Source organism: Streptomyces sp. NBC_01092, from assembly GCF_045039535.1.
Taxonomy (GTDB): domain Bacteria; phylum Actinomycetota; class Actinomycetes; order Streptomycetales; family Streptomycetaceae; genus Streptomyces.
Window position 1 is genome coordinate 8,829,816 of the sequence record NZ_CP108659.1, and the last position, 57,161, is coordinate 8,886,976.

Below are 57,161 nucleotides of genomic sequence, written 5' to 3' on the forward strand. Positions count from 1 at the left end.
GTGTGGATGTCGAGAGCATCGACATCAAGAAGTGCAACAACCCGACGTTCTCGTCGGACGGCACGAACACGCTGGTCAAGACCGCGCCTTATCCGCCCGCCTGTGACAAGAAGGGGGCGACCCAGTGCTCCACCGGTACGGGTGGGGCGAAGACGCCGACCCAGGTGGGTGGGGGTTCGGGGGGCGGCTCCGGTGGGGGTGCGTCCGGCGGTTCGGGGTCCGGTTCGGGTTCCGGCGGGGGGACGGGCGGGGCTGCGGCTTCGGGTGGCGGGACCGCGGGTGCCGGGACCGGTGGCGCCGGGGCGACCGGGGGGTCGTCCGGTGGTGGTGCCGGGACGGGGGGCGCCTCCGGGACGCCTGCCGCGAGTGGGGGTGCGTCGGTCGACCCCGACACGGGGCAGGTCATCGGGGCGGGGGGCCCTGCGGGCGGCGGGACCGGGGTGGATGCGTTCGCTCAGCCCGTCAGTACGTCGCGGGGGATCAGTGGGGGTACGCGTACGGCGTTGATGGCCTTGGCCGGGGTGCTGCTGCTTGCGATCACCGTGGGGCCTCCGCTGATCAGTCGGCGACTTAAGCGGGGCGCTTCGCTGTGATGGGTCGTCGTTCGTCTGCCGCCCGGTGGGGGCTGGTCGCGCAGTTCCCCGCGCCCCTTAAGGGCGTTGTGCGGAGGTTCCTTGCCACCTCCCTGTCGGTTGCTCTCGCCCTGCTCTCCGTCATCGGCGTTGGAGTGCTCGTCCAGAGCGCCTCGGCCGCCGACTCGTCGTCCGATGTCACCGTCTCCGGCGATGGGCCTTACTCCGACCTCAAGGTGACGGTCAGTCAGACCCGGAACCTCGTCAATCAGGTCGTCAAGGTCTCCTGGAAGGGCGGTGCCCCTACCGTCTCCGACACCACCTACGCCGCCAACTACCTGCAGATCATGCAGTGTTGGGGCGACGAGCGCGGTGGGCCCGATCCTGAGCAGTGCCAGTTCGGAGGGTCCTCCGCGCTTGGCGCCGGCGCCGGTAGCCAGGCTGCGGGGGCCTACACCAACACCCGGCAGCTGAGCTACGGCGGGCTGAAGGACCCGGCGCAGGAGTTGCCGCCGGCGTCCGGGACCGGGATCTCCTATGTGCCGTTCCGGTCCGTGACCGGGGATGTGATCCCGAAGGGGAACTGGAACGAGTTCTACGACGTGAACACCTCCAACGAGGTGCCCTACGCCCGGACCGGGCCCGACGGCACCGGTGAGGTGTACTTCGAGGCGCAGACCGGTCTTGAGGCGCCCGGCCTCGGCTGTGGCGAGGTGCCCGCCGGGGCCTCCGGGGCCACGGCCGGGCGCAAGTGCTGGCTGGTCGTCGTGCCGCGCGGGGAGAGCGAGGTCGACGGAACCCCGTACACCGCCCGCTCCAGTGGGCTGTTGGAGTCCTCGCCGCTGAGCGCGAGCAACTGGAAGCACCGGCTGGTCGTGCCGCTCGGCTTCGAGCCGATGGGGCGGTTCTGTCCGATCGGTGCCGACGAGCGGGGCACGCTCGGGAACGAGATCGTCGCCGAGGTCGTCACGCGGTGGCAGCCGGCCCTGTGTCAGTCCGCGAGCAAGACCATTTACGGGTATGCCCAGGTCACCGATGACACCGCCCGCGCCAAGCTGGTCTCCGGCGCGCCGGGGCTCGTCTTCCTCGGGCGTCCGGCCACCGGCGACCAGGTCCCGGCCGGACAGCGGCCCGTCTACGCGCCGGTCGCCCTCTCGGGTCTGACGCTCGGGTTCTTCATCGAGAGCCAGGCCGGGTTCAACGCGCCCGCTGCCGTCAAGGCGCGTGACGGAGCACGTCTCACCTCGCTCGACCTGACCCCGCGTCTCGTCGCCAAGCTGCTCACCGAGTCGTACCAGGACGGCAATTCACGTCTCGCGCCGAGCACCGAGGCCAACCCGTTCAACCTGGGCACCGACCCCGAGTTCCTCAAGTACAACCCCGGCTACAAGGACCTCAGCTTCGGCGGCAGCCTCGGTGACGCGCTCGTGCCGGAGGCGCTGGCCGACGCCACGTGGGAGCTGTGGAACTGGGTGCGCCAGGACCCGGCCGCCCGTGAGTTCCTGAGCGGTACCGCCGACAACGCGGGGCGGTACGGGGACGCCGCCTTCTCCGGGATGAAGGTCAACCCGCACTACAAGGACATGGAGCTGCCGCGGGAGGAGTTCCCGAAGAGCGACCCGTTCTGCCAGCAGTTCCAGGACCATCCCGACCACCCGCTGTGCATTCAGGACAAGCACCCGTTCGCCACCGACCTGCATGCCGCCGCCCGTGCCGCCGCGCGCGGCGACACCCTGGCCCGCACCAACTGGGACAACACCGCGACTCCGCCGGGCTACAAGAAGAACCCGCCGCAGCCGGCCGGCAAGCGGGCCGTCCTCGCGCTCACCGACACGGCCACCGCAGCGCGGTACGGGCTCGTGACGGCCAGGCTCCAGAACGCCGCCGGCCGCTTCGTCGCCCCCGACACCCGGGGACTGCTCGCCGGGCAGGCGGCCATGAAGGCGAGCGGTGTCAGTGGGGTGGAGGTCGCCGACCCGGCCACCAGGAGCCGGGACGCCTATCCGCTGACCCTGATGACCTATGCCGCCACCGTGCCGGAGAAGCTCACCGCGCAGGAGGGCCGGGACTACGCGGCCCTGCTGAAGTACGCGGCGGGCGACGGGCAGCGGCCCGGTGTGGCGGCCGGCACGCTGCCCGAGGGCTACGCCGCGCTGCCGGCCGATGTGCGGGGCCGTACCCGGGCAGCCGCCGAGGCCATCGCCTCCCGCGCCGGTGCTCCGGCACCGGGTACGACGACCGGGGGCTCGGCCGCCGGCGGGGGATCGGTGGGCGGTTCGGGCACGGGCGCCGGGGGCTCCGGTGACGGGGGTGGCCTCCTGGCCGGGGGCTCGGACGGTACCGCCCTGAGCGGCGGTGCCGGGGCGTCCGCAGGACAGGCCGGTGCGGGTGATGCCGGGGGCACCGGGGCTTCCCCGTCGGCCGCCGCGAGTGGCGCCGCCCCCTCGGGCTCCCCGTCCACCGCACCGGCCGCCGCCTCCGCCTCCGACAGTCCGCTGCTGCGTACCCCGGAGTGGGCGCTCGGCGCCGTGCGCTACGCCCTGCTGATCGCCCTGGTCACCGGTCTCGCCGCCGCCGTCTGCGGCCCCCTCCTGCCGAGGGCCGTGCCGCGACTGGCCGCCGCCGTCGCCGACCGGCGGACCAGGGGCAAGTCGGCCGCAGGCGAAGGGAGGTGATGCCCGCACCCGACACACCGACAGGTCCGCGCCAACGAACTGTCCGAATCACCGCGCCGGGCACCACCGCCCGGGCGTCAGCCTAATCGAGAGGTACAGCACGTGAACAAGAGAATGGCCGCCGTCGCCGCCGTGGGTCTCGCCGGCCTCGTCACCGGCACCCTCAGCGCCACCCAGGCCGCCGCCGACCCGTCCGGCCCGCCCACCTTCCGTCCGCTCTCCGGCGTGGGTTCCGACACCACGCAGGACGTGATGAACGGCCTCGCGCAGGCCGTCACCATCAACGGTCAGAAGGTCATCGGCTCCTACGACGCCACCGGCTCGGCGCAGATCACCACCAAGGACCCGGCGACCACCCCCGGTTGCACCATCGCCCGCCCCAACGGCTCCGGCGCCGGCCGCACCGCCCTGACGAACTCGCTGCAGGCGGGCAACGGCTGCCTGGACTTCTCCCGGTCCTCCAGCCTCAACCTGGCGGCCGCGAACCCCGGTCTGACCTACGTCCCGTTCGCCGTGGACGCCGTCAGCTACTCGATCACGCCCACCAGCACGGTGCCGCGCAAGCTCACGCTGGCCGACCTGAAGGCCATCTACCACTGTGACCCGGGCTACGTGGGCGCCGGCCCCAACTACAGCCTGACGGTGTACCTGCCGCAGGCCGGCTCGGGCACCCGCAGCTTCTGGGAGTCCCAGATGGGCATCACCGACGCCGACGTGGTCGCCGGTGTCTACCCGTGCATCAAGGACACCAAGAACGGCAGCCCGGTCCAGGAGCACGACGGCCGCGTCCTCGACGACAAGTCGATCGTCCCGTTCTCCATCGCGCAGTACAACTCGCAGGCCTCGCAGACCATCGCCGACCTCCGCGGCCGCGCGATCCTCGGCACCGTCGACGGACTCGCGCCGACGGTCCTGAACAGCAACTTCGGTGTGAAGCGCGACGTTTACAACGTCATCCCGACCAGCAAGGTCGCCACCGCGCCCTGGAGCACCGTCTTCGTCGGCGGCAACTCCCTGATCTGCCAGCAGTCCCCGGTGATCAACACCTACGGGTTCGCCACCAACCCGAACTGCGGCGACACCAGCAAGCAGACCCCCTGACGCCCTTCCCGGATCTTCGGAAAAACTTCCTCCAGAAGGAGAGCACGACAGTGCTGAAGAAGACTCATCTGCGGGCCCTGGCCGGCTCGGTCGCGGGCCTGGTCGCCATCCTGGCCGGCGGCATAGCCGTGGCTCCGGCCGCGCAGGCCGCCGAGATCGGCACGGCCGAGGTCACCCCGGCGACGGGCGCCGACACCTCCCCGATGTCGCTGACCACTTCGGGTGCCTGCCCGGCGAACGCCACCAACATCATCGCCTCGGTGACCGGCTCCGGCTTCCCGGCCGGCGGCCAGATCGTGGTCGGCAACTCGGCGATCGGCGTCTACAACACGACGGCGAACGGCGGGCTGATCATCCCGCTGACCGACACCATGCGCAGCTACGCCCAGACGGCCGGCTTCACCACTCTGACCGGCAAGTACACCTTCACCATCACCTGCCGGACCGCGTTCAACGGCACCAGCCTCGGTGACTTCCCGGCCTCGGTCTGGTTCACGTCCAACACGGCGTACCAGAACACCGACCCGGCCGTGAAGACCGACACCACCACGTCCCTCGCGGTGTCCCCGGCCTCCCCGGTCACCGCGGGCAGCCCGGTGACGCTGACCGCGACCGTCGCCCCCGCGGGCGCGGCCGGTGAGGTCCAGTTCCGCGACAACGGCGCTCCGCTCGGCGCCCCGGTGGCCGTCACCGGCGGCCAGGCGCAGCTCAGCACCAGCAGCCTCGGCGCCGGCAACCACTCGCTGACCGCGGTGTTCACCCCGTCGAGCGCCGCCTACAACGGCTCCACGTCCAGCGCGGTCGCGGTGACCGTCCAGGCCGCCCCGGCGACCCCGACCACCACCGCGCTGGCCGTCTCCCCGGCCGGTACGGCGGACAAGTTCAGCCCGGTCTCCATGACCGCGTCGGTGTCGCCCGCCTCGGCGGCCGGTTCCGTGAAGTTCCAGGACACCGTGGGCGGCACCACGACCACGCTGGGCACGGTGCAGGTCGCGGGCGGTCAGGCGGCCTTCAGCACCAGCAGCCTGGCCGAGGGCGACCACTCCTTCACGGCCGTGTTCGTCCCGGCGGACTCCGGTGCGTACACCGGCTCGTCCTCCGGCAACGTCCCGTACGTCATCGGCGCCTTCGAGGGCGTGACGGCCTCGCAGGACATCACCACCACCGTCGAGTCCGGCGCCCTGGTCATCAGCGTCGACAACCCGCACGTCACGCTGCCCTCCCCGCAGCTCAACGCCAACGGTGACCTGCTCACCACCGCGGGCGCGATCAACCCGGTCACGCTGACCGACACCCGTGCCGGCAACCCCGGCTGGACCGTCAGCGGCCAGGTGACGGACTTCGCCGACGGCGGCTCGCACCGGATCAACGGCCAGAACCTGGGCTGGAACCCGAAGGTGATCGACAAGGGCGCGTCCCAGACGGTCACCGCGGGTGCGGCGGTCGCCGCGGCCTCCGGTGTCGCACCCGGCGACGCGGGCTCGGCCGGCCTGAGGTCCTCCCGCTCGCTCGCGGGCGGCACCGGTCTGGGCACCGCCCACCTCGGCGCCGACCTGGCCCTGAACGTGCCGACCTCGACCGTGGCCGGCACCTACACCGCCACTCTCACCCTGACGGCCATCTGACCCGGGCGGATGGCTGACGGGGCGGACCTCCACATCCCCCTCGGATCCGCCCCGGGCCGGGACGGGCAGCCCTCCTGCCCGTCCCGGCCAACCCCCGATCGACCCGTGCCCCGGTACCGCGCCCGAACGGACGACCCCGACATGATCACGACATCGGCCCGCCGCATCGCCGCCGTCCTGGCCGCCTGCCTCCTCGCCGTCCTCCCGGCCACCCACGCGTCGGCCGACGGGGGACAGGGGAGCTCCGGGCGCACGACGTTCGGTGCCCAGCCCTCGACCGCGAAGAAGCCCGACACCCGGCCGAACTTCTCCTACGGCGCCACCCCGGGCGCCGTCGTCAAGGACCACATCGCCGTCTTCAACTACGGCACGAAACCACTGACGTTGAGGGTGTACGCACAGGACGCCCTCACCACCGCCGACGGCGGCTTCGACCTCTTCGCGGCCAAGCACAGGCCGACCGACGTCGGCTCCTGGATCAAGCTCCGCAAGAACGAGGTCAAGGTCCCCGCCCGCTCCCGCGCCATCGTCCCCTTCACCCTGACCGTCCCGGCGAAGGCGACCCCGGGCGACCACACCGGCGGCATCGTCGCCTCGCTCTCGGCCGCCGGCGCCGACAAGAAGGGCAACAAGGTCGCCCTCGACCAGCGGGTCGGCGCACGCGTCTACCTCCGGGTGGCCGGCGCCCTCACGCCTCGCCTCGCCGTCGAGGATCTGCGCACCGTCTACGACGGCACCGCCAACCCCTTCGGCACCGGCACCGCGACGGTGACGTACACCGTCCGCAACACAGGCAACGTCCGGCTGGCGGCCCATCAGACGGTCGGCGTCCGCGACGGGTTGGGCGCCGCCGCCGAGGTGGCCAAGCTCCGCGACCTCCCCGAACTGCTGCCGGGCGACTCCGTGGCCGTCACGGCGAAGGCCACCGGCGTTCTGCCCGCCTTCCGGGGCACGACGTCCGTCACCATCGACCCCGAGCCGGTCCGCGGCGACGTCCAGCACCGCCTCCTGCCCCGCGTCACCCGCACCGAGGCCTTCACCGCCGTGCCCTGGGCGTTCCTGACCCTGCTGCTCGTGCTCGCCGCGGCGGCCGTCACCTTCGTTCTGATACGTCGTCGTAGGCGCCGTAGGACCGACAGCGTGCCCGTGCGTTCCGCGTCCCGCCCGAAGCAGGCCGTCGGCCTGGCGGCGGCGACGCTGCTCGCCGCCGGAGCCGTCGTCGGGGGCACGCCGGTGGACGCGCGGGCGGCGGACGCGGGGAAGCTCGCGGTCACCCCGGCGAAGGGCAGCGACACCCAGCCCATCACCCTCACCGCCGAAGCGCCCTGCCCCGCGAAGACCACCAATGTCATCGCCCGGGTCACCGGGGCGGGCTTCCCGCGCGGGGGCCAGATCGTCGTCGGCAACGCGCCGCTCACCACGTACGGGAAGGTGCCGGGAGCCGGGCCGAGCATCCCGCTGACGTACACCATGCGGGACTACGCCAGCACCGCCGGGTTCACCACCCTGAGCGGCACCTACACCTTCACCGTCAGTTGCCTCAAGGGGCCCTTCGAGACGACCGGTCTGCGGGACTTCAGGGGATCGCTGCGGTTCGCGCAGAAGAGCGCCTACCGGGACGGGACCGAGGTCGCGCTGCCCAAGGCGGCCGCATCGAGCCCGGTGACCGCGGGCGGGACCGCACCGACGGCACCGGGACAGTCCGGGCAGTCCTCGCAGGGACTTCCCGTACCGGCGCCGACCGAGCAGGGCGGCACCGGCGCGCCCGGCGCCGTACCCGTACCGGCGAACGGAGCTCAGGCAGCCGTCGCCCAGGAGACCGACTCCGCGCTCACCGCCTGGTCCGTGACCGGATTCGGCGTCTGCCTGCTGGCCCTCGCGACGGGCGTCGCCCTCTGGGTGCGCGGCCGCCGGGCCCGGAGCGAGTGACCGCGCTCCACACCACGTACCGACCGAATCAACTGCCCAGGGAGAGAAACCCCGTGTCCCACACACCCCGCACACTCCGGATGTCCAGGACGGCCGCGGTCCGCGTCGGTTCGGTCGTCGCCGCCTGCGGCACGGCCGGGCTGCTCGTCACCGCCGCCACCGTCGTGCAGGCGTCGGCCGCCGAGGCCCCCGCCGCCATGTCCGTGACCCCCGCGACCGGCACGGACACCGAAGGCATGAGCCTGACCACCTCGGCGGCCTGCCCGGCCGAGGCGACGAACGTGATCATGGACGTGAAGGGCGCGGGATTCCCGGCCGACGGCCAGAACGTCGTCGGCAACTCCCCGATCGCGACCTACGGCACCACGCCGGAGGGCGGCGTCGTCGTGCCGCTGTCCGACACGATGCGCAACTACGCGAGCACCGCCGGGTTCACCACCCTCCAGGGCCGCTACGAATTCACCCTCACCTGCCGCACCGCCTTCAACGGCACGAGCCTGCGCGACTTCACCGCGCCGATCTGGTTCACCTCCAACACCGCCTACCAGAACACCGACCCGGCCGGACCGGGCAACACCCCGACGCCGACGGACACCACCACCGCGACCCCGACCGACACGGGCACCCCGACGGACACGGCCACGCCGACCGACACGCCCACGGACACCGAGTCGCCGACCGACACGGCCCTTCCCACCGACACCGCGCTGCCCACGGACACCGCCGCCCCGACGGACACCGCGGCAGCCGACGGCGGCACCACCGACGGCGGCACCACGGGCGGTGGCTCGCAGGACATCGCCACCGAGGTCAACGGCGGTGCGTCCGGCGGCGGTTCGGGCGGTGGCGGCGGCTCCATGGCGGCCACCGGCGTCAACGCGGGCGTGCTCGGCGCCCTGTCCGCCGCGCTGGTGCTCGCGGGCATCGTCGTCGTCCGCCGGGCCCGCCCGCGCGAGGACTTCCCCACCCTCGACACCCCGAACGCCTGATCCGTGCCCGGACCCCACAGGAAGAGACGACACACCATGCAGGTCAAGGCCGTACGCCGCCCCCTGGCGGCCACCCTCGTCACCGCGCTGGCCGCCGGGGCACTCGTCCTCGCCGGCACCGGCGCCGAGGCCGACGTCCTCGGTTCGATGGAGGTGTCCCCGGCCACCGGCACGGACACCAGCGGCATCACCCTGACCACGGCCGCGCCGTGCCCGGAGCCCGCGACCAACCTCATCGTCGGCGTGCAGGGCGCGGGCTTCCCGGCCGACGGCCAGATCGTCGTGGGTAACTCGCCGACCAGCACCTACGCGACCGCCCCGAACGGCGGCATCGTCGTGCCGCTGTCCGACACGATGCGCAACTACGCGAGCACCGCCGGGTTCACCACCCTCCAGGGCCGCTACGACTTCACGCTCACCTGCCGCGGCGCGTTCGGCTCGGCCGTCTACGGCGACTTCACCGCGCCGATCTGGTTCACCTCCAACACCGCCTACCAGAACACCGCGCCCGTCACCGCCACGACCACGAAGCTGGCGGCGAGCCCGGTAAGCCCCGTCGTCCAGGGCACGTCCGTGAAGCTGACGGCGACCGTCTCCCCGGCCGCCGCGACCGGCACGGTCCGCTTCCTCGACGGCACGACCCAGATCGGCAGCACGGTCACCGTCTCCGGCGGCGTGGCCACCAAGACCACCAGCTCCCTGACCGTCGGCACCCACGCGCTCAAGGCCCAGTTCACGCCGGCCGACCCGGCGGTGTACGGCGGCTCGACCTCCGCGTCGCTCTCCTACACGGTCAAGATCAAGCCCCCGGCGATCGTCTCGGCGGCGAAGGTGACCGGCACCGTCCGGGTCGGCTCCACGGTGACCTGCTCGGTGTCGTTCAGCGGCGCGAGCTCCGTGGCGTACTCCTGGCTGCGGGACGGCGCGGTGCTCAGCGGCGCGACCGGGCGCACCCGCGCGCTCGGCGCCGCCGACCACGCCCACAAGATCGCCTGCCGGGCGAAGGCCACCAACAGCACCGGCAGCACGACCTCGACCAGCCCGTCCGTGACCGTGGCGCTCGGCCCCGCCCTGAAGAACGGCACCAAGCCGTCGTTCACCGGCACCCGCAAGGTCGGCTACAAGCAGACCGCCAAGCCCGGCACCTGGACCCCCGCCGCCCAGTCGTACAGCTACGTCTGGAAGCGCGACGGCCGGGCGATCACCGGCGCCACCCGCTCGACGTACACCCCCACCAGCGCGGACCGCGGCCACCTGCTCTCGCTGACCGTGACGGCCAAGCGCGCCGGGTTCGCGGGCGGCACCGCCACCTCCGCCGCGGTGAGGATCGGATGACGGCACCCGTCATCGCCCCTGCCGGGCCCGTGGCAGCCGACCCCGCGTCGGCTCCCGGGCCCGGCCGGGCGCGGCCCGCACGCCCGACCGCCGGTCCCGGACTGCGCATCACCAGCGCCGCGTTGAGCATCCTGGCCGCGCTGCTCCTCGGCTTCGTCGCCGACGCGGGACTGGTCGGCGACCTGCGCCAATCCCGGGACCGGCAGGTCGACTACGCCGCCTTCCGTGCCGCCCTCGCCAACGGGACCGCCCCGGTCGGGCAGTCCGTGGGCGGCGGCCGGGCGGCCGAGGCCGGTGAGCCCGTGGCGATCCTGGCGATCCCCGAGATCGGGGTGCGCGAGGTGGTCCGCGAGGGCACCACCGCCGCCGACCTGTCCCACGGACCCGGCCACCGGCGGGACACGCCCCTGCCCGGCCAGTCCGGAGTCAGCGTCGTCATGGGCCGCCAGGCGACCTACGGCGGCCCCTTCCGGCGCCTCGGCGAGCTCAGCACGGGCGACACCTTCACCGTGACCACCGGGCAGGGCAAGCACACCTACCGGGTCATCGGACCGCGCCGGGCGGGCGACCCCCAGCCGGCGGTGCCCGCGCAGGGCAAGGGGCGGCTGACGCTGATCACCGCCGACGGCACGCCCTTCATGCCCCGGGGCATCCTGCGCGTGGACGCCGACCTGGTATCGGCCGCCCAGCCCACGCCCGCCTCCTCCGTCGCGCCCGGCGCGCTGCCGGAGGAGGAGAAGCCGATGGCCACCCAGCAGTCGGCCTGGCTGCCGCTGGTGCTGTGGGGACAGGGACTCACCCTGGCCGCCGCGGCCCTCGCCTGGGCGCGCGCCCGCTGGGGCAGACGGCACACCTGGGTCGTCGGCGTCCCGCTGCTCGGCGCGCTCGGCCTCGCGGTCGCCGACCAGACGCTGCTGCTCCTGCCGAACCTGCTGTGACCACCCGTTGCCGAAGCCGATCGACGTCGATGAAGGACAAGCCGTGAGCGACCAGAGCACCCAGACCGACACCACGCTGACCCTCCCGCCGGTCCCGGCGACCGGCGCGAGTGGCGCGACGCTTCAGGCCCGCCGGATCTCGGCCTGGTTCGGCGACCACAAGGTCCTCGACCGGGTGTCCCTGACCATGCCGGCCGGCCAGGTCTCCGCCCTCATCGGCCCGTCCGGCTGCGGCAAGTCGACGTTCCTGCGCATCCTCAACCGCATGCACGAACTCGTCCCGACCGCCTCACTGGCCGGTGAGGTCCTCGTCGACGGCCAGGACGTCTACGCCGCCGGGCAGCGGCTGACGGATGCGCGACGGACGATCGGCATGGTGTTCCAGAAGCCGAACCCCTTCCCGGCGATGTCGATCTACGACAACGTCACGTCCGGTCTGAAGCTCACCGGCACCCGCATGAACGGCGACGCGAGGGACGACCTGGTGGAGGAGTGCCTGACCAAGGCGGGCCTGTGGAAGGAGGTCCGCGACCGGCTGCGCCAGCCCGGCGGCGCGCTCTCCGGCGGCCAGCAGCAGCGCCTGTGCATCGCCCGTTCGCTCGCGGTGCGCCCCAAGGTCCTGCTCATGGACGAGCCCTGCTCGGCGCTCGACCCGACCTCGACCCGCCGGATCGAGGAGACGATCCGCGAGCTGGCGCACGAGGTCACCATCGTGATCGTCACCCACAACATGCAGCAGGCCGCCCGGGTCTCCGACCAGTGCGCCTTCTTCCTGGCCGAGCAGAACACGCCCGGCGCCATCGTCGAGTACGGCCCCACTCCGGCGATGTTCTCGGCCCCGTCGGACCCCCGCACCGCGGACTACGTGGAGGGCCGCTTCGGCTAGACCGGCTGAGCCGGGCTCCGGGTGAGGAACTCGACGAGCGCCGCGTTCACCTCGGCGGGCCGTTCCTGCTGGGTCCAGTGTCCGCAGCCCGCCAACTTGACGGGCTCGCGCCACAGGTTGGGCATCAGGGCGGGGAGCCGCTCGATGAACTCGGGCGTGCCGGGGAACGCCGGGACCAGGTCGCGGTCGCCGTAGATGTACAGGGCGGGCGGGGTGACGAAGGCGCCGTGCCAGGGCGCGGTCAGCTCCCAGTTGCGGTCGAGGTTGCGGTACCAGTTGAGGGCCCCGGTGAAGCCCTGGGAGAAGCTCTCGGTGAGCGCGTCGAGGTCGGCCTCGGTGAACCAGTCCGGCAGCACCTCGGGGTCCGGCATGTCCGCGAGCCAGCCGCGCTCGGGGTCGACCAGAGGCTGCCTGAGCTCGCCCGCGTGGGGAGCGTCGCCGGAGGCCGAGTAGAAGAACTTCCGCAGGGTGGTGCGCGTGTCCTTCGCGAACTCGGCGTCCGCGACACCCGGTCGGGCGAAGTAGTTCCAGTAGAACCGGCCGCCGAACCGCTCCTCCATGGAGGCCAGCGGCGGATGGATCCCCCGGAACGGCGGCGGCACGCTCAGCCCGGCCACACCGCGCACCACGTCCGGCCGCAGCAGGGCCGTGTGCCAGGCGACCGGCGCGCCCCAGTCGTGGCCGACGACGTACGCCTTCTTCTCGCACAGGGCCTGGATGAGGCCGACGACGTCACCCACCAGATGCAGGATCGTGTACGCGTCGACGGCGTCGGGGCGGTCGCTGCGTCCGTATCCGCGCTGGTCGGGGGCGACCACCCGGAATCCCGCGTCGGCCAGCGGGCCGAACTGGTGGTGCCAGGAGTGCCATGACTCGGGGAAGCCGTGCAGGAGCACCACCAGAGGTCCGTCTCCCTGCTCGGCGATGTGCAGCCGAACGCCGTTCACGTCAACCATCCGATGCTCAACCATGGGGACGAGCGTACGTGCCGTGATGTCCGGGCAACCAGGCAGGTTCACGGTGGCGGAAGGCGTGACAACTGGCCGACTATCGACGCGAGTTGGGCTGATTCCTGGGAAAACTCCCGAGACACGATCAGGTGCCCGGCGGCAGTGAGGCGCTGTCACGCGCCTCGGCCGAGCGGGGCCGGCGACACGGGGGAGGAGAGCGGCGTGAGCGGTGCGGGGGACGGGACGCGGTCGAGACGGCGGTTGAGTGCGGGGGAGATCGCAGCGTTGGTGTCGGCGGCCACTGCGGTCGTCGGCCTCCTGCTGGCGTTGTTCGGGGTGCCGCTCATCGGGGGATCGTCGCCGGGCCGGCCCGTGGTCGACGGCGCGGCGGCACCGGCCAGGTCGGCCACACCTGACGCGTCGGCCACACCGGAGGCGTTCCCGTCCATCGCGGTCCCGAGCGGCTGGCGTCGCGTCGGTGCACCGGATCTCAGGGCCACCTTCGCCCTCCCCGACGACTGGACCAAGGACTTCGGCAGCGGCACCCAGAGCAACTGGAGCTCCCCGGACGAGGAGCACGCCATGAGCCTCAAGCGGGACTCCTCGTACGGGCCGACGCCGAAGGCCGCCGTCGCCGGACAGCTTCAGTGGTACCGCGACCCGCAGAAGTCCTCGATGGCGGACCTGAAAGTCGCCACCCACCCCACCCGGCAGAACGGCAAGGAAGCCCTCCTTCTGGAGATCGACTACCACTACACCGACCAGTCCGCACCCCGCAAACGCGTCGAGGTGTTCGTCGCGGGCAAGGCCGGCCAGGTCTACCAGCTGCTCTTCGACACCGTCGCCACCCGCGAGAGGCCGGCGGCCCAGAAGCACCTGTTCGCCACCGCCCGGGCCCATCTGCTGATCGACACGAGCGTGCGGTGACAGGAGGAGGGCAGCCGGGTGGGGCTGTCTACCGTTGACCCATGACGCCACCGCTGGACGTGCTGGTCGTGGGCGCCGGGCCCACCGGGCTCGCGCTCGCCGCTCAACTGCGTACCTACGGAACGCGGTTCCGTATCGTCGACCGCTCCCTGGACCGCGTACGCGAGTCCCGGGCGCTCGGCATCCAGCCCCGCACCCTGGAGGCGCTCGCGGGGTTCGGGGTGACCGAGGAGCTCGTGGACCGGGGCAACACCGCGATGCGGCTGCGGCTGCACCTGACCCGGCGCGCGGTGTCGGTGCCGCTCTTCGACATCGGGGCGACCGACACGCCGTACCCCTTCCTGCTGTTCCTCGCCCAGGCCGAGACGGAGCGCGTGCTCGGTGAGCACCTGGCCGCGCGGGACGTGGCGATCGAGCGCGGCACCGAGGTCGTCGGGCTGGAGCGGCAGGGTCCGCTCGTCGCCTGCCGGCTGCGCGGCCGGGACGGCGCCGAGGAGACCGTGACGGCACGCTACGTCGTGGGCTGCGACGGCGCCCACAGCACGGTGCGCGCCCGCGCGGGCATCGGCTTCGAGGGGTACGCCTATCCGCAGACGTATCTGCTCGCCGACCTGGAGGTGGACGGGCTGGAGCCGGGCGCCGTGCACTCGTACATGACCGGGGGCGGGATGCTGTTCTTCTTCCCGCTCGGGTCGCCCGCCCCTTGGCGCATGCTCGCGATGCGGCCGTCCGACGTCCCCGACAGCAAGGTGACCCTGCCGCTGCTGCAGGGGATCGCCGAACGGTACGGCGCGCGAGGGCTGGTCCTGCGGGACCCCGTCTGGATGACGGACTTCCGCCTCCACAACCGCGGCGCCGCCCACTACCGCTCCGGCCCCTTCTTCCTGGCCGGCGACGCCGCCCACATCCACAGCCCGGCCGGAGCCCAGGGCATGAACACCGGCATCCAGGACGCCCTCAACCTGGGCTGGAAGCTGGCCCTGGTGTGCCGGGGCGCCGCGCCCGAGGAGCTGCTGGAGACGTACGGAGCCGAGCGGGCGCCGGTCGGTCGTGACGTACGGCGCTTCACCGACCGCGCCCTCGTCATCGCCACCAGCCCGAACCCCGTCCTGCGCTTCGCCCGCGCCCGGCTGGTGCCCCGCCTCGCCCCGCTGGTCAGGCATGCGACGGCGCCCCGGCGATGGGTCTTCCGTACCGTCTCCGAGCTGGGCATCCACTACCGCCGCAGTCCCGCCTCGACCACGGGCACACGATCGCCCCGCCGCGGTCCCCGTGCCGGGGACCGGCTGCCCGACCTGCCCCGCGGGCTCCAGGCCCGGGTCGCCGCCCCCGGCTGGCATCTGCTCCTGACGGGCCCGGCGCACCTGTGGCCGGACGAGCGACTCGCCCCGGTGCTGGCGGGCCGGGCCGACCTGATCACCGTGCACCGCCTGGGCGACCGGAGCCCCTGGCCGGACGTCGCCCAGGGGCTCGTGCGACCCGACGGCCACGTCGGCTACGTCACGCGCGGCGCCGAACTGGGCGGGCTGCGCGCTTACGTCGAGCGCTGGCTGCCGGCCGGGCCCACGTGACCCGCGCGGTGAACGGCCGCGGGCGTTGTTCCGTACCACTCCTCGTGCAGTTTCAGCGAGGAAACAGAGGAAACAGAGGCGGCGGGGGCACCGGCCGCGCCGCGGTGGCCGGTGTCCTGATTCTCCTGCTCACCGCCACCGTCACCGCGTGTGGCGCCGGCGGTCAGGAGAAGACCTCCGCGCAGAGCAGCCCGTCGAACGTCGCCGCCACCGTGGCCGGGGTCGTGGCACCTGCGAAGGTCGAGGTGATCGCCGACCTGACCGGGTGCAAGGTCAAGATCCGGACCGAGGCGGACGAGCTTCGCGAGGGGGTCTGCCACACGAAGAAGGGCGACTACCTCATCACGACGTTCCCTGCGGAGAAGTACAAGCTGACCTGGCTGGACGCGGCGGCCGTCTACGGCGGCAAATACCTCGTCGGCACCCGCTGGGTGGTCAGCGCCAAACCGGCGCTGCTGGAGCAGCTCCGTCCCCAACTGGGCGGAAACATCCAGCAGTTGCAGGGCGTGGGTCCGACTCCGGGCCCGAGCGTGTCGTGACGCGGGCTCACTCGGCCGTGTCGCTGATGCCCAGCCGCAGATGCTCCACGTGGTACACGGCCTGATCGAGCAGCTCGGCGACATGGTGGTCGTGCAGGGCGTACACCACCGACCGGCCGCGCCGCTCGCCGACCACCAGGCCCAGATTGCGCAGCAGCCGCAGCTGGTGCGAGCAGGCGGACTGCTCCATGCCCACCTCGGCCGCCAACTCCGTGGCCGGCAGCGGCCCCTCGCGCAGCCGCGCCAGGATCAGCAGGCGGGAGGGGGTGGACAGGGCCTGGAGGGTGGTGGCCACCTTGGCCGCGTTGGCCGCGTCCAGGCGTACGCGCTCGGGGGCGTCCTGCGCGGCGGTGACGGCTCCATGACCCATGAGGGGTATCTTACCCACCGCACAGGAATGTATGAACGATTCTTCATGTATCCTGCTGCGCTTCCCTGATGTGCTCCCCTGATGTGATCCGGCACCTCCCAGGACAGGCGAGGTCGATGTCGGATTCTCGCCAGCCCTCGCCGCCCCGGTGGCCGATGCTGGACGTATGCAGAAGGGGATGCACATCGACACGGAGCGCTGCGTGCGCGCCGTTCAGTCCAAGGACGCCCGCTTCGACGGATGGTTCTTCACGGCGGTCGTCACGACCGGGATCTACTGCCGGCCCAGCTGCCCGGTGGTCCCGCCCAAGCCGGAGAACATGCGGTTCTTCCCGAGCGCCGCCGCCTGCCAGCAGGCCGGGTTCCGGGCCTGCAAGCGCTGCCGCCCGGACACCAGCCCCGGCTCCCCGGAGTGGAACCAGCGTGCCGACCTCGTGGCCCGCGCGATGCGGCTGATCGCCGACGGCGTCGTGGACCGCGAGGGTGTGCCCGGCCTCGCCGCCCGGCTCGGCTACAGCACCCGGCAGATCGAACGCCAGCTCCTCGCCGAACTGGGCGCGGGACCGCTCGCCCTGGCCCGCGCCCAGCGCGCCCAGGCGGCCCGCCTCCTCATCGAGACGACGCCGCTGCCCATGGCGGACGTCGCCTTCGCGGCCGGGTTCGCCTCCATCCGCACGTTCAACGACACCGTCCGCGAGGTCTTCGCCCTCTCACCGAGCGACCTGCGCACCCGCGCACCCCGCGCCACCCCGGGGACCACCACCGGCGCCCTCACCCTGCGCCTGCCGTTCCGCGCCCCCCTCAACCCCGACAACCTCTTCGGGCACCTCGCGGCGACCGCCGTACCCGGCGTCGAGGAGTGGCGGGACGGCTCCTACCGGCGCACGCTCAGGCTGCCGTACGGCCACGGCATCGTGACGCTGACCCCGCGGCCCGACCACATCGCCTGCCGCCTCACCCTCGGCGACCTGCGCGATCTGACCGTCGCGATCAGCCGGTGCCGCCGGATGCTCGACCTGGACGCCGATCCGGTCGCGATCGACGACCAGTTGCGCACGGACCCGCTGCTCGCGCCCCTGGTCGACAAGGCTCCCGGCCGCCGGGTGCCGCGCACGGTCGACGAGGCCGAGTTCGCCGTCCGGGCCGTACTCGGCCAGCAGGTCTCCACAGCGGCCGCCCGCACCCACGCGGCCCGCCTGGTCACCGCCCACGGCGAGCGGGTCGACGACCCCGAGGGCGCTCTCACCCACCTCTTCCCGGCCCCCGAGGCACTCGCCGCGGTGGACCCGGAGTCCCTGGCGATGCCCCGTACCCGCCGGACCACCTTCACCACCCTGGTCCGCCAACTCGCCGACGGCGACGTGCGCCTCGGACCCGACAGCGACTGGCCGCAGACCCGGGCCCGCCTTCTGGCCCTGCCCGGCTTCGGACCCTGGACGGTCGACGTCATCGCGATGCGCGCCCTCGGCGACCCCGACGCCTTCCTCCCCACCGACCTCGGTATCCGCCGCGCCGCACAGGAGCTGGGCCTGCCGTCCACTCCCGCGGCCCTCACGGCCCGGGCGGCGGCCTGGCGCCCCTGGCGGGCGTACGCCGTCCAGTACCTGTGGGCGACGGACAGCCACCCGATCAACTTCCTCCCCGTGTAAGGAAAACCAGTGAAACAGCACACCGTGATCGACAGCCCGTACGGCCCGCTCACCCTGGTCGCCGAGGACGGCGTCCTGTGCGGCCTCTACATGACCGGCCAACGCCACCGCCCACCCGAGGAGACCTTCGGCGAGCGGGACGAGACGCCGTTCGGCGCGGCGATCGACCAGCTGGAGGCGTACTTCGCGGGCGAGTTGAAGGAGTTCACCCTCGAACTGCGGCTGAACGGCAGCGAGTTCCAGCGCCGGGTCTGGGACCAGCTGCGCCGGATCCCGTACGGCGAGACCCGCTCCTACGGCCAACTCGCCGACGCCCTCGGCAACTCCGGCGCCTCGCGCGCGGTCGGCCTCGCCAACGGCAAGAACCCGGTCGGCATCATCGTCCCCTGCCACCGCGTCGTCGGCGCGAACGGCGGCCTCACGGGCTACGGCGGCGGCCTGGACCGCAAGCAGCGGCTGCTGGACTTCGAGGGCGGGACCGCCCTGTTCTAGGCCCCCGGCCCGCCGGCCCGCTCCGCCGCACTGCGCTCCACACAGAACTCGTTGCCCTCCGGGTCGGCGAGCACCGCCCAGCCCGTGCCGTCCGGGTTGCGGCGGTCGTCGACCAGGGCGGCGCCGAGGGCGAGGACCCGCTCGACCTCCTCGTCACGGGTGCGGTCCTGCGGCTGAAGGTCCAGGTGCACGCGGTTCTTGACGGTCTTGGGCTCGGGGACGGTGACGAACAACAGCCCCGCCCCCTCGATCAGCACATCCTCGTCCCCCGGCTCGTCGTCCTCGTGCACGGGCAGACCGAGCACCTGGGACCAGAAGCCGGCCAGTCGGTAGGCGTCGGCGGAGTCGATCGTCATATGGCGTATCGCAGAGGTCATGATCACATTCTGTGCCACGCGCCGCGCCCGCGCAGCAGCTTGCGCACCAACGCGGTACGAAGGAGGACCAGGCAGAGAGCGGGAGACCATGGAGCGAAAGCACAAGGGCCTGTCGACACCCCGGGCCGCCGGGGTGGCCGGGGTGGTGTTCGCGATCCTGATGGCCGCGGCGATCGTCCTGGTGCGTCTCGCTCTGCCCAGCGGCGCCGACAACGACGTCACACTCGACTCCGGACAGCGCAGCGCCGTGCGGGCGGCGCTGGAGCTCCTCCCGTTCGCCGGGATCGCGTTCCTGTGGTTCATGGGCGCCCTGCGCGAGCAGGCCGGCGAGGGCGAGGACCGGTTCGTCGCCACCGTGTTCCTGGGCAGCGGCCTGGTCTTCGTGGCCACCCTGTTCGGCGCTGGCGCGGCGGCCGGGACCGTGCTCGGCGAGAGCCCGCAGAGCTCCGAATTCGGCCGCGACTTCACCTACGCCCTGCTGACCACGTACGCCATGCGGATGGCGGCGGTGTTCATCATCACGACCTCCACGATCGGCCGCCGGCTCGGCGCCTTCCCGCGCCCGCTCGTCGTCCTCGGCTATCTGGCGGGCCTGACGCTGCTCGTGATCGGATCGGACGTTCCTTGGTCCGAACTGGTCTTCCCGGCCTGGGCGCTGATCCTCAGCCTGGACATCCTTCGGGGTCGGCGGCCCGCCGCTTCGACCTGATACGGCCGCACCGCTCACTCGAACGGTCTCCCCCTCGTCGCCCCGACCCCTCCGGCCGCCGAGAGTGGTCGCAGAAGGCTCACCGGGCCGTCGGAGAGGACCGATCCCGTGGTAAGGATTGCCGTCGATCTGAACCGATGTCAGGGGTATGCGCAGTGCGCGTTCCTCGCCCCCGAGGTCTTCGCCATGCACGGCGAGGAGGCCCTGCTGTACGACCCCGAGGTCGACGAGACACAGCGCGAGCAGCTGGCCCGGGCCGCCGCGGCCTGCCCCGTCCAGGCCATCCTCGTCGATGCCGTGGACGTACCGGCCGAGGCGGTGTCCGGTGCCCCCTGACGGATCCCTGGAACGGCTCCGGCGCGAGGGCCGCATCGTCGTCGTCGGCGCCTCGCTGGCCGGACTGCGGGCCGCCGAGACCCTGCGGGCCGAGGGCTTCGCCGGGTCACTGACCATGATCGGCGACGAGCCCCACGAACCGTACGACCGACCCCCGCTGTCCAAGCAGGTGCTGCTCGGCAGGGCGAGCGCCGAGCGCACCGCACTGCCCAGGCTCCGGTCCGTCGACGCGACCTGGCGGCTCGGCGTCGCGGCCACCGGCCTCGACATGGCCGCCCGGCGGGTACGGCTGGCCGACGGCGACGAGGTGCCGTACGACCGGCTGCTGATCGCCACCGGGGTCAGCGCGCGACCGTGGCCGCACGAGGCCGAGGCCGGACTCGACGGCGTCTTCGGCTTGCGGACCCGCGACGACAGTGCCGCGCTCGCCCGGCGGCTCGACGCACGGCCCAAGAGGGTCCTCGTCATCGGGGCCGGGTTCACCGGCTCCGAGATCGCCTCCGCCTGCCGCGAACGCGGCCTGCGCGTCACCGTCGCCGAGCGCGCCGCCTCGCCCCTGGCCGGCGCCCTCGGCGGCGTCGTCGGAGCGGTCGCGGCCGAGATGCAGCGCGAGCACGGGGTGGACCTGCGGTGCGGGGTCATGGTGACCGCTCTGGAGGGCGACGCCTCGGGACGGGTGCGCGCCGCGCAGCTGTCCGACGGCTCCACCGTGGAGACCGACGTGGTGATCGTCTCGCTCGGCTCCACCCGCAACACCGGATGGCTCGCCGGGTCCGGACTCGGGGACGGCCCCCGCGGCATCGCCTGCGACGCCGGCTGCCGCGCCTTCGACATCCGCGGCATCGTCACCGACGACATCTACGCGGCGGGCGACGTCGCCCGCTGCCCGCACCCCCTGTTCGGCTACCAGTTCCTGGCCCTGGAGCACTGGGGCAACGCCGTCGCCCAGGCCGGGATCGCCGCGCACAACATGCTCAGCGAGAGCATCGACCGCGTACCTCACATGGAGGTGCCGGCCTTCTGGTCCGCGCAGTTCGGAGTCAACATCAAGTCGGTGGGAGTGCCGTCGATGGGGACCGAGATCCTCATCTCCCAGGGCTCACTCGCCAGTCGCCGGTTCATCGGCGTCTACGGGTACCAGGGACGCGTCATCGGCGCCGTCGCCTTCGACCACGCCCGGTGGCTGCCGTTCTACCAGGAGCTGATCGAGACCGGCGCGCCGTTCCCGCCGCCGTTCGCCACGGTCGACCGGCACCGGGACGGACAGCGGCCGGTCGACGCGGACTTCCCCGACCCCTCGGTCCCCACCCACGGGCCCACCGTGACCCTCAGCGGATACTCGCCGGCCGACCGCCGGACGACGTTCATCCCCGCGCACTGACCCGCACGGCCACGAGGACCTGCCATGACGCAATCCCTGCTGCACCGCATCCTGGACCCCGCCAACCGGGCCGATCCGTACCCGATCTACGAGGAGCTGCGCAGGACGCCGGTCCACCACGAGGCCGACGGCCCGTACGTGGTCAGCACCTACTACGAGATCCGCAGCCTGCTGCACGATCCCCGGATCAGCTCCGACGCCCGCAACCTCGCCTCGAACACCGCCGACCCGCTGGCCGAGGCGCCCCATGAGGAGGGCGCCCTGCCGCCGGGCTTCCTGAAGCTCGACCCGCCGGAACACGACCGGCTGCGCCGCATGACGAACCGGCCCTTCGGCCCGCCGCACTCCCCCCACCGCGTCGACGGGATGCGCCCGGAACTCCACGACATCGTCGCCGGCCTCATCGACGGCATCGGCGACCCGGCCCGGATCGACCTGGTGGACCAGTTCTCGTACCCGTTCCCGGTGACGGTGATCTGCCGGCTGCTCGGCGTGCCGCGCGAGGACGAGGCGCGCTTCCACACCTGGGCGGACACCCTCGCCGCGAGCCTGGATCCCAACCCGGACGCGGATTCCGCCGCGCGCAGCAAGGGCGCCCATGACGCCCGTATGCAGCTCGGCATGTACCTGGCCGGCCTGATCGAGGAGCGCCGCAAGAACCCCGGCGACGACATGCTCTCCCAGCTGGCGACGGCCAAGGGCGAGGACGGCCCGATGTCGACGATGGAACTGCTGAGCACCGCGGCACTGCTGCTGATCGCGGGTCACGAGACCACGGTCAACCTCATCACCAACGGAATGCTGGCCCTGCTGCGCAATCCCGACGTCCTGCAGCGGCTGCGCGGCGATCCACGGCTGGCCGTGCCCATCGTCGAGGAACTGCTGCGCTTCGAGCCCCCGGTGCAACTGCTGCCGCAGCGCACCACCCTCGCCGACATCGAGGTCCGCGGCGTCACCATCCCCAAGGGCGCCCCCATCTGGCTGGTCCTCGCCTCAGGCAACCGCGACCCCCAACGCTTCGCGGACCCGGACCGCTTCGACCCGGACCGCCCCGACATCCAGCACCTCGGCCTCGGCAGCGGCATCCACAGCTGCTTCGGCGCACCGCTCGCCCGGCTGGAGGCTCAGTTCGCCCTGGCGGAGCTGGCCCGCAGGCTGGAGAACCCACGTCTGCTCCAGGACCCGCCGCCGTACCGGCAGAACGCCGTGCTGCGCGGGCCCCGGCATCTGCACATCGGCTGCGACGGGATCCGCCCCTAACCGCGCTCCACTTGGCCGCTCCTCGTGCCGAGCTCGCTCAACAGCTTCGGCAGCGCCGAACCGATGGGCTCGCGCACCACCTCGTCGGCGAGTTCGTCGTACGGTGTCGGCTCGGCGTTGACGATGACGAGCCGGGCGCCGTGGTCGGCGGCGATGCCCGCGAGGCCGGCGGCGGGCTGCACCTGGAGGCTGGTGCCGACGGCGATGAACACCTGGCAGGCCTTGGTGATGGCGACCGCCTCGCCGAGGACCACCGGGTCGAGCCGCTCGCCGAACATGACCGTCGCCGACTTCAGGATCCCGCCGCACTCCAGGCACGGCGGATCCGGCTCACCGGCCTCGACCCGGGCCAGGGCGTCCTCCATCGGGCCGCGCGCATGGCACTTCGTGCACACCACACTGCGGGCGCTGCCGTGCAGTTCGAGCACCTTGCGGGCGGGCAACCCGGCGAGCTGGTGCAGCCCGTCCACGTTCTGTGTGATCACCCGCACCGGCACCCCGGACCGCTCCAGCTCGGCCACCGCCCGGTGCGCGGCGTTCGGCTCGGCCCTGAGCGCGCGGTTCCCCCGCCGCATCTGCCACGAGCGGCGGCGGATCTCCGGATCGCCCATGTAGTACTCGTACGTCACGAGCTTCTCGGCCTCCGGGTCCCGGCGCCACAGCCCGTTCGGCCCGCGGTAGTCGGGGATCCCGGAGTCCGTGCTGATACCGGCGCCGCTGAGGAGGGCGACGAGGGGCGGCTTGGTCATGGCACCGAGCGTAGGACGGGCGCGGTGGCGGCGGCGAACGGATATCCGAGAGCGGCCTCCGCCGCCACGGCACCCTCATCGGCCCTGGTCAGCCTTCGTCGTCGTCCGGCTGTGGCGGGCCGAAGGTCTCGATACGGGGATTGGCGTACGGTCCGCCGCCCCCGGGAGTCCCCCTGATCCGTTCCCCGGCGCTCTCCGTGACCAGCAGGGCGTACACCTGGCGGGCCGGATCCACGCAGACCAGTCCGTACGCCGCGTCCACCTCGTCGTCCGCCAGCCGCAGCCGACGCACGGCGTCCCGCAGCGTGGCGCCCGGCCAGAGCGTCACGCCGACAAGGACAGTGGGGCTCTCGGCAGCCATGGGTCTCCTAGGGCCTGTCCGGCGGATCATGCCGGCGTCGCGGGGCCTGGCACGCCCATCTGCGGCGTTGTCGTCGGTTGCCGACGCTCCGCGTCGACGCCCTCCTCCGCCTTGCAGCTGGACGCACCAGGCCCCGCTCACCTGCGTTGATGAGATGCCGTTCCTTGCAGCCGGCCTGATCCGCCGGACAGGCCCTAGCCGCGGGCGCCGTTCTTGGCGCGTCGGCGCAGTGCGTCCACGATCGACGTGGTGCTGATGATGCCGTACCCGTGGTCGTGGTCGAACCCGGCCACTCCCGCGTCATTGGCCGTACGCCGCAGCAGGGTGCGCATCCCGGCGGGGGAGAGCTGCCGGGGCGTGAGCCGGGTGCGCACCGCCGCGACGACGCCCGCCGCGACCGGGCAGGCGGCCGACGTCCCCGAGTCGGGGCTGCCCGCGCCGAACGCCTCCGAGCCGGAGAAGTGGGTGCAGGCGGCCAGGTCGGGCTTGCGCGAGGTGAGCCGGCCCGGGCCTTGGGAGGAGTAGCCGACCCGCTTCCCGTGCACGTCGACGCCGGCCACCGAGAGCACCCGGGGATGCGAGTTGGCCCCGGTGATGGGCCGGTTCGGGAAGGCGCACCGGCCGTCGGGACAGTCCCGTCCGCAGTTCCCCGCGGCGAACAGGATGTCGGCGCCGGCCTCCTCCAGCGCGGACACGGCCAGGTTGAAGGGGTGGGCGCGGTTGTCGGAGTAGTTGCCTGGATGCCCGGGCGGGAAGTCCCAGGCCGGACTGAACGAACCCCAGCTGTTGCTGACGACGAGCGCCGCGCGCTGCGCACGCGGAACGGCCTCCAGCAGGGACCGCAGATGCGCGAAGGCGGCGACCGCGTCGGACAGCAGGCCCTCCAGAGCCGTCGCGCCCGGCCGCCGGGACAGCAGCACGGGCAGGTCCAGCAGGTCCGCCCGCTCGGCGACGATCAGCGCGTCGAAGACGCACATCGTGCCGTGATCCACCGGGAACCGCCCGAAGTCACCGTCGACGCCGGCGGGTTTCCAGCTGAGCTCCTCCTCGACCGAGACGTCCGCGCCGCCCAGCGCGTGGCTGACGTGCGCTGCGTTGATGCCGGTGTCGACGACGGCGAGCGCGACGCCCCGCCCGTCGAGCCCTTCTTGGGTGAGCGGGTCGGTGACGGCGCGACGGACGTCGTCGGCGTCGCCCACGGGGGGAGTGCCGCCGCAGACCGGGTTCGTCGCGATCACCGGATCGGAGGAGATACCGACGATGTCGGGCCGCGCGGCGGCGAGCAGGGCCAGCCGGCCGGCCAGGTCACGGTCCTGGATCTCGCCGCGGACCAGCACACTCGCGTCCTCGGGGGCCAGGGAGAACACGAGGGGCTGGTCCAGCGACAGCGGATCGCCGCCGGGCTCCGCGGGCCGCGGCAGGGGCACCGGAACCGGTACGAACGCCGGATCCAGCACCAGCCCGGGAACCTCGCCGGCCACCTCGGCGGCCTGCGGGGTGGGGGTCCCGGGATCGACGACGGCCGCGACGACATCGCGCTCGGGCCGCAACTGAACCATTACGCGCATGATTCCCCCTGCATGTGAACCGGCCGGACAAAGGCGTCCACCCGTGAGGCGAGTTTCGCGGTGATGTCGTCACGCAGCGGTGCGTACACCTGCTCATTGAGATGCAGTATCTGGGTGCCGCGTTGGACCGTGCTACGGGCCGAGAACTTCGCTTTCCTCAAGCCCGGGACATCGCGGTCGGAGCGGAAACGAAATCGTCCGAGGCGTACGACGACATCGCCGGCCGTCTCGTCCACGACGAGGACCTGGAAATTCCCGACGGTACGCGCCTTTCCGTTCTCCTCGAATATCACGGCCGCCCGATCGTCGTCCGGCAGGGCCGCCAGGGATTTCCACACCGCGGCGACCAGTTCCCTGCTTTTCTCGTCGGACACCGGTTCGAGCGTGTCCAGCACCACCGTCTCCACCGGACACGGAATCCGGCGCGGCCGGTGGACACCGAACCCGGAATGCTGCTTCACGACCCAGCCGATTCTTTCCAGAGTGTCCCCGTACACCGGATACCAGGCCTCGGCATCCTTGTGACGGTCGTGTTTGCGGTCGGCCACCAACTGCGCCAGAAGAGCCGAGTGAACGACGTCCGTGCGATGTTCCTCGGACACGGCAGCGGTGAGGACGACGAGGCTTCCGGCGTCGACGGCTCCGCCGTCACCGCGCGGGACGGGCGGCGTCGGCGCACCGCCCGGCTCGGGCCCCAGGTCCCACGCCGCCAGGTTCACCCGGCCGGGGCGCTCGGATTCGTTCATCTCGGCCCTCCCGGCGCGGCCGGCGCTAGATCTCCAGCTCGTCGATGGACTTGTTCGCGGCGTCGCCGAGCTTGCGGATGACGGCCTCGCGGACCTGCTCGTAGACGTCCTCGTTGAGCGTCAGCGTCTGACGGGCCTGCTGCATCTGCGTACTCGACCGCGGGAAGCTGAAGAACAGCACACGGGTCACGCGCTCCGTGGTCCTGAAGTGGAAGGCGCCGATCTTCATCACCACGGTGTCGCCCTGCGAGACGCCGCAGGCCGAGATCTGGAAGTTGCCGAAGGTGTCGCTGTGCGCGTTGCTCTCGAACAGCACGACACGGCGGTCGCGTTCCGGCAGCTTGCGCAGCGCCTCGATGGCGGCCTTGGCCACGCCGATCTCGCCGGGGGTGGCGATGACCTGGAGCAGGGCGATCACCGCACGGTCCACGGTGAACCGGGAGCCGGCCACCGACAACCGGGCGAACGAGAAGGAGGGCACGACCCAGCCGACCTGTTCGAGCACCGAGCGGTAGAACTTGTACCAGTTGATCGGGTCCTCGTCGCGGTCGAACTTCTTGTTCGCCGCTAGCTGCGCCAGCAGCGTGGAGTTGAGGACGTCGGACTTCTGCCGCCCGTTCAGCCCGTCGGTGAAGGCCACCACGCTGCCGGCCACCACGGCCGCCGACTCCTCTTCCTGGAGAGCCATTCCCGGCGGCACGTAGCGCAGTTCGGGAACGGTGATTTCCAGATTGTCGATGAATGAAAGGGAGTCCGCGATCCGCTGCTTTTCCTGGACTTCCATGTCCGATGACGTCACAACGCCTCCCAGGGCGTGTGTCAAAATGCTCCGACCGGAGCCGAGATACGAGTGAGGCACGGCGGGGACCGGTACACGCATTTCGCAGTGATCCGTCCGCCGCCTCCGTGCGTTCCCAGAAAAGAGAACGCCTCTTCGTAAGCCAGTGACGGCCATATTAAACCCCGCCACGCGGGCGTCAAGGGAAAAGATTCACGATTGGTCCACGGGCGGTCGAGGCCGCCATTCCTCGGCTTCTTTCGGCCACTCCCGCCCGTAGCGGAAACACCACTGCGCCCGGGAAATCCCGGCACGCCCCTGTGGACTCACACGGCGCAGGAGTTCACCCGGTGCCCGTTCTCCAGCTCCACCGTCCCGCCGCCGTCCGCGAGGACGTCCAGCGCGGCCAGGACACGCCGGCCCAGGGCGTCCGGCAGATGCGCGACGATCTCCTCGCGCGCGACCAGCCGCCAGGACAGCAGCTCCTCCTCCTGCAACCGGATCGCCTTGAAGTCGTCCTCGCCGAGGACCCCGCCGTCGTACAGATACGCCACCAGCGGCGGCCGCCCCGGCCCGTGCACCCAGTCCACCGCGAGCAGCGCGCCCAGCTCCCGGTCCAGGCCGATCTCCTCGAGAGTCTCCCGGCGCGCGCCCTGGCGGGGCGTCTCGCCGTCGTCGGACTCGATCGTGCCGCCCGGAAGCGCCCAGCCCTCCCGGTAGTTGGGCTCCACGAGCAGCACCCGGCCCTCGGCGTCCCGGAACAGCGCGGCGGCACCGGCGAGTACGCGGGGGAGACCCGCGATGTACGTGGCGAAGTCTTGCGTGGTGGTCATTGGGGAAGCGTAACCAGCCCACGCAACCACGCCCTCTGCCCAGAGCTCGGCCACCGCGAGCGCGCCCCCTAGTCCTCCGCCTGCGCCTGCGCGAGCCGTACGGTCCGCTCCGCCAGGTCGCTGATCCGCGCCCCGTCGAACCCGAACACCGCACTGCGGACCGTGTCCTCCAGCGGCACGGTCCACTGCTCCGGAATCGCCTCGGCCCCGGTCAGCACACCGGCCACCGAACCGGCCGTCGCCCCGTTGGAGTCGGTGTCCAGGCCGCCGCGCACGGTGAGGGTGATGCTGCGGGTGAAGTCGCCGTCGCCATACAGCAGCCCGGCGGTGAGCACGGCCGCGTTCGGGATGGTGTGGATCCAGCCGAGCCCGGCGGTCTCCTCGGCGACCGTGGTGAGCGTGTCCTCCCAGGTCATCCGGGTGTCGTGGAGCGAGACGACACGGCGTACGGTGCGCGCGAGGCGACTGCTCGCCGGGATCACCGCCAGCGCCTGGTCGATCGCCCCGCGGATCGTGGACGCCGTGAACGCCGCCGCGACCAGCGCCGCCGCCCACATCGCGCCGTACACCCCGTTGCCGCTGTGCGACAGCACGGCGTCCCGGCGGGCGAGGGCGGCGGCGCGGCGCGGGTCGCCGGGGCTGGTCCAGCCGTAGATGTCGGCGCGGATGAGCGCGCCGATCCACTCCTGGTAGGGGTTGTCGTACGTCGCGGTGAGCGGCGGTTTCAGACCGTTCGCGAGGTTGCGGTACGCGGCCCGCTCCGCCGTGAAGGTCTGCAGATACGGCAGCCGCAGCAGCCACAGGTCACCGACCTGCTCCGTGCTGAACCCGAAGCCGTGGGTCTCCAGCAGGTCGAGTCCGAGGATCGCGTAGTCGACGTCGTCGTCCCGGCAGCTGCCGTGGATCCGGCCGCGCACGCACTGGCGCCACTCGGGACGCAGCTCGAAGCCGTCCTCCTCGCCGGCCGGCTCGGGGAGATAGTCGGTGAGGGGCAGGGCGGCGGCCTGCCGCAGATAGCGGTCGATACGGTCCCGCGTCCACAGGTCGCCCTGCTCGACCGGCTTGCCGAGCATGTTGCCCGCGATCCGGCCGAGCCAGCCCCCGAGAACGCGGTCGGCGAGCTCTGGCTCAGTGCCCACAGGGGTCATAGGACCGGTTTACCCGATTCCGGGCGCCCGTACAGGGAGGGCGTAGCAGGTTCTCAACGTCCGGTCGGTGCATGACGCCGCAGGCCTCCTCCGGTTAAGGTCGCAGCGGCGCGACTGGCCTTGACATGCGCGAGGCCCGGAAGAGCAAGGGGAAAACTGGTGACACAGCGCGTGCTCATCGCCGCGGACAAGTTCAAGGGGTCGCTGACGGCCGTGCAGGTCGCCGAGCGTGTGACGGCCGGTCTGCGCCGGGTCGTCCCGGGCGTCGAGGTGGAGGCCATGCCCGTGGCCGACGGCGGCGACGGGACCGTGGACGCGGCGGTCGCGGCCGGCTTCGAGCGGCGGGAGGTACGGGTCGCCGGGCCCCTCGGGCACGAGGTGAGCGCGGCGTTCGCGCTGCGCGGCGACACGGCGGTCGTGGAGATGGCCGAGGCGAGCGGACTCCAGAGGCTGCCCGCGGGTGTCTTCGCGTCGCTCACGGCGTCCACGTACGGCTCGGGCGAGCTGCTGCGGGCCGCGCTGGACGCGGGCGCCCGCACCATCGTGTTCGGCGTCGGCGGCAGCGCCACCACGGACGGCGGCGCCGGAATGCTGACCGCGCTGGGCGCGCGTTTCCTCGACGCGGACGGCGAGCCGGTGGCGCCGGGCGGCGGCGGCCTGGGTGACCTGGCCACGGCCGACCTGTCGGGCCTGGACCCGAGACTGACCTCCGTGGACCTGGTGCTCGCCAGCGACGTCGACAACCCGCTGACCGGCCCGAAGGGCGCGCCGGCGGTGTACGGCCCGCAGAAGGGGGCCTCCCCGGACGACGTGCGGACGCTGGACGGCGCGCTCGCGCACTTCGCGAAGGTGCTGGAGGAGTCGGTCGGCTCCAAGGCCGCCGAGCATGCCGCCGCACCCGGCGCCGGCGCCGCGGGTGGCATCGGCTACGGCGCCCTCCTCCTCGGTGCCCGCTTCCGCCCCGGCATCGAGGTCATGCTCGACGTCCTCGGCTTCGCGCCCGCGCTGGAGCGGGCGGACCTCGTCATCACCGGCGAGGGCTCCCTCGACGAGCAGACCCTGCACGGCAAGGCCCCGGCCGGCGTCGCCGCGGCTGCCCGCGCGGCGCGCAAGGAGGTCGTCGCGGTGTGCGGCCGCCTCGCGCTGGCACCGGAGGCGCTGGGCCGGGCCGGCATCCGGCGCGCGTACCCCCTGACGGACGCCGAGCCGGACGTGGCGAAGTGCATCGCGGAAGCGGGACCGATCCTGGAGCGGGTGGCGGAGCGGATCGCCCAGGACTTCCTGGTCTGAGCCCGGGCATTTCCCGCCCGCCTCAAAACGCCGGAAGGGCTGATCTCAGCCCGTCCGGCGTTTGAGGACGAGGCCCCTTCAGGGCTGAAGCGGGGGTTCGGGGGCGGCAGCCCCCGGGGACGGGACGGGTAGGGGCGGCGGGGGCGACAAAGCGAAGGGCCCCGAACCAACCCGGTCCGGGGCCCACTCACCTGAGCGTTACGGCAGCTGCGCAGCCCGTGCCTCACGTCGGTTGTCGCGGAAGTTGTTCACCCGGCGAGCCGTGGCGAACAGCGGGATCACCGCGCCCATCACCAGCTGGAGCGCGCAGCCCGTCTGGAGGAGGAGCTGGCCGCTCGGGGCGTCGAAGGCCCAGGCGGCGAGCAGTCCCATGCTGACCACGATCCAGGCGAGCATCGCCACCGCGAGGCGCCCCCGCGGCTTCGGGTACTCGACCCGGCTGACCATGAGCCACGCCGTACCGAGGATCGCCAGCAGCGTCGCCACGAAGGGCAGCTCCAGCAGGACGATCGAGACCACGGTCAGCGCGCCGAATGGGGAGGGCATGCCCTGGAACATGCCGTTCGGCGGCGTCACGCACGAGAAGCGCGCGAGTCTCAGCACCACCGCCAGCAGCACCACGATCGCGCCGACCGCAGCCACCCGCTGGTGGGCGTCGTCGGCGACCATGCCGTAGACGAGGACGAAGTACGCCGGCGCCAGACCGAAGCTGATCAGGTCGGACAGGTTGTCCAGCTCCGCGCCCATCGGGGAGGAACGCAGCTTGCGCGCGACGAGGCCGTCGAACAGGTCGAAGACCGCCGCGCACAGCATCAGGATGACCGCCGTGGCCGCGCTGTGGCGGGCCATGCCGGTCTCCTGGTCACCGGTGAGGTGCGGGATGAGGATCCCGGTGGTGGTGAAGTACACCGCCATGAACCCGCACGTGGCGTTACCGAGAGTGAGGGTGTCCGCTATCGACAGGCGGAGAGAAAGAGGCATCTCCTCCTCTTCGTCCACCTCGTCCGCCTCGGGCACCCAGCCCGGCTGAGTCTCAGGATCAATCACGGTCAATGCGAGTCACCCCAGCCACGGTCTTCTGCCCGACCTCGACCGCGACCTCCACGCCCTCGGGCAGGTAGATGTCGACACGCGAGCCGAAGCGGATCAGACCGATACGGTCGCCCTGCTCGACCTTCGTGCCCTGCGGAATGTAGGGGACGATACGGCGGGCCACCGCGCCGGCGATCTGGATCATCTCGATGTCACCGAGTTCGGTGTCGAAATGCCAGACTACGCGCTCGTTGTTCTCGCTCTCCTTGTTGAACGCCGGAACGAACCCGCCCGGGATGTGCTCCACGGAGGTGACCGTGCCGGAGAGCGGCGCACGGTTGACGTGGACGTTCAGCGGGCTCATGAAGATCGCGACGCGGGTGCGGCCGTCCTTCCACGGCATGATGCTCTGCACCACACCGTCGGCGGGCGAAATGACCCGGCCCTGGGCGATCTCGCGCTCGGGGTCGCGGAAGAACCACAGCATGCCCGCCGCGAGAGCGGTGGCGGGCACGGCGACGGCCTTGGCGACGCCGGAGCGGCGTGCGCGCAGCAGGCTGACGGCTGCGGTGGCGACGGTCGGGAGAAGCCACGGCGATGCTCCGCGCGCGAGGCGTACGCCGCCGACCTGGCTGTCGCGTGGTGCAGAGGTTTGGCTGTGGGGCATGGATGACCTTCGTAGCGGATGATGCCGCGCGGTATCAGGGGACGGCGGCTTTCCCGGGATCGTACCGGTCGGTGGCCACAACTGGGCAAGCCAGGAAGCCGAGTCGGCGGCCGAAGAGTGATGACGGGGTGTGATCTTCTTCTCCAAGAAAACACCCCGTATCCGGACAATCAGCCCTGGAAGCGATACTCCTCGAGCAGCCTGCGACCGATGATCATTTTTTGGATCTCGGCAGTACCTTCACCGATCAGCAGCATCGGAGCCTCGCGGTAGAGGCGCTCGATCTCGTACTCCTTGGAGAAGCCGTAGCCGCCGTGGATCCGGAATGCATCCTCCACGACCTCCTTGCAGTACTCGGAGGCGAGGTACTTCGCCATCCCAGCCTCAAGGTCGTTTCGTTCCCCGGAGTCCTTTTTGCGTGCCGCGTTCACCATCATGGCATGCGCGGCCTCGACCTTGGTAGCCATCTCGGCCAGCTTGAACTGGATGGCCTGGTGCTGGGCGATCGGCTTGCCGAAGGTGTGTCGCTGCTGGGCGTACCGGACACCGAGCTCGAACGCACGCTGAGCGACGCCACAGCCACGCGCCGCCACATTGACGCGGCCGACCTCGACGCCGTCCATCATCTGGTAGAAGCCGCGCCCGGTGACGCCGCCGAGCACCCGATTGGCCGGAATCCGCAGGCCGTCCATGATGAGCTCGGTCGTGTCGACGCCCTTGTAACCCATCTTGTCGATCTTGCCCGGGATGGTGAGGCCGGGGCGGACCTCTCCGAAGCCGGGCTCCTTCTCGACGAGGAAGGTCGTCATCGACTTGTGGGGCGCGGTGCCCTCGGGGTGTCCTTCGTCACTTCGGACGAGCACGGCGACCAGGTTTGACGTTCCGCCGTTCGTCAGCCACATCTTCTGGCCGTTCAGGACGTACTCCTCGCCGTCCTTCACCGCCTTCGACGTGATGGCCGACACATCGGAACCCAGGCCCGGCTCCGACATCGAGAAGGCGCCGCGGATGTCGCCGGCCGCCATGCGCGGCAGGAAGTGGTCCTTCTGCTCCTGCGTGCCGTGCTGCTTGAGCATGTACGCCACGATGAAGTGGGTGTTGATGATGCCGGACACCGACATCCAGCCGCGCGCGATCTCCTCGACGCACAGGGCGTACGTCAGGAGGGACTCGCCCAGGCCGCCGTACTCCTCGGGGATCATCAGGCCGAACAGGCCCAGTTCCTTGAGGCCGTCGACGATCTGCTGCGGGTACTCGTCGCGGTGTTCCAGCTCGGTCGCGACCGGGATGATCTCCTTGTCCACGAAGTCGCGGACGGTGGAGAGGATCTCCTGCTGGATGTCGGTCAGACCGGCGGTCTGGGCGAGTCGCGCCATGGCTACTTCTCCTGCTCCTTGAGCTCGGGGCGGCCCGGCTGCTCGCCGCCGCGCTCCTTGATGTACGTCTCGGTCGGCACCATCACCTTGCGGCGGAACACGCAGACCAGCGTGCCGTCCTGCTTGTAGCCCTTGGTCTCGACGTAGACGATCCCGCGGTCGTTCTTCGACTTCGACGGCCACTTGTCCAGCACGGTCGTCTGGCCGTAGATCGTGTCGCCGTGGAACGTTGGTGCCACGTGCTTGAGCGACTCGATCTCCAGGTTGGCGATCGCCTTGCCGGAGATGTCCGGCACGCTCATGCCGAGCAGCAGCGAGTAGATGTAGTTCCCGACCACGACGTTCTTGCCGAAGTCCGTCGTCTTCTCCGCATAGTTCGTGTCCATGTGGAGCGGGTGGTGGTTCATGGTGAGGAGACAGAACAGGTGGTCGTCGTACTCCGTGACCGTCTTGCCCGGCCAGTGCTTGTACGTCGCCCCGACCTCGAACTCCTCGTAGGTGCGTCCGAACTGCATCGCGCTCAGGCCTCCGGGATCTCGAACTTCGACGTGCGCTGCATACCGGCGGCGCGTCCCTTGCCGGAGATGACCAGGGCCATCTTGCGGCTGGCCTCGTCGATCATCTCGTCGCCGATCATCGCGGAGCCCTTCATGCCGCCCGCCTCGGACGTGTAGTAGTCGTATGCGTCCAGGATCAGCTCGGCGTGGTCGTAGTCCTCCTGCGAGGGCGAGAAGATCTCGTTGGACGCCTCGACCTGGCCCGGGTGCAGCACCCACTTGCCGTCGAAGCCGAGCGCGGCGGCGCGCTGGGCGACCTCGCGGTAGCCGTCGACGTTGCGGATCTGGAGGTAGGGGCCGTCGATCGCCTGGAGGTTGTTGGCGCGGGCGGCCATCAGGATCTTCATCAGGATGTAGTGGTAGGCGTCCGCCGGGTAGCCGGGCGGCTGCTCTCCCACGACCAGCGACTTCATGTTGATCGACGCCATGAAGTCGGCCGGGCCGAAGATGATCGTCTCGACGCGCTGGGACGCCGTCGCGATCTCGTTGACGTTGTTCAGGCCCTGGGCGTTCTCGATCTGCGCCTCGATGCCGATCTTGCCGACCTCGAAGCCCATCGTCTTCTCGATCTGGGTGAGGAGGAGGTCCAGGGCCACGACCTGCTGGGCCGTCTGCACCTTCGGCAGCATGATGCAGTCGAGGTTCTGGCCGGCGCCCTCGACGACCGTGACGACGTCGCGGTACGTCCACTCGGTCGTCCAGTCGTTGACGCGCACGACCCTCGTCTTGCCCGTCCAGTCGCCCTCGTTGAGGAACTTGACGATGGTGTGCCGCGCCTCGGGCTTGGCGAGCGGGGCGCACGCGTCCTCAAGGTCGAGGAAGACCTGGTCAGCCGGGAGACCCTGCGCCTTTTCGAGGAAGCGCGGGTTCGAGCCCGGTACAGCCAGGCAGGAGCGCCGCGGGCGAAGGCGGTTGACGGTCGTCATGCGGGGACCTCCAGGGGGTCGAGCTTGTTCGCTTTCCGGATCTCGTCGACGATGCGGCCGATGATTCCGGTGATGTCGAAGTCCTTCGGGGTGAAGACGGCGGCGACACCGGCGGCCCTGAGCTGCTCGGCGTCACCATTGGGGATGATGCCACCGGCGATCACGGGTATATCTGTGGCACCGGCCACACGGAGCCGCTCCAGCACGTCCGGCACCAGCTGGGCGTGCGAACCGGACAGGATCGACAGGCCGACCGCGTGCACGTCCTCGGCGAGGGACGCGTCCACGATCTGTTCCGGCGTCAGCCGGATGCCCTGGTAGACCACCTCGAAGCCGGCGTCACGCGCCCGCACGGCGATCTGCTCGGCGCCGTTGGAGTGCCCGTCCAGGCCCGGCTTGCCCACCAGGAAGCGCAGCTTGCCGACGCCGAGGTCCTTCGCGGTGAGGTCGACCTTGCGGCGGACGTCGGCCATCGCCGAGCCCTCCTCCGCCGGCACCGCCACCGGCGCCGACGAGACACCCGTCGGCGCCCGGAACTCGCCGAACACCTCGCGCAGCGCCCCGGACCACTCGCCGGTCGTGACTCCGGCGCGGGCGCACTCCAAGGTGGCCTCCATGAGGTTGCCGGTGCCCTTCGCGGCCTCCTTCAGCCGCTCCAGCGCCTTGCACGGGCGCGGGTGGTTGAAGGGCGGCTGGTAGCGGGTGTCCCGCCAGTTCTGGAGCGAGGCGATGACACGGGCCTCGACGGCCGGGTCGACCGTCTGGATCGCCGTGTCGAGGTCGGCGGTCAGCGGGTTCGGCTCGGTCGTCTCGAAGATGTTGACGCCGATGATCTTCTCTTGACCGGACTCGATACGACCGCGGCGCTCCGCGTGCGAGGAGACGAGCTGCGACTTGAGGTAGCCCGACTCGACGGCGGCCATCGCACCGCCCATCTCCTGGATCCGGTCGATCTCGGCGAGCGACTCCTCGACGAGCTTCGCGACCTTCGTCTCGATGACGTGCGAGCCCTCGAAGATGTCCTCGTACTCCAGCAGATCGCTCTCATGGGCGAGCACCTGCTGGATGCGCAGCGACCACTGCTGGTCCCACGGCCGGGGCAGGCCCAGGGCCTCGTTCCAGGCGGGCAGCTGCACGGCACGCGCGCGTGCGTCCTTCGACAGCGTCACGGCCAGCATCTCAAGGACGATCCGCTGGACGTTGTTCTCCGGCTGCGCCTCGGTCAGACCGAGGGAGTTGACCTGGACGCCGTACCGGAAGCGGCGCTGCTTGGGGTTCTCGATGCCGTACCGCTCGCGCGTGACCTTGTCCCAGATCCGCCCGAACGCCCGCATCTTGCACATCTCCTCGATGAAGCGGACGCCCGCGTTCACGAAGAAGGAGATACGGGCCACGACGTCCCCGAACTTCTCGGCGGGGACCTGCCCGGAGTCGCGTACGGCATCGAGAACCGCGATCGCGGTGGACATCGCGTACGCGATCTCCTGGACCGGCGTGGCGCCCGCCTCCTGCAGGTGGTAGCTGCAGATGTTGATCGGGTTCCACTTCGGGATGTGGGAGACCGTGTACGCGATCATGTCCGTCGTCAGCCGGAGTGAGGGCCCCGGCGGGAAGACATGGGTCCCCCGCGACAGGTACTCCTTGACGATGTCGTTCTGGGTCGTGCCCTGGAGCTTGGTGATGTCCGCGCCCTGCTCCTCGGCGACGACCTGATAGAGCGCCAGCAGCCACATGGCGGTGGCGTTGATCGTCATCGAGGTGTTCATCTGCTCCAGGGGGATGTCCTGGAACAGCCGGCGCATGTCACCGAGATGCGCGATCGGCACGCCGACCCGGCCGACCTCGCCGCGGGCGAGGATGTGGTCGGAGTCGTAGCCGGTCTGCGTCGGCAGGTCGAACGCGACCGACAGGCCGGTCTGGCCCTTGGCGAGGTTGCGCCGGTACAGCTCGTTGGACGCCTCGGCCGTGGAGTGACCGGCATACGTGCGCATGAGCCACGGCCGGTCCTTCTCCCTTGCCCCGTCGGCGTTCTGACGCTCAGTCATCTATGACCTCGGGTGTCTCAGATGTTGCGGAAGCGGTTGATGGCGTCGATGTGCTTGGCGCGCATCTCCTCGTCGCGCACGCCGAGACCTTCCTCGGGGGCGAGGCACAGGACGCCGACCTTGCCCTGGTGGAGGTTGCGGTGCACGTCGAACGCGGCCTGGCCGGTCTCCTCCAGGGAGTAGACCCTCGACAGGGTGGGGTGGATCTTGCCCTTCGCGATGAGCCGGTTGGCCTCCCAGGCCTCGCGGTAGTTGGCGAAGTGCGAACCGATGATCCGCTTCAGCGACATCCACAGGTAGCGGTTGTCGTACTCGTGGTTGTAGCCCGAGGTGGAGGCACAGGTGACGATCGTGCCGCCCTTGCGCGTGACGTAGACGGAGGCGCCGAAGGTCTCGCGGCCGGGGTGCTCGAAGACGATGTCGACGTCCTCGCCGCCGGTGAGCTCGCGGATGCGCTTGCCGAAGCGCTTCCACTCCTTGGGGTCCTGGTTGTGCTCGTCCTTCCAGAACTGGTAGCCCTCGGCGTTGCGGTCGATGATCGCCTCGGCGCCCATCGCCCGGCAGATGTCCGCCTTCTGAGGACTGGACACGACACAGATCGGGTTGGCGCCACCGGCCAGCGCGAACTGCGTGGCGTACGACCCGAGTCCACCGCTCGCGCCCCAGATCAGGACGTTGTCGCCCTGCTTCATGCCGGCGCCGTTGCGGGACACCAGCTGGCGGTAGGCGGTGGAGTTGACCAGACCCGGAGCGGCGGCCTCCTCCCAGCTCAGGTGGCCGGGCTTCGGCATCAGCTGGTTGGACTTGACCAGGGCGATCTCGGCGAGGCCGCCGAAGTTGGTCTCGAAGCCCCAGATGCGCTGCTCGGGGTCGAGCATCGTGTCGTTGTGGCCGTCGGAGGACTCCAGCTCGACGGACAGGCAGTGCGCGACGACCTCGTCACCGGGCTTCCAGGAGTTGACGCCCGGGCCGGTGCGCAGGACGACGCCCGCGAGGTCGGAGCCGATGATGTGGTACGGCAGGTCGTGGCGCTTGGTGAGCTCGCTGAGCCGGCCGTAGCGCTCCAGGAAGCCGAACGTCGACAGCGGCTCGAAGATCGAGGTCCACACGGAGTTGTAGTTGACCGAGGAGGCCATGACGGCCACCAGGGCCTCGCCCGGGCCGAGCTCGGGCAGCGCCACGTCGTCGAGGTGGATCGACTTGCGCGGGTCCTTGTCGCGCGTCTCCAGACCCGCGAACATCTCCGTCTCGTCCTTGTGCACGGTGATCGCGCGGTACGACTCGGGGAGCGGCAGAGCGGCGAAGTCGGCGGACGTGGAGTCCGGCGACTGGATCGCGTCCAGAATGTCCTTGACGGTCACGGTGTTGCCTCCGGCGATGCGCACCCTGAGGGAGGGGTGCTGAGGGTTACGTCGGTGCTGCTGAGGGTTTTTTGGTGATTGCCGTCGGTTCGGCGGTTGTGCTGTTCGGCAGCGCTTTGTGGCGCGGGAGGTTGCCTGTGACGCAGGCGCCGGGCGCGCAGGCCCCGGGAGGGACTTGCGGGGACAGCCGGCGTACGAATGGTCTCTGCACGCCGGCCGCCCGGACTCCTTCAACGTATGGCACCGCGTGTCATCCGGCAAGGCACTGGGTGCCAGAACTTGCTCTCAGATGAAATCTTTACGTAACAAATGAGCGATGATCGATCAAAGCTACCCGTGAGTAGGTGCTAATCGGGCGCTATCGGTCACCGATCGGTCGCCTACAGGGCATCGGCCAGACACGCCAGGTACATGGCCATCGCGGTACGGGGCTCGCGCACCCCGCGCCCGCTCAGCTCCTCGATCTTCGTCAGCCGGTAGAGCAGCGTGTTCCGGTGCACGGCGAGCCGCTCCGCCGTCCGCACGAGCTGGAAGCCGCCCTCCGCCCAGGCGATCAGCGTCTCCCGCAGCACGGGCCAGTCCTCCCGTTCCCGCAGTCCCGCGAGGACCGCGGCCGCGTACCGGGCCCGTTCCTGCCGGACGACCGAGGCCACGAGCTGCGGCACGCGCAGGTCGGCCACGGCGAAGACACGGCCGTCCGGCTCCAGCCGGGGACCGGCACGCAGTGCCAGCGCCGCGTCCCGGTACGAGTCGTGCATCCCGGCGACGCCTCGGCCCGGCTCGCCGATCCCGGCCCGCGCCTCGGCGGCGTGCCGCTCACCGAGACGCTCGACGAGCGCCGCGCACCGCTCGGTGAGTCCCTCGGCGCCGGCCCGCAGCACCGCGTATCGCCCGGCGGCCAGTTCGCCCGCCACGTCCTGGCCGCCGCCGAAGACCTCCCGCACGGTCCGCAGCAGCGACAGCCGTGACACCCCGGCCGCCCGGACGTCCAGCACCACCGCCGTGCGCGGGATCCGCGGATCGGCCCCCAGCTCGGCCATCCGCGCCTCCACCGTCTCGGCGTCGACGACCTCCGGGTCGTACAGCGCGACGTCCCGTACGCAGTCGTCGACCGCCCGCTCGTGCAGCAGCCGGGAGCGCAGCAGCGCCGCTTCCTCCAGCAGGATCTCGGTCTGCCGCCGGACGACGAGCCCGAAGCGGCGCACCTCGTCCGGGTCGCCGGTCAGGCAGACGGTGCCCACCGCCTCGGCGCCGACGGTGATCGGCAGGCTCATGCCCGACAGCACCCCGCGCATCCGTCGGGCCTGCTCCGTGGTGTGCGTGGCGGCCCGCCGGGTGCGCAGCACCTCGTACGACGCCTCGTGGACCGTGCCCAGACGGCCGGTGTCGCCGCAGCCGATGACGACCGCCTCGCGATCGGTGATCAGCACGTTGAAGCCGGTGATCCGCCCGATGTCGCAGGCGATCTCCTGGGCCAGTTCGGGCGTGAGGACGTCACCGGCTGCCATGTACGGAAGGTACAGGCGCCGACCGTGAACTCGGGAGGGTCCTCGTGCACTTCGTACGATGACGCCTGACGCCGGGGTCCTTACCTTCTTCGGGCATGTCCCCATCACTGGAGAAGTCCCGGCCCACCAGAACACATTGGCTCATCACCCTGTACGCGGGTGGCGGCGAGTTCTGCGACGGCTACATCCTCAGCATCATCGGCGTCGCCCTCCCGCTCATCACCAGCGACTTCGACCTCGGCTCCACCATGTCCGGCCTCGTCGGCTCGGCCACGCTGATCGGCATGTTCGTCGGCGGGCTCGTCTTCGGGTACGTCACCGACCGCGTCGGCCGGCAGAAGGTCTACCTCTTCGACATCGCCGCCTTCATCGCGCTATCGGTCGCGCAGTACTTCTCGCCGGACGCCTGGACGCTGACCCTGCTGCGGTTCGCGATGGGCATCGCCATCGGGGCCGACTTCGCGATCGCCGGCACCATCGCCTCCGAGTTCGCGCCCCGCAAGTCGCGCGGTCCGCTGCTGGTCGTCATGGTCACCATGTGGTCGGTGGGCGCGGCGACGGCGTACGTGGTCGGCTGGCTGATGCTGCGCTCCGGCCTCGACGACTGGCGCTGGATGCTGGCGAGCAGCGCGATCCCGGCCGCGCTGATCCTGCTGCTCAGGTTCGGCACGCCCGAGTCGCCACGCTGGCTGATGAGCCAGGGCCGGGCCGAGGAGGCCCGCCAGGTCGTACGCCAAATGCTCGGTCCCGACGCCGACTTGGGCGATCTGGAGGCCGAGACCACGACCCGCACCCGCTACGCCGACATCTTCCAGGGCGTCTATCTGCGCCGCACGATCTTCGTCGGCACCTTCTGGGCCTGCCAGTTGCTGCCGATCTACGCCATCACGACGTACGAGCCGACGATCCTGACCTCGCTGGGACTCGAACACGGCGACAGCGCCTACCTCGGCTCGGTGGCGCTGCAGATCTTCTACATCCTGGGCTCCCTCTCCGGGATCCTCTTCATCAACAAGGGCCGCAGACCACTGCTGTTGTGGAGCTTCGCCCTGTCCGCCGTGCCGCTGCTGGTGCTGTCGGTGCTCGCCGATCCGGGGCCGGCGGCCGTCATCACGCTGTTCGCGGTGTTCGGCCTCGCGTCCTTCTCCAGCCAGTGCCTCCAGGCGATCTACCCGTCCGAGCTGTTCCCGACGGGCGTACGCGCCACCGCCAACGGCTTCGCCACCGGCGCCAGCCGCATCGGCGCCGCCATCGGCACCTGGGGCGCCCCGGTCGTCCTCGGCCACAGCACCCGCCTCGCCATGTTCCTCGGAGCGCTGATCTGCGGGCTCGGCTGGCTGGTGTCGTACCGGCTCGCCCCGGAGACCAGCGGGAAGAGCCTCGCCGAGGCGAGTGGTGACGGGAAGGTGCCGCCGGCCGATCTGCCCACTGTGAAGGAGCTTTCGTGAGTTCGTCGCCCTCCTCGGTTCTCGTCGTCGGCGGTGGTGTCGTGGGCCTGGCCTGCGCGCACTACCTCGGCCGGGCGGGCCTCACGGTCACCGTCCTGGAACGGGACCGGCTCGGCAGCGGGGCGTCGCGCGGCAACGCGGGCGAGATCTGCCCCGACCTCGTCGAACCGCTCGGCGCACCGGGCGTGGCGGCCAAGGCGCTGACCGGCGTGTTCCGCCCCGACAGCCCACTGTGGATCAACCCGGTGCCGAGCCTGCCGCTGCTGCGCTTCCTCACCGGTCTCGGGCTGCGCAGCACGGCACGCCATCACGGCGCCGGGGCCGCCGCCCTCGCCGCCCTGGCCGACGACACCTTCGGGATGTTCGAGGAGCTGGAGGCGCTCGGCGTGGACGGCGGGGCCGGGAAGGACGGCTTCCTGTTCGCGTACCCCTCGTACGAGGACGCGGCGCACGGGCTGGAGGGCTTCCGCCGGCTCGGCGCGCCGCTCGCGCCCGAGGGGGTGCTGCGGGGCGCGGCGCTGGCGGAGGCGGAACCCGCGCTCGGGCCCGCCGCACGGGCCGGGTTCCTGGTGGAGCGTCAATGGGCCGTGGATCCCGGGCAGTTCGTGGACACGCTGGCCGAGCGGCTGCGGCGCGACGGGGCCGAGCTGGTGGAGGGCGCCCGGGTGACGGCGGTGCGGGAGGGCGCCGATCGAGTCGAGGTCCGTACGACCGCGGGGACCTACCAGGCGGACGCCGTCGTGGTCGCCGCGGGCGTCTGGTCCCGGGAGGTGTGCGCCTCGCTCGGCGTACGCGTCGAGGTGGCCGCCGGGAAGGGCTACAGCTTCTCGGTGCCGGCCGAGTCGCCGCCGAAACGCCTGGTCCACCTGGGCTCGGCGAAGGCGGTGCTGGCGCCGATGGGCAAGGGGGTGCGGGTCGCCGGGACGATGGAGTTCGACCGGGACCCCGACCGGTTCCGGCAGGGCCGAGTGGAAGCGCTCGTGGCGGCCGCGCGGCCCTATCTGCCCGGGGCCGGCTGGGAGCGCCGGGAACAGGAGTGGATGGGCCCGCGCCCGATGACCCCCGACGGACTGCCCCTGATCGGCCCGGTGCCGGGCCGCCCCCGCGTCCTGCTCGCCACCGGCCACAACATGCTGGGCCTGATGCTGGCCCCGGCGACGGGACGGCTGGTGGCGGGGCTGCTCACGGGGGCCGCGGACCCGGGGCTGGCGGCGAGGTTCGCCCCGGGTCGGTCGGTACGGCATCGGGGCCGGGCCCCCCGACCGTAAGGTCCCTGGGCCGCTAGAGCCCCAGCCCCAGCACCGCCACTTCCAGCTGCAGCGGGGGCTGCTCGGGGAGCGCCGGAGGCTCCTCGCCGCGGCCCGTGTGGGTGGGCGGGACGGCGCGCAGGCCCTTTATGCCGTCGGCGGCCCACGCGGCGTCCGTCGCCGGGAGGGAGAGGGTCATGCGCCGCCCGTCGGCCAGCGTGGCTTCGAGCTTGGTCGGGTCGTTCGCCTGCATGGCAACTCGCTTCCGTCGCGCACTGTTGAAGATCCAGCTTCGAAATGAAAGACGGATCACTCAACGCGAAGGTTCCCGCGGAAAGTCCCACGGCGACGATTCCCGGGCGGCGTTTCCCAGGCGACGTTTCCCGGGGCGAGGTTCAGGCCCGCTCCTTCAGCGCCTGCTCGATCGTCCGCATCACCTCGTCCAGCGGCGCGTCCGTCCTGGCCACCGTCACCAGCACCTCGCCCTGCGCGGCCACGGACGCCGGCGCCGTACGCGGCGCGGTCTCACGGCCCGCACCGATCCCCGACCCGAACGTCCTGCGCACGATCGCGAAGGCATGGTCGAGCTGCGTCTCCACATCGCCCTGCCCGCCCGCGCGCAGCCAGCGCCGCAGGACGTGGTTGTGCGCCGTGACCACGGCCGACGCCGCGACCTCCGCCAGCAGCGGGTCGTCGTTGGCGTCGTCGTCGTGGGCGTGCTCGTCGAAGTGGCCGAGGAGATAGCGGGTGAACAGGCGCTCGTAGCGGGCCACCGACGCGATCTCCGCCTCGCGCAGGGTGGGCACCTCGCGCGTGAGCTTGTAGCGGGCGACCGAGATCTCCGGCCGCGCCGCGTACATCCGCATGACCTCCTTGATGCCACGGCACACCGTGTCGAGCGGGTGCTCGTGGGCGGGGGCGGCGTTGAGGACCGCCTCGGCGCGGATCAGCGTGTCGTCGTGGTCCGGGAAGATCGCCTCTTCCTTGGAACGGAAGTGGCGGAAGAACGTACGGCGCGCGACCCCGGCCGCGGCCGCGATCTCGTCGACGGTGGTCGCCTCGTACCCCTTGGTCGCGAACAGCTCCATCGCCGCGGCCGCCAGCTCGCGGCGCATCTTGAGCCGCTGGGCGGCCGCGCGACTGCCTGCGGCACTTTCCGGCGCGTCGGGCGTGGCTGGTGTACGTGAGGACTTGGCGGGCTGGGACATGACCCGAACGTACTGCATGTGCGCAGCTTGATGCGCATGTACAGGGTTTCCCCCGCCTGCGGAGGGCGGGGGAGTGCCGGGGTCGGCGGGTGCGGTCGGGCCGCGCCGGACGGCCGGAGGAGGGCCGCCGGGGTCCAGCAGCCCGCCCCACTCCTGACCGTCTGTGAACCAGTCGCCGGGACGCCCCTTAGGGCCGGGCATATTCGCGGAAGCCGCGGCCCGTCTTGCGGCCGAGGCAGCCCGCGGCCACCAGGTGCTCCAGGAGCGGCGCCGGAGCCAGGCCCGGGTCGCGGAACTCGCGGTGCAGGACCTTCTCGATCGCGAGGGACACGTCCAGCCCGACGACGTCCAGGAGCTCGAACGGGCCCATCGGGTAGCCGCCGCCCAGCTTCATCGCCGCGTCGATGTCGTCCAGCGTCGCGTAGTGCTCCTGCACCATCTTGATCGCGTTGTTCAGGTACGGGAACAGCAGCGCGTTCACGATGAATCCGGCCCGGTCACCGCAGTCCACGGCATGCTTCTTGATCCTGCCGCAGACCTCGCGGACCGTCGCGTGGACGTCGTCACCGGTCAGCACCGTGCGGACGACCTCGACCAGCTTCATCGCCGGCGCCGGGTTGAAGAAGTGCATGCCGATCACGTCCTGCGGACGCGAGGTGGCGCGGGCACAGGCGACGACGGGCAGCGAGGAGGTGGTGGTGGCCAGCACCGCGCCCGGCTTGCAGACCTTGTCCAGCGTCGCGAACAGCTGCTGCTTGATCTCCAGGTCCTCGGCGACGGCCTCGACGGCCAGATCCACGTCGGCGAACGCGTCGTAGGTACCCGCCGCGGCGATCCGGTCCAGGGTCTGCGCGGCGGCCTCGGCGGTCATCCGGCCCTTGTCGACGGAGCGGGCGAGCGACTTGCCGATACGGGCCTTCGCGACCTGCGCCTTCTCCTCGCTGCGGGCCGCCAGCACGACCTCGTACCCGGCCTTGGCGAAGACCTCCGCGATGCCGGACGCCATGGTGCCGGAGCCCGCGACACCGACGGAGCGGACCGTCCGGCCGGGAGCCGTGTCGGCGCCCGCCAGCGGCGTCAGCGCGTCCCGCACGACGGCGTCGCTGCCGGGACCCTCGTACGTGTAGAAGCCGCGGCCCGACTTACGGCCCGTCAGGCCCGCCTCGCTGAGCTGCTTGAGGATCGGCGCGGGGGCGTGCAGCCGATCGCGGGACTCGGCGTACATGGCCTCCAGGACCCGGCGCGCGGTGTCGATGCCGATCAGGTCGAGCAGCGCCAGCGGGCCCATGGGCAGTCCGCAGCCCAGCCGCATCGCGGCGTCGATGTCCTCACGGGAGGCGTACTTCGCCTCGTACATCGCGGCCGCCTGGTTGAGGTAGCCGAACAGCAGCCCGTCGGCGACGAAACCGGGCCGGTCGCCGACCGCGACGGGCTCCTTGCCGAGGTCCAGGGCGAGGTTGGTGACCGCGGAGACGGCCGTGGGCGCGGTCAGCACCGAGGAGACGACCTCGACCAGCCGCATCGCCGGCGCCGGGTTGAAGAAGTGCAGACCGAGCACCCGCTCGGGGCGGGACGAGTCGGCGGCAAGGCGGGTCACCGACAGGGCGTTGGTGCCGGTCGCGAGGATCGTCTCGGGGCGCACGATCCCGTCCAGCTCACGGAAGATCTGCTGCTTGACCTCGTACGACTCCGGAGCCACCTCGATGACCAGGTCCGCGTCGGCCGCGGCCCGCAGGTCGGTGAAGGTGCGGACGCGGGCGAGGGCGTCCGCGCGCTCGTCCTCGGTGAGCTTGCCGCGTGCGACGGCACGGGCGGTCGAGGACTCCAGGGCGGCGACGGCCTTGGCGGTCGCGGCCTCGCTGATGTCGATGCCGATGACCTCGCGACCGGCCTTGGCCAGGACCTCGGCGATGCCGGTGCCCATGGTGCCGAGGCCGACGACGGCAACGGTCTTGAGCGGGGACTGAGGGGTGTCGGACAGGGGAGTGGCCATCGCGGGACTCCAGGAATGAGGGTGACGACTGGGAGCGCGCCCGGGTGCGCCGGAGCCCGGCCAACTGAGGCCGAACCGTGAGCGCACCGGGTGCGGAATGGAGTGAGTGCGGGTGTTTTGCCGGGCTACTGGCGCACACGCCCGGTGCCGTCGCCGAGGGCGCGCACACGCCCAGGGGAACGGCGGATCCGACCGGCCCTGTCCCGGGACCGAGTCGTACTGAGGTACACGTAGTACCGAACCGACCAGCACTCGCGGCGGCTGCGTCACCAGGCCGCTGCAAGCAGAAATGCGAGTGGGTGACTCGCTCGTATGAGCTTAACCGGTGGGTAACGAGCGCGCCAGCCCCCGTGTTTGTGATGTAGGTCCCGCGCGGCGGGCCGCTTGCATACGCTCGGCTTCATGGACGAAGAGTTGCGATCACTCACGGAGCGCTTACGGCAGGAGTCCGGAGCGTCGGCCGCGTACGACCGCCTGGTGGCGACCGAGGACCTCGACGAACTGGCCGGCGTGCTCACCGCGCCCGGACAGCCGTTGTGGGCACGGGAGTTGGCCGCGTTCCGGCTGGGCCTCGCCCGGGACCCGCGGGCCTTCGAGTCGCTCGTCCTGTTGCTGAACCACCGCGACCCGGAGCGCTGTGTCTGCGCCGCCCACGCCCTCGCCCGCCTCGGCGACCCGCGCACGGCCCGCGCCGCCGCCGCCCTCGCCACCAACGAACTCCGCGTCGCCTACGCCCTGCATCCCGTCCGGCTCCTGGTCGAACTGCGCGCCCCCGAGGCCGTGCCCGCCCTGATCACCACCCTGGAACGACGCCTGCGCCCGCACGACCCCTACCGCCGCGTGGCCCTCGCCTGCGTGGAGGGCCTCGGCGCGCTGGGCGACACCCGGGCCAGACAGGTGCTGAACGAGGCCCTGGCCCACCCGACCCTGGCGGAGGCGGCGGTACGCGCGCTGGCACGGATCCCGCATCAGCGCTGAGCCACCCACGGTGCGTCGCTCAACGGGGCGCCGCCAGCTCCCGCGCATACCGCACCTCCGGCACCGCCACCCCGTCCGCCTCGAAGGGCTCCTCGGCGCCGTCCGCCCGGAAGCCCGCCCGCTCGTAGAAGCGGCGGGCCCGGGTGTTGTCCTTCAGCACCCACAGGAGCATCCGCGTGTGTCCGGCGGCCGTGCACAGCCGCACCGACTCCTGGAGCAGGGCGCGGCCCACGCCCGTGCCGTACCGACCCGGGTCGACATAGATGGCGTACAACTCGGCGTCCTCGGTGCGCACTTCGCCGTCGCGATACGGCCCGTGGCAGGCCCAGCCCGCGATCTCCCCGTGCCGCTCGGCGACCAGGTCGACCACAGTGCCGTCGGCCTGCGCGAAGTATCCGCGGCGGCGTTCGGCGTCCTGTGTCACGTCCAGGGCGTCCAGGTACGACTGCGGTATCAGGCCCCGGTAGGCGCTGCGCCAGCCGCCGATCCGGATCGCGGCGACGCGGTCGCAGTCGGCCGGGGCCATGGGGCGGATCCGTATGCCGTCGTCGTCCATGAGGGGACCCTAGATGCCGCCCGCCCGCGGAGGCGCTCCATCAACCCGGGAGCACCGCGAACGCCTCCACCTCCATCAGGAACTCCGGACGTACCAGTCCGGCGACCTGCACCGCCGAAGCGGCCGGCAACCGGTCGTCGGGTATGTGCTCGGCGCGGGCCGCACGGATGGCGGGCATATGGGCCATGTCCGTGACGAAGTAGGTGAGTTTGACGACGTCGTCGAAACCCGCCCCGGCCGCGGCGAGGCAGCGCCGCAGGTTCTCGAAGACCTGGCGGGCCTGTGCCGCCGGGTCGCCCTCGCCGACGATCCGGCCGTCCTCGTCCAGGGCGAGCTGGCCGGAGACGGCGACGAAACGGCCCGTACCGAGCACGACATGCGAGTACTGCGCGGCGGGGGCGACCCCGTCCGGGGCGGGAATCCTGGTCAGCTCACTCATGCGTCCATCCTGGACCACGGGTCTGACAACGCCCCGGGCGGACCTCCGTCGCTCAGTGCCGGAACCCGAGCAGCCCGTGCAGTTCGGCGCCGCGCGATGCCGACGCCGCGGCCTTGGCGCGCAGCGGCTTCGGGTCGGGCCGCGCCTTGCACACCGCGTCGACCGTGCCCTTGCCGCGCGGCACCGTGCCGTCGGTCAGATAGGCCGCGAGGTGCTTGTCCAGGCAGGTGTTCCCGCCCAGCGTGATGCCGTGGTTGCCGCCGCCCCGCTCGACCACGAGGCTGGAACGGGCCAGCCGCTCGTGGACCGTGACGGCGCCCTGGTACGGGGTGGCGGCGTCGCCGGTCGCCTGGAACAGCAGCATCGGCGGCAGCTTCTTGTTGGCGATGTCCACCGCGCGCAGCGAGCTCGTGGGCCAGAACGCGCACGGCGCGTTGTACCAGGCGTTGTTCCAGGTCATGAACGGCGCCTTCGCGTGGACGGCCCGGTTGTCGGCCCGCCACCGCTGCCAGTCACGCGGCCAGGACGCGTCCCGGCACTGCACCGCGGCGTAGACGCTGTAGCTGTTGTCGGTGGAGGCGCCGGACGCGCCGAATTTCTTGTACGCATCGACCAGCGGGTCGGCGTTCCTGTCGTTCACATACGCCGCGAACGCCTTGGCGAGGTAGGGCCAGTAGCCGTTGTAGTAGCCGCCCGGGAGGAAGGTGTCCTCCAGCTCGGTGGCGCCCACCTTGTCACCGGCCGGCTTCTTGGCCAGCGCCGCCCGCATGGCGTACCACTTGGCCTCGACCCGCGCCGGGTCGGTGCCGAGCCGGTACCTCGCGTGGTGCTTGGCGACCCAGGCCAGGAAGGCGCGGTGGCGGTCGTCGAAGGCGACGTCCTGCGCGAGGTTGTCGTCGTACCAGACACCGGTCGGGTCGACGACCGAGTCCAGGGCCGCCCGGCGCACCCGCTCCGGGAAGAGCTTGGCGTAGACCGCGCCGAGGTAGGTGCCGTACGAGTAGCCGAAGTAATTGATCTGCTTCGCGCCCAGTGCCGTACGGATCCGGTCCATGTCCCGCACGGCGCTGACGGTGTCGATGTACGGCAGCACGTCGCCGTACTTCTTGGCGCAGGCCCGCGCGAAGGACTGGGCGCGCCGGAGGTTGGCACGCTCTGTTCGCGGGGTGCTCGGCACGGTGTCGGCGCGTACCGGGGCGAAGTGGCCCGGCTTGCAGTCGAGGGCGGGCCTGCTCCTGCCGACCCCGCGCGGGTCGAAGCCGATGACGTCGTACTGGGCCGCGACCGCGTTGGGCAGGGCGGAGGCGACGAAGGCGGCGAGGGCGAGCCCGCTGCCTCCGGGGCCGCCGGGGTTGACGAGCAGGGGGCCCTGGTACGTCTTCGCCGTGTGCGGGACGCGGGACAGCGCGAGGGTGATCCGCCGCCCGTGCGGAGCGGCGTGATCGAGCGGTACCTCGAGGGACGCGCACTGGAGCGTCGGGTATTTCTCGGTGCCGCACTTCTTCCAGGTCAGCGGCGTGGCGTGCGCCTGGGCGGGGACGGCCGTCACGGCCGCGGCCAGGAGGACGGCGGCGCCGCACAGCACGGCTGCGCGTTTTCCCATGGGGTCCTCCCGGGGCGGAGGGTCGCGGACCGCGGGTGTCACGGTCCTGGCCGCATCGTCCCGGCGAGGGCGCCCGAAAGAACTCGTTCTGGCGAGACTTGACCCGATTGGGTCGAGGGATGCCCTCCAATGCTCTCGGATGAGCTGCTCTCAGATGAGCGAGAGTTGGGTCGGCTCGGTGATCGCGGGCTCGGCCGGCTCGGGCTCGTGGATCCGCCGGGGCATCCCCGGCCGGGCGGGCCCGATGCCGTACTCCTGCGCCAGGTCGTGCACCTGACGGGTGATCCGGCGCTGGTACCACTTCGGCGCGTAGGCGCCGTCCGCGTACAGCCGCTCGTAGCGGCGCACCAGATACGGGTGCTCCCGGGCCAGCCAGGCCATGAACCACTCGCGCGCCCCGGGCCGCAGATGCAGCACCAGGGGCGTGACGGAGGTGGCCCCGGAGGCGGCGATCGCCCGCACGGTGGCCCGCAGTTGGGCCGGGTGGTCGCTCAGGAACGGAATCACCGGCGCCATCAGCACCCCGCATCCGAGCCCGTGCTCGGTCAGGGTCCGTACGACGTCCAGGCGCCGCTCCGGGGCGGGTGTGCCCGGCTCCACGGTGCGCCACAGCTCGGGGTCGGTGAAGCCGACCGAGACGCAGACGCCGACGTCCGTCACCTGCGCGGACTGCTTCAGCAGCTCCAGGTCGCGCAGGATCAGGGTGCCCTTGGTGAGGATCGAGTAGGGGTTGGCGTGGTCGCGCAGGGCGGCGAGGATCCCCGGCATCAGGCGGTAGCGGCCCTCCGCGCGCTGGTAGCAGTCGACGTTGGTGCCCATCGCTATGTGATCGCCCTGCCAGCGGCGCGAGCCGAGCTGGCGGCGCAGCAGCTCGGGCGCGTTCACCTTGACCACGATCTGGGAGTCGAAGCCGAGGCCCGTGTCCAGGTCCAGATAGCTGTGGGTCTTGCGGGCGAAGCAGTACACGCACGCGTGCGAGCAGCCCCGATAGGGGTTGACCGTCCACTCGAAGGGCATGCGCGAGGCGCCCGGCACCCGGTTGAGGATCGAGCGGGCCCGGATCTCATGGAACGTGATCCCGGCGAATTCGGGCGTGTCGAAGGTACGGGTGACCACCGCGTCCGCGCCGAACAGCGCGGAGTCGGCACGGCTGTGGTCGGACTCCAGGGTGAGGTTCTCCCAGCGCATGAGGCCTCCTCGGTAGCACTGCCCACAGAATAGAACACATGTTCCCTTGATCGTGCGACCTATACCCGGGCTTCGTTTTCGATCACTGTGCGACCGCTTCGGGGACGGGTTCGGGACCCCGATTTGGGCGGTCCGGGAGCGGGGTGGTTGGCTTGCTCCAACCCCCGAGAATTCTGGTCCTGGAGGAAGTCAATGGCGCAGGTCGAGGCCACTACTGAGCGGGTCGTCGCGGCGGACGCGGAGAAGGTGTTCGACGCCCTCGCCGACTACACCGGCACCCGGCAGAATCTGCTGACGGAGCACTTCAGCGAGTACGAGGTGCGCGAGGGCGGCGACGGCGAGGGCACCCTCGTCCACTGGAAGCTCCAGGCCACCAGCAAGCGCGTGCGCGACTGCCTCCTGGAGGTCAGCGAGCCCACCGACGGCGAGCTCGTCGAGAAGGACCGCAACTCCTCCATGGTCACCACCTGGCGGGTCACCCCGGCCGGCGAGGGCAAGTCCCGGGTCGTCGTCACCACCACCTGGCAGGGCGCCGGCGGCATCGGCGGCTTCTTCGAGAAGACTTTCGCGCCCAAGGGCCTCGGCCGGATCTACGACGCGCAGCTCGCCAGGCTCGCCACCGAGGTCGAGGGTTAAGTCCCGGGTGCCTGGGGGCCCTTGGCCTCCTCACCGGATCGAGTGGATCTCCGCCGTGTCCGGGGCAGTGCCGTAACTCGCCGTGCTTGCTCGTAGTTGTCGCCTAATGCGGGAAATGTGAGCAGGTACGGCGAGGGGAGCGGTACGTGGGCGGCACGACCTTGGTGCAGGACGAAATCGTCACCGCACCTCCTCCACAGGCCCCGCCCCGAGGCGTCGAGCCCCAACTGAGCCCGCGCCGGGTGCGGTTGGTCTTCATCGGGCTGATGCTCGCGCTGCTGCTGGCCGCGCTGGAGCAGATGATCGTCGCCACTGCGCTGCCGAAGATCGTCGGCGAGCTGCACGGCCTGGACAGGATGTCCTGGGCGATCACCGCCTACCTGCTCACCGCGACCATCGGCCTGCCGGTCTACGGCAAGCTCGGCGACCTCCTCGGCCGCAAGGGCGTCTTCCAGTTCGCGATCGTCGTCTTCATCGTCGGCTCCGCGCTCGCCGGCCGGGCCGAGACCATGGACCAGCTGATCGCCTACCGCGCCGTGCAGGGCGTCGGCGCGGGCGGGCTCATGATCGGCGTCCAGGCGATCATCGCGGACATCGTGCCGCCCCGCGACCGAGGCCGCTTCATGGGCCTGATCGGCGCCGCGTTCGGCCTCGCCTCCGTCGCCGGGCCCCTGCTGGGCGGCTACTTCACCGACCACCTCACCTGGCGCTGGTGCTTCTACATCAACGTCCCCTTCGGCCTGCTCACCCTCGCCGTCGTCGCCGTCGTGCTCAAGCTGCCGAAGCCCGAGGCCAAGGCACGGCTCGACATCCTCGGCGCCCTGTTGCTCGCCGCCGCCTCCACCTGCCTGGTCCTGCTGACCAGCTGGGGCGGCACCGAGTACGCCTGGAACTCACGCGTCATCCTCGGCCTCGGCGCGGGCGCCGCCGTCGCCACCGTCCTCTTCCTCGTCGCCGAGCACTTCGCCGCCGAACCCCTCATCCCGCTGCGGCTGTTCAGGGACTCCGTCTTCAACATCACCGGCCTGGTGGGCCTCGTGATCGGCGTCGCCCTGTTCGGCACCGCCAGCTATCTGCCGACCTTCCTGCAGATGGTCGACGGCGCGACCGCCACCGAGTCGGGCCTGCTGATGCTGCCGATGATGGGCGGCATCGTCGGCGCCTCGATCGTCTGCGGCCAACTCATCAGCCACACCGGGCACTACCGGATCTACCCCGTGCTCGGCAGCGCCCTGTCGGTCCTCGGCATGTGGCTGCTGTCCCGCCTGGAGATCGACACACCCCGGCTGCACTACAGCATCTGGATGGCCGTGCTCGGCGCCGGCATCGGCATGGTGATGCCCGTCCTCATCCTCGCCGTGCAGAACTCCGTGCGCCCGGCCGACCTCGGCACCGCCACCAGCGCCAACAACTACTTCCGGCAGATCGGCGGCAGTGTCGGCGCGGCGATCTTCGGCACCCTGTTCGCCGACCGGCTCGCCGACGCCCTGGCCGAACGACTCCCCGCACACGCGGGCGCCGGCCTTCCCGACCCGGAGTCCATCACCCCGCAGCTCGTCCACGCCCTGCCCCCGGCGCTGCGCGACGCCTACATCCAGGCCTACGCCGACGCCATGCCGAGGATCTTCCTCTACCTCGTGCCGGTGCTCGTGCTCGGTCTGCTCATCGCCTGTTTCCTCAAGGAGATCCCCCTCGTGAACAGCGCAGCGTCCCACGACGCCCCCGCCCCCGAGGCGGCACCCGCCCCGGCGAACTCCCCGATCCCACAGGCCCGTTCGGCGTACGCCGCGTCGATCCCCGTGTGCGGCGGCGTGCAGCACCCCGACGGGACCGTCGTACCGCACGCGGCGCTCACGCTCATCGATGTCGCCGGGCAGCAGGTCGGACGCGGCGCGAGCGGTCAGGACGGGCGGTACGCGCTGGTGGCGCCGGGCGCCGGGGCCTACGTCATGATCGCCGCGGCCGGCGGCCACCAGCCGCAGGCCGTCACCGTGACCGTCGGCGAGCGCCCCGTCGAAGTGGACATCGTCCTGGGCGGCGCCGGACGTCTCGCCGGGACCGTGATCACCCCGGACGGCACCACCGTGGACGCCACCGTCACCCTCACCAACGTCCAGGGCGAGGTCGTCGCCACCACCCGCTCCGGGCGCGAGGGCGGCTACGTCATCACCGAGCTGGTCGCCGGCGAGTACACCCTCGCCGCGAGCGCTCCCGCCTTCCGCCCGGCCGCCGTCCCCGTCACCGTCAAGGCGGCCCGCGAGACCCGCCAGGACATCGAACTCGCCGGCGGCGCCCTGCTGAGCGGCACCGTGCGGGCGGGCGGCGGAAGGCCCGTCGAGGACGCGCGCGTGACGCTCCTGGACGCGGCCGGCAATGTCGTGGACACCCTCACCACGGGCCCCGACGGCACGTTCCGGTTCGTCGACCTGGCCACGGGCGAGTACACCGTCATCGCCGCGGGTTACCCGCCGGTCGCCACCGTGCTCCAGGTGGCCGGAGGAGGCCGAACGGAACGTGATCTTCAGCTCGGACACGAGGACTGAGTCATGAGCCCCCGCACCCGGCCTGTCCTGCGCGGACGCGGCACGGGCGGACACCTCGCCACCCCGTGTCCCCGTGGTGATCCCGGCGCACCAATTCCCGTATTGCGGCACACCGTCGAGCGCCGGAGCCGTACGGTGGTGGGGGCGCGCAGATCTTGCGGAGCCTTGGGGAGAGAGGGCCTGGGCCATGGACCGTGGCACCGAGAGGGACGGCGCGGTGACGGAACACGCCGCGTCCGGACGCATCCCACTGGCCGTGGTCGTGGTGGACCGCGAAGGCCTGGTCTCCCACTGGAGCTCCGGCGCACGCCGTCTGTTCGGCGCCGCCAAGGAGGAGGCACTCGGCCGCCCCGCCGTCGATCTGCTGCCGGTCTCCGGCGCCCTGCCGGATGACGACGACCCTTCCCCGTACGGCGCCTACGGGGCGTACGACGGTCTCGGCCACGATCTCGAAACCTCCCTCGACGGGCGCCTGTACTACCCGGCCGCGGGCCGCGCCCGCCTCACCGTGCCCGAGAGGGACCGTGTCGACGTGCTGTGGTGGGCCTACCCGCTGGTGGGCCCCGGACCGGAGCGGCTGCTCGTGCTCGGCGCCGACGTCGGCCGGCTCCGGCAGGACGACCCGGACGACGACCCCGGCTTCGAGCGCGTCGCGCCCGCCTTCGCCCTGCACACCGACTTCCCCGGCGCCGAGGAACTCGCGCACAAGCTCCCCGAGATCCTCCCCAGCATGAGCGTCGAGGAGAGCGCCCGCATCGTCGGGCAGATCCTCGAACTGGGCTACCCCGTGCTGGAGTTCAGCCAGAACGACCGCGTGCCCGTCACCCCCGACTGGGGCGTGCCCCGGCGTGTCGAGCGCAGGGCCCGCCGCGAGCGCGCCGCCCGGGCCGCCGCCCACGGCTTACCCCTCCCACAGGAGTACTCCGACGAGGGCGAGGACCTCGAATACGTCGCCGTCCGTGAACGCCTGGAGTTCCTGAACGAGGTCAGCGGCTGCATCGGCACCTCCCTCGATCTGTCACGGACCATCATCGAGGTCAGCAGAGCCGTCGTGCCCCGCTTCACCGACGTCGCCGGCACCTATCTGCGCGAACAGGTCGTCGCCGGCGAGGGATTCCCCGACGGCGCGCCGGACACGACCACCATGTGGCACCGGGTCGCCGTCGAGCACACCGACGAACCGGGCCGCTGGGACGACGTCGTGCCGGTCGGCGAGGCCATGCCCTTTCCGGCGCACACCCCGTTCTTCCAGTGCATGACCAGCGGTGAACCCGTGCTCGTGCCGCGGATCAGCGAGGAGATGGGCCACGCCATCGCCTCGCAGTTCGAGAAGCGGGACATCCGGCCGCTCATCACCGGCCGTTCCATGCTGGTCGTGCCGCTGAAGGCGCGCACCGTCGTGCTGGGCTTCATGATCCTGCTGCGCCACCCCGAGCGCGTCGAGTTCAACGACATGGACCGCGTCACCGGCGCCGAACTCGCCGCCCGCGCGGGCCTCGTGCTCGACAACGCGCGCATGTACACCTACCAGGAGAGCGTCGCCGAGACCCTCCAGGACAGCATGCTGCCGCACATCCCGCCGAGCATGGCGGGCTGCGACATCGCCACCCGCTACCTCCCCGGCACGCTGCTCGGCCGCGTCGGCGGCGACTGGTTCGACTCCGTCAAACTGCCCGGCGCCCGCACCGCCCTCGTCGTCGGCGACGTCATGGGCCACGGCCTCAACTCCGCCGCCATGATGGGCCAGTTGCGTACGGCCGTGCAGACCATGGCCGCCCTGGACCTGCCGCCCGCCCAGCTCCTGCGCAATCTCGACGACCTCGCCCAGCGCCTCGGCGACACCTACCTCGCGACCTGCCTGTACGCCGTCTACGACCCCATCGCGGGCGAACTGCACATCGCCAACGCCGGTCACATCCCGCCCGTCCTGGTCCGCGCCGACGACGGGCGCAGTGAGCTGCTCGACCTGCCCACGGGTGCCCCGATCGGCGTCGGCGGGGTGCCCTTCGAAGCGGTACGCGTGCGCGTGGAGCCCGGCGACCGGTTGGTGATGTGCACCGACGGCCTGGTCGAGGTGCGGGGCGAAGACATCGGTGTCGGGCTCGCGACCCTGTGCGAGTCCGCCGCCCACCCGGCCGCGTCCATGGACGACGCCTGCGACACCATCATCCGCGCCCTCAACACCCGCGGCGGCCGCAAGGACGACGTGGCCCTGCTGCTGGCCCGCCTGAACGGCATCGGTGCCGAGGACGTCGCCGCATGGCGCATCGCCCTGGACCCGGTGGAGGTCGGCCGGGCCCGCGCCGTCGTCCGCGAGCAGCTGCACGACTGGGGCCTGTCCCGCCTCGCGTCCACCGCCGAGCAGCTCGTCAGCGAGCTGGTCACCAATGCCGTACGGCACTCCCACGGCCGCCCCGTCGAACTGCGTCTCGTGCGCGGCGACACGCTGCTGTGCGAGGTGGACGACGACGATCACGAGCTGCCGACCCTGCTCCACGCCGGCTCCGCCGACGACCACGGGCGGGGGCTTCGGGTGGTGAGCACCCTCGCGCGCGAGTGGGGCGCGAGCCGGACGAACGCCGGCAAGACCGTCTGGTTCGAACTCACGATCCCGCGCCGCTGACCGCCCGCGCCGGGCGGGCGTACGACGGCGTACCGGTATCGAATGCCGGGTGAAGGTATGCGCCGCGCGCTTGTGGCCGAAACCCCGCCGCGATAGACCGTACTCGCCCGTCACTTCACGACGGGTCGCCGTCGCTACCTGGGGAGTCGGTCATGAGCGTGACGAGTCGGTACCGGGAGGCATGGGAGGGTTTCTGGCGTGAAGCCCCGGCAGAACAGGGGGCGGTGTTCTGGGACGCGGAGCCGTCCCTGACCGCCGGACGCCATGTGGCCATCTTCGAGCCGCACCTGACCGATCCGGGCCTGCCGATGGTCGACCTGGGCTGCGGCAACGGCACCCAGACCCGTTTCCTCGCCGACCGCTTCCCCCGCGTGATCGGCGCCGAACTGTCCGCCGCCGCCCTCGACCACGCCCGGCTGGCCGACCCCGCCGGGCAGGCGACGTACCGGTTGTTCGACGCCGTGGAGAAGGCCGAGGCGCAGACGCTGCACGCCGAGCTCGGTGACGCCAACATCTATATGCGGGGCGTGCTGCACCAGGCCGAGCCGGACGACCGGCAGCTGATGGTGGACGGGATCGCCACGCTGATCGGTGAGCGCGGCCGGGTCTTCCTCGTCGAACTCTCCGAGTCGGCCAAACCGATCCTCGTCGGTCTCGCGCAGAGCCCTTCGGGACCTCCGCCGAAGCTCGCGCCGATCTTCCGGCACGGCATCGCGCCCGGCGAGGTCGCCGACGCCTCGGTGCCCGAGTATCTGCGCGCGGCCGGTCTCACGGTCATCGCGAGCGGTGAACTGCCGCTGATCACCACGGAGTACGCGCCCGACGGCACCCGGATCGAACTGCCGTCGAAGTGGGCGGTGGCGGGCCGGACGGTGTAGCCGAGACGGCCCTCCCGGTGGTCCGTGCCACCTGGAGGGCCAACTCGCCGTGTCCGCCGATCAGTTCACGGTACGGCCCTTGCGGTACGCCGCCCAGCCCGCGGCGAGCAGCGCGGCCGCGAGTGCCGCGACCCCTAGCACGGTCATGCCGGTCGAGGCGAGACTGCCGCCCGCGGTGGAGGTGCCGGCGCCGGCGGATCCACCCGCTGCGGAAGCCGTACCCGTGTCGCTCGTGGCGCCGCCCGTCGTGCCGGTCCCCGAGCCGT

Annotated in this window: 52 protein-coding genes (2 of these 52 cut by a window edge); 26 read left to right on the top strand and 26 right to left on the bottom strand. The window is 71.5% G+C overall.

Annotated elements, in window-relative coordinates:
• The 9 genes from pstS to OG254_RS39955 all read left to right on the top strand — a co-directional run.
• Positions 1–593 carry the 3' end of a phosphate ABC transporter substrate-binding protein PstS gene (pstS, locus tag OG254_RS39915; protein ID WP_405592110.1) on the top strand. 1,159 nt of this gene lie to the left of the window's left edge, so only the last 593 of its 1,752 coding nucleotides appear in the window; the start codon falls outside the window, past its left edge; it ends in the stop codon at positions 591–593.
• A 68-nt stretch (positions 594–661) separates the two neighbouring features.
• Entirely contained in the window at positions 662–3,247 is a 2,586-nt protein-coding gene (locus tag OG254_RS39920; RefSeq protein ID WP_405592113.1) for a hypothetical protein, read from the top strand.
• A 102-nt stretch (positions 3,248–3,349) separates the two neighbouring features.
• Positions 3,350–4,348, top strand: a complete 999-nt coding sequence (locus tag OG254_RS39925) for a hypothetical protein (RefSeq protein ID WP_405592116.1) — start codon at positions 3,350–3,352, stop codon at positions 4,346–4,348.
• Positions 4,349–4,398: 50 nt separating this feature from the next.
• On the top strand, positions 4,399–5,973 hold the full coding sequence (locus OG254_RS39930; protein WP_405592118.1) for an Ig-like domain repeat protein: 1,575 nt from the start codon (positions 4,399–4,401) through the stop codon (positions 5,971–5,973).
• 141 nt (positions 5,974–6,114) lie between these two features.
• Positions 6,115–7,902: a WxL protein peptidoglycan domain-containing protein gene (locus OG254_RS39935; RefSeq protein ID WP_405592121.1), complete on the top strand. Its 1,788-nt coding sequence runs from the start codon at positions 6,115–6,117 to the stop codon at positions 7,900–7,902.
• 53 nt (positions 7,903–7,955) lie between these two features.
• Complete coding sequence (locus tag OG254_RS39940; RefSeq protein ID WP_405592124.1) at positions 7,956–8,891, top strand: hypothetical protein; 936 nt, start codon at positions 7,956–7,958, stop codon at positions 8,889–8,891.
• Positions 8,892–8,927: 36 nt separating this feature from the next.
• Positions 8,928–10,226, top strand: a complete 1,299-nt coding sequence (locus tag OG254_RS39945; protein WP_405592127.1) for an Ig-like domain-containing protein — start codon at positions 8,928–8,930, stop codon at positions 10,224–10,226.
• Positions 10,223–11,164 (top strand): sortase, encoded by a 942-nt coding sequence (locus tag OG254_RS39950; protein WP_405592130.1) that lies wholly within the window; start codon positions 10,223–10,225, stop codon positions 11,162–11,164. The genes OG254_RS39945 and OG254_RS39950 overlap by 4 nt, the downstream gene beginning before the upstream one ends.
• A gap of 136 nt (positions 11,165–11,300) precedes the next feature.
• Positions 11,301–12,050 carry a phosphate ABC transporter ATP-binding protein gene (locus OG254_RS39955; protein ID WP_405595476.1) on the top strand — a complete coding sequence of 250 codons (750 nt, stop codon included), beginning with the start codon at positions 11,301–11,303 and terminating at the stop codon, positions 12,048–12,050.
• Here the strand turns inward: OG254_RS39955 and OG254_RS39960 are convergent.
• Positions 12,047–13,021 carry an alpha/beta fold hydrolase gene (locus tag OG254_RS39960; protein ID WP_405592132.1) on the bottom strand — a complete coding sequence of 325 codons (975 nt, stop codon included), beginning with the start codon at positions 13,019–13,021 and terminating at the stop codon, positions 12,047–12,049. The genes OG254_RS39955 and OG254_RS39960 overlap by 4 nt on opposite strands.
• A gap of 201 nt (positions 13,022–13,222) precedes the next feature.
• On the opposite strand from OG254_RS39960, the gene OG254_RS39965 reads away from it, so the two are divergent.
• The 3 genes from OG254_RS39965 (at position 13,223) to OG254_RS39975 (ending at position 16,037) form a co-directional block, all read left to right on the top strand.
• The gene (locus tag OG254_RS39965; protein ID WP_405592134.1) at positions 13,223–13,927 is read left to right on the top strand and encodes a hypothetical protein; all 705 of its coding nucleotides are present in this window, start codon (positions 13,223–13,225) and stop codon (positions 13,925–13,927) included.
• A gap of 41 nt (positions 13,928–13,968) precedes the next feature.
• Positions 13,969–15,498, top strand: coding sequence for an FAD-dependent monooxygenase (locus OG254_RS39970; RefSeq protein WP_405592136.1), 1,530 nt, complete (start codon positions 13,969–13,971; stop codon positions 15,496–15,498).
• Between the two features lie 104 nt (positions 15,499–15,602).
• A complete protein-coding gene (locus tag OG254_RS39975) occupies positions 15,603–16,037 on the top strand; it encodes a hypothetical protein (protein WP_405592138.1) in 435 nt (144 codons plus the stop codon).
• 7 nt (positions 16,038–16,044) lie between these two features.
• Here OG254_RS39975 and OG254_RS39980 read toward each other — a convergent pair whose 3' ends face one another.
• Entirely contained in the window at positions 16,045–16,407 is a 363-nt protein-coding gene (locus tag OG254_RS39980) for a metalloregulator ArsR/SmtB family transcription factor (protein ID WP_147995837.1), read from the bottom strand.
• 166 nt (positions 16,408–16,573) lie between these two features.
• On the opposite strand from OG254_RS39980, the gene OG254_RS39985 reads away from it, so the two are divergent.
• Both OG254_RS39985 and OG254_RS39990 read left to right on the top strand, forming a co-directional pair.
• A complete protein-coding gene (locus OG254_RS39985; RefSeq protein ID WP_405592140.1) occupies positions 16,574–18,055 on the top strand; it encodes an AlkA N-terminal domain-containing protein in 1,482 nt (493 codons plus the stop codon).
• A gap of 9 nt (positions 18,056–18,064) precedes the next feature.
• A complete protein-coding gene (locus OG254_RS39990) occupies positions 18,065–18,547 on the top strand; it encodes a methylated-DNA--[protein]-cysteine S-methyltransferase (RefSeq protein WP_405592142.1) in 483 nt (160 codons plus the stop codon).
• On the opposite strand, the gene OG254_RS39995 is transcribed toward OG254_RS39990, so the two are convergent.
• A complete protein-coding gene (locus OG254_RS39995) occupies positions 18,544–18,924 on the bottom strand; it encodes a VOC family protein (protein ID WP_405592144.1) in 381 nt (126 codons plus the stop codon). The two genes, OG254_RS39990 and OG254_RS39995, sit on opposite strands and share 4 nt — an antisense overlap.
• An 88-nt stretch (positions 18,925–19,012) precedes the next feature.
• Here OG254_RS39995 and OG254_RS40000 point away from each other — a divergent pair, with 88 nt between their 5' ends.
• From OG254_RS40000 to OG254_RS40015, 4 genes are all read left to right on the top strand, one after another.
• Positions 19,013–19,633 carry a hypothetical protein gene (locus OG254_RS40000; protein ID WP_405592146.1) on the top strand — a complete coding sequence of 207 codons (621 nt, stop codon included), beginning with the start codon at positions 19,013–19,015 and terminating at the stop codon, positions 19,631–19,633.
• Between the two features lie 108 nt (positions 19,634–19,741).
• Complete coding sequence (locus OG254_RS40005; protein ID WP_147995841.1) at positions 19,742–19,969, top strand: ferredoxin; 228 nt, start codon at positions 19,742–19,744, stop codon at positions 19,967–19,969.
• The gene (locus OG254_RS40010; protein WP_405592148.1) at positions 19,926–21,350 is read left to right on the top strand and encodes an NAD(P)/FAD-dependent oxidoreductase; all 1,425 of its coding nucleotides are present in this window, start codon (positions 19,926–19,928) and stop codon (positions 21,348–21,350) included. The genes OG254_RS40005 and OG254_RS40010 overlap by 44 nt, the downstream gene beginning before the upstream one ends.
• 24 nt (positions 21,351–21,374) lie before the next feature.
• On the top strand, positions 21,375–22,610 hold the full coding sequence (locus tag OG254_RS40015) for a cytochrome P450 (protein WP_405592150.1): 1,236 nt from the start codon (positions 21,375–21,377) through the stop codon (positions 22,608–22,610).
• Here the strand turns inward: OG254_RS40015 and OG254_RS40020 are convergent.
• The 7 genes from OG254_RS40020 to OG254_RS40050 all read right to left on the bottom strand — a co-directional run bounded on the left by OG254_RS40020 (position 22,607) and on the right by OG254_RS40050 (position 28,793).
• A complete protein-coding gene (locus tag OG254_RS40020; protein ID WP_405592152.1) occupies positions 22,607–23,359 on the bottom strand; it encodes an SIR2 family NAD-dependent protein deacylase in 753 nt (250 codons plus the stop codon). The genes OG254_RS40015 and OG254_RS40020 overlap by 4 nt on opposite strands.
• An 88-nt stretch (positions 23,360–23,447) precedes the next feature.
• A complete protein-coding gene (locus tag OG254_RS40025) occupies positions 23,448–23,720 on the bottom strand; it encodes a hypothetical protein (RefSeq protein WP_405592154.1) in 273 nt (90 codons plus the stop codon).
• A 194-nt stretch (positions 23,721–23,914) separates the two neighbouring features.
• The gene (locus tag OG254_RS40030; protein ID WP_405592156.1) at positions 23,915–25,288 is read right to left on the bottom strand and encodes a S8 family serine peptidase; all 1,374 of its coding nucleotides are present in this window, start codon (positions 25,286–25,288) and stop codon (positions 23,915–23,917) included.
• On the bottom strand, positions 25,279–26,034 hold the full coding sequence (locus tag OG254_RS40035; RefSeq protein ID WP_405592158.1) for a hypothetical protein: 756 nt from the start codon (positions 26,032–26,034) through the stop codon (positions 25,279–25,281). The genes OG254_RS40030 and OG254_RS40035 overlap by 10 nt, the downstream gene beginning before the upstream one ends.
• A 25-nt stretch (positions 26,035–26,059) precedes the next feature.
• Complete coding sequence (locus OG254_RS40040; protein WP_351193956.1) at positions 26,060–26,818, bottom strand: hypothetical protein; 759 nt, start codon at positions 26,816–26,818, stop codon at positions 26,060–26,062.
• 320 nt (positions 26,819–27,138) lie between these two features.
• The gene (locus tag OG254_RS40045; RefSeq protein ID WP_405592160.1) at positions 27,139–27,645 is read right to left on the bottom strand and encodes an NUDIX domain-containing protein; all 507 of its coding nucleotides are present in this window, start codon (positions 27,643–27,645) and stop codon (positions 27,139–27,141) included.
• Between the two features lie 68 nt (positions 27,646–27,713).
• Positions 27,714–28,793, bottom strand: a complete 1,080-nt coding sequence (locus OG254_RS40050) for an ADP-ribosylglycohydrolase family protein (RefSeq protein ID WP_405592162.1) — start codon at positions 28,791–28,793, stop codon at positions 27,714–27,716.
• Between the two features lie 171 nt (positions 28,794–28,964).
• Between OG254_RS40050 and OG254_RS40055 the strand changes: the two genes are divergently transcribed.
• On the top strand, positions 28,965–30,083 hold the full coding sequence (locus tag OG254_RS40055) for a glycerate kinase (protein WP_405595478.1): 1,119 nt from the start codon (positions 28,965–28,967) through the stop codon (positions 30,081–30,083).
• A gap of 198 nt (positions 30,084–30,281) precedes the next feature.
• Here the strand turns inward: OG254_RS40055 and pssA are convergent, their stop codons facing one another.
• From pssA to OG254_RS40095, 8 genes are all read right to left on the bottom strand, one after another.
• Entirely contained in the window at positions 30,282–31,100 is an 819-nt protein-coding gene (pssA, locus tag OG254_RS40060) for a CDP-diacylglycerol--serine O-phosphatidyltransferase (protein ID WP_030948294.1), read from the bottom strand.
• Positions 31,101–31,122: 22 nt separating this feature from the next.
• Positions 31,123–31,782, bottom strand: a complete 660-nt coding sequence (locus OG254_RS40065; protein ID WP_003996602.1) for a phosphatidylserine decarboxylase — start codon at positions 31,780–31,782, stop codon at positions 31,123–31,125.
• 170 nt (positions 31,783–31,952) lie between these two features.
• Positions 31,953–33,158, bottom strand: a complete 1,206-nt coding sequence (locus tag OG254_RS40070) for an acyl-CoA dehydrogenase family protein (RefSeq protein WP_405592164.1) — start codon at positions 33,156–33,158, stop codon at positions 31,953–31,955.
• A gap of 2 nt (positions 33,159–33,160) precedes the next feature.
• Positions 33,161–33,673 carry a MaoC family dehydratase gene (locus OG254_RS40075; RefSeq protein WP_030948303.1) on the bottom strand — a complete coding sequence of 171 codons (513 nt, stop codon included), beginning with the start codon at positions 33,671–33,673 and terminating at the stop codon, positions 33,161–33,163.
• Positions 33,674–33,678: 5 nt separating this feature from the next.
• Complete coding sequence (locus OG254_RS40080) at positions 33,679–34,641, bottom strand: HpcH/HpaI aldolase/citrate lyase family protein (RefSeq protein WP_383407398.1); 963 nt, start codon at positions 34,639–34,641, stop codon at positions 33,679–33,681.
• Positions 34,638–36,686, bottom strand: coding sequence for a protein meaA (locus OG254_RS40085; RefSeq protein WP_405592167.1), 2,049 nt, complete (start codon positions 36,684–36,686; stop codon positions 34,638–34,640). The genes OG254_RS40080 and OG254_RS40085 overlap by 4 nt, the downstream gene beginning before the upstream one ends.
• A 17-nt stretch (positions 36,687–36,703) precedes the next feature.
• Complete coding sequence (gene ccrA / locus OG254_RS40090) at positions 36,704–38,047, bottom strand: crotonyl-CoA carboxylase/reductase (RefSeq protein ID WP_405592169.1); 1,344 nt, start codon at positions 38,045–38,047, stop codon at positions 36,704–36,706.
• Between the two features lie 380 nt (positions 38,048–38,427).
• Entirely contained in the window at positions 38,428–39,555 is a 1,128-nt protein-coding gene (locus OG254_RS40095) for a CdaR family transcriptional regulator (RefSeq protein ID WP_405592171.1), read from the bottom strand.
• A gap of 95 nt (positions 39,556–39,650) precedes the next feature.
• Here OG254_RS40095 and OG254_RS40100 point away from each other — a divergent pair, with 95 nt between their 5' ends.
• Both OG254_RS40100 and OG254_RS40105 read left to right on the top strand, forming a co-directional pair.
• Positions 39,651–41,003, top strand: a complete 1,353-nt coding sequence (locus OG254_RS40100; protein WP_405592173.1) for an MFS transporter — start codon at positions 39,651–39,653, stop codon at positions 41,001–41,003.
• Positions 41,000–42,271, top strand: a complete 1,272-nt coding sequence (locus tag OG254_RS40105; RefSeq protein ID WP_405592175.1) for an NAD(P)/FAD-dependent oxidoreductase — start codon at positions 41,000–41,002, stop codon at positions 42,269–42,271. The genes OG254_RS40100 and OG254_RS40105 overlap by 4 nt, the downstream gene beginning before the upstream one ends.
• Before the next feature lie 13 nt (positions 42,272–42,284).
• Here OG254_RS40105 and OG254_RS40110 read toward each other — a convergent pair whose 3' ends face one another.
• From OG254_RS40110 to OG254_RS40120, 3 genes are all read right to left on the bottom strand, one after another.
• Positions 42,285–42,503, bottom strand: a complete 219-nt coding sequence (locus OG254_RS40110) for a hypothetical protein (protein WP_405592177.1) — start codon at positions 42,501–42,503, stop codon at positions 42,285–42,287.
• 142 nt (positions 42,504–42,645) lie between these two features.
• Positions 42,646–43,458 (bottom strand): TetR family transcriptional regulator, encoded by an 813-nt coding sequence (locus OG254_RS40115; RefSeq protein WP_187284470.1) that lies wholly within the window; start codon positions 43,456–43,458, stop codon positions 42,646–42,648.
• Positions 43,459–43,645: 187 nt separating this feature from the next.
• Entirely contained in the window at positions 43,646–45,451 is a 1,806-nt protein-coding gene (locus tag OG254_RS40120; RefSeq protein WP_405592179.1) for a 3-hydroxyacyl-CoA dehydrogenase family protein, read from the bottom strand.
• A 402-nt stretch (positions 45,452–45,853) separates the two neighbouring features.
• Here OG254_RS40120 and OG254_RS40125 point away from each other — a divergent pair, with 402 nt between their 5' ends.
• Positions 45,854–46,429, top strand: coding sequence for an adenylosuccinate lyase (locus OG254_RS40125; protein WP_405592181.1), 576 nt, complete (start codon positions 45,854–45,856; stop codon positions 46,427–46,429).
• Positions 46,430–46,448: 19 nt separating this feature from the next.
• Here the strand turns inward: OG254_RS40125 and OG254_RS40130 are convergent, their stop codons facing one another.
• From OG254_RS40130 to OG254_RS40145, 4 genes are all read right to left on the bottom strand, one after another.
• Entirely contained in the window at positions 46,449–46,985 is a 537-nt protein-coding gene (locus OG254_RS40130) for a GNAT family N-acetyltransferase (protein WP_405592183.1), read from the bottom strand.
• Between the two features lie 40 nt (positions 46,986–47,025).
• Complete coding sequence (locus OG254_RS40135; RefSeq protein ID WP_405592185.1) at positions 47,026–47,424, bottom strand: RidA family protein; 399 nt, start codon at positions 47,422–47,424, stop codon at positions 47,026–47,028.
• A gap of 52 nt (positions 47,425–47,476) precedes the next feature.
• Complete coding sequence (locus tag OG254_RS40140; protein ID WP_405592187.1) at positions 47,477–49,027, bottom strand: alpha/beta hydrolase; 1,551 nt, start codon at positions 49,025–49,027, stop codon at positions 47,477–47,479.
• Positions 49,028–49,177: 150 nt separating this feature from the next.
• The gene (locus OG254_RS40145) at positions 49,178–50,215 is read right to left on the bottom strand and encodes an Rv2578c family radical SAM protein (protein WP_405592189.1); all 1,038 of its coding nucleotides are present in this window, start codon (positions 50,213–50,215) and stop codon (positions 49,178–49,180) included.
• A gap of 192 nt (positions 50,216–50,407) precedes the next feature.
• On the opposite strand from OG254_RS40145, the gene OG254_RS40150 reads away from it, so the two are divergent.
• From OG254_RS40150 to OG254_RS40165, 4 genes are all read left to right on the top strand, one after another.
• Complete coding sequence (locus OG254_RS40150) at positions 50,408–50,851, top strand: SRPBCC family protein (RefSeq protein WP_351193924.1); 444 nt, start codon at positions 50,408–50,410, stop codon at positions 50,849–50,851.
• Positions 50,852–50,997: 146 nt separating this feature from the next.
• Positions 50,998–53,394 carry an MFS transporter gene (locus OG254_RS40155; protein ID WP_405592191.1) on the top strand — a complete coding sequence of 799 codons (2,397 nt, stop codon included), beginning with the start codon at positions 50,998–51,000 and terminating at the stop codon, positions 53,392–53,394.
• Between the two features lie 187 nt (positions 53,395–53,581).
• Positions 53,582–56,017 carry a SpoIIE family protein phosphatase gene (locus OG254_RS40160; RefSeq protein WP_405592193.1) on the top strand — a complete coding sequence of 812 codons (2,436 nt, stop codon included), beginning with the start codon at positions 53,582–53,584 and terminating at the stop codon, positions 56,015–56,017.
• Between the two features lie 152 nt (positions 56,018–56,169).
• On the top strand, positions 56,170–56,895 hold the full coding sequence (locus OG254_RS40165; protein WP_405592195.1) for a class I SAM-dependent methyltransferase: 726 nt from the start codon (positions 56,170–56,172) through the stop codon (positions 56,893–56,895).
• A 60-nt stretch (positions 56,896–56,955) separates the two neighbouring features.
• Here OG254_RS40165 and OG254_RS40170 read toward each other — a convergent pair whose 3' ends face one another.
• A protein-coding gene (locus tag OG254_RS40170; protein ID WP_405592197.1) for an immunoglobulin I-set domain protein crosses the window boundary here: on the bottom strand, positions 56,956–57,161 show its 3' end. The gene runs 2,347 nt beyond the window's last position; 206 of the gene's 2,553 nt are visible here — the last part of the coding sequence; its start codon lies off the right edge, out of view; its stop codon occupies positions 56,956–56,958.

What these genes read in the sequence shown, in the direction of transcription:
- OG254_RS40075 (WP_030948303.1), bottom strand. Translation starts at nt 33,673, where the DNA reads ATGCAGTTCGGACGCACCTACGAGGAGTTCGAGGTCGGGGCGACGTAC.
- OG254_RS40000 (WP_405592146.1), top strand. Translation starts at nt 19,013, where the DNA reads ATGGAGCGAAAGCACAAGGGCCTGTCGACACCCCGGGCCGCCGGGGTG.
- OG254_RS40065 (WP_003996602.1), bottom strand. Translation starts at nt 31,782, where the DNA reads ATGCCCCACAGCCAAACCTCTGCACCACGCGACAGCCAGGTCGGCGGC.
- OG254_RS40125 (WP_405592181.1), top strand. Translation starts at nt 45,854, where the DNA reads ATGGACGAAGAGTTGCGATCACTCACGGAGCGCTTACGGCAGGAGTCC.
- OG254_RS39985 (WP_405592140.1), top strand. Translation starts at nt 16,574, where the DNA reads ATGCAGAAGGGGATGCACATCGACACGGAGCGCTGCGTGCGCGCCGTT.
- OG254_RS40165 (WP_405592195.1), top strand. Translation starts at nt 56,170, where the DNA reads ATGAGCGTGACGAGTCGGTACCGGGAGGCATGGGAGGGTTTCTGGCGT.
- OG254_RS40150 (WP_351193924.1), top strand. Translation starts at nt 50,408, where the DNA reads ATGGCGCAGGTCGAGGCCACTACTGAGCGGGTCGTCGCGGCGGACGCG.
- OG254_RS40140 (WP_405592187.1), bottom strand. Translation starts at nt 49,027, where the DNA reads ATGGGAAAACGCGCAGCCGTGCTGTGCGGCGCCGCCGTCCTCCTGGCC.
- OG254_RS40035 (WP_405592158.1), bottom strand. Translation starts at nt 26,034, where the DNA reads ATGAACGAATCCGAGCGCCCCGGCCGGGTGAACCTGGCGGCGTGGGAC.
- OG254_RS40015 (WP_405592150.1), top strand. Translation starts at nt 21,375, where the DNA reads ATGACGCAATCCCTGCTGCACCGCATCCTGGACCCCGCCAACCGGGCC.
- OG254_RS40010 (WP_405592148.1), top strand. Translation starts at nt 19,926, where the DNA reads ATGCCGTGGACGTACCGGCCGAGGCGGTGTCCGGTGCCCCCTGACGGA.
- OG254_RS40100 (WP_405592173.1), top strand. Translation starts at nt 39,651, where the DNA reads ATGTCCCCATCACTGGAGAAGTCCCGGCCCACCAGAACACATTGGCTC.
- OG254_RS40030 (WP_405592156.1), bottom strand. Translation starts at nt 25,288, where the DNA reads ATGCGCGTAATGGTTCAGTTGCGGCCCGAGCGCGATGTCGTCGCGGCC.
- OG254_RS40115 (WP_187284470.1), bottom strand. Translation starts at nt 43,458, where the DNA reads ATGTCCCAGCCCGCCAAGTCCTCACGTACACCAGCCACGCCCGACGCG.
- OG254_RS39960 (WP_405592132.1), bottom strand. Translation starts at nt 13,021, where the DNA reads ATGGTTGAGCATCGGATGGTTGACGTGAACGGCGTTCGGCTGCACATC.
- OG254_RS39970 (WP_405592136.1), top strand. Translation starts at nt 13,969, where the DNA reads ATGACGCCACCGCTGGACGTGCTGGTCGTGGGCGCCGGGCCCACCGGG.
- OG254_RS40135 (WP_405592185.1), bottom strand. Translation starts at nt 47,424, where the DNA reads ATGAGTGAGCTGACCAGGATTCCCGCCCCGGACGGGGTCGCCCCCGCC.
- OG254_RS40095 (WP_405592171.1), bottom strand. Translation starts at nt 39,555, where the DNA reads ATGGCAGCCGGTGACGTCCTCACGCCCGAACTGGCCCAGGAGATCGCC.
- OG254_RS39995 (WP_405592144.1), bottom strand. Translation starts at nt 18,924, where the DNA reads ATGACCTCTGCGATACGCCATATGACGATCGACTCCGCCGACGCCTAC.
- OG254_RS40025 (WP_405592154.1), bottom strand. Translation starts at nt 23,720, where the DNA reads ATGGCTGCCGAGAGCCCCACTGTCCTTGTCGGCGTGACGCTCTGGCCG.
- OG254_RS39945 (WP_405592127.1), top strand. Translation starts at nt 8,928, where the DNA reads ATGCAGGTCAAGGCCGTACGCCGCCCCCTGGCGGCCACCCTCGTCACC.
- OG254_RS40160 (WP_405592193.1), top strand. Translation starts at nt 53,582, where the DNA reads ATGGACCGTGGCACCGAGAGGGACGGCGCGGTGACGGAACACGCCGCG.
- OG254_RS40110 (WP_405592177.1), bottom strand. Translation starts at nt 42,503, where the DNA reads ATGCAGGCGAACGACCCGACCAAGCTCGAAGCCACGCTGGCCGACGGG.
- OG254_RS39950 (WP_405592130.1), top strand. Translation starts at nt 10,223, where the DNA reads ATGACGGCACCCGTCATCGCCCCTGCCGGGCCCGTGGCAGCCGACCCC.
- OG254_RS40130 (WP_405592183.1), bottom strand. Translation starts at nt 46,985, where the DNA reads ATGGACGACGACGGCATACGGATCCGCCCCATGGCCCCGGCCGACTGC.
- OG254_RS40045 (WP_405592160.1), bottom strand. Translation starts at nt 27,645, where the DNA reads ATGACCACCACGCAAGACTTCGCCACGTACATCGCGGGTCTCCCCCGC.
- OG254_RS40040 (WP_351193956.1), bottom strand. Translation starts at nt 26,818, where the DNA reads ATGGAAGTCCAGGAAAAGCAGCGGATCGCGGACTCCCTTTCATTCATC.
- OG254_RS39980 (WP_147995837.1), bottom strand. Translation starts at nt 16,407, where the DNA reads ATGGGTCATGGAGCCGTCACCGCCGCGCAGGACGCCCCCGAGCGCGTA.
- OG254_RS40085 (WP_405592167.1), bottom strand. Translation starts at nt 36,686, where the DNA reads ATGACTGAGCGTCAGAACGCCGACGGGGCAAGGGAGAAGGACCGGCCG.
- OG254_RS40145 (WP_405592189.1), bottom strand. Translation starts at nt 50,215, where the DNA reads ATGCGCTGGGAGAACCTCACCCTGGAGTCCGACCACAGCCGTGCCGAC.
- OG254_RS40050 (WP_405592162.1), bottom strand. Translation starts at nt 28,793, where the DNA reads ATGACCCCTGTGGGCACTGAGCCAGAGCTCGCCGACCGCGTTCTCGGG.
- OG254_RS40120 (WP_405592179.1), bottom strand. Translation starts at nt 45,451, where the DNA reads ATGGCCACTCCCCTGTCCGACACCCCTCAGTCCCCGCTCAAGACCGTT.
- OG254_RS40020 (WP_405592152.1), bottom strand. Translation starts at nt 23,359, where the DNA reads ATGACCAAGCCGCCCCTCGTCGCCCTCCTCAGCGGCGCCGGTATCAGC.
- OG254_RS39935 (WP_405592121.1), top strand. Translation starts at nt 6,115, where the DNA reads ATGATCACGACATCGGCCCGCCGCATCGCCGCCGTCCTGGCCGCCTGC.
- OG254_RS40080 (WP_383407398.1), bottom strand. Translation starts at nt 34,641, where the DNA reads ATGACGACCGTCAACCGCCTTCGCCCGCGGCGCTCCTGCCTGGCTGTA.
- OG254_RS40070 (WP_405592164.1), bottom strand. Translation starts at nt 33,158, where the DNA reads ATGGCGCGACTCGCCCAGACCGCCGGTCTGACCGACATCCAGCAGGAG.